We start from the raw sequence: 57671 nt of genomic DNA, 5'->3' as shown, positions 1-57671 counted from the left end.
TGAGTTTAAGCCGGCGCTGCATTTTTTCTGTAGCTCTATTACCACAATCGGAACAAAGGCCAGGAACAGGACGATAGCCCATTGTCTCAGCGTAAGAGGCACCACTTGGAATATATTCGCAAGGGTGGGAACCGTTATGACAATGACCTGTAAAAAACCGCAGATCAGAAAGGAATACACCAGCTGACGGTTGGATAGTAATCCGATATCCGCCAGAGAATGCCCGCTGCGCATATTAAAGGAATGGAACAGCTGGGACAGACTCAGGACGGCAAAGGCCATCGTACGTCCCACCCATGGAACGTAGGTCACGGCATCCGCCGAAGCGCTGCCCGGTGAAAAGGGGCGGAATAACCCGGGGGTGTCATAATAGTGGAAGCCGATAAGAAAGGCCAGGAGTGCCAGGGAGCCGATCATGAGCCCTTCCAGTATGATCTTCAGGGCAAGACCGTCTGCAAACATCCCCTTACTGGGAGAGACCGGCTTTTTATACATAATATCTGCCTCTGCCGGTTCCACACCGAGGGAGATAGCGGGGAGGGAATCGGTAATCAGATTGACCCATAGCAGCTGGACGGCTACCAGCGGAGTGGGAAGTCCCAGCAATATGGCGACGAAGATCGTGAGAATCTCACCGATGTTGCTGGAAAGGAGGAAATGCACCGCCTTCTTGATATTTTCATAAATTCCCCGGCCTTCCTTCACCGCGGCTACAATGGTTGCAAAATTATCATCCAACAGGATCATGTCGGCCGCATTTTTGGCCACGTCCGTGCCGGTGATTCCCATGGCACAGCCGATATCCGCCGCATTTAATGCCGGAGCATCGTTTACGCCGTCTCCGGTCATGGCAACTACCTCACCCCTGGACTGGAAGGCTTTGACGATACGGACCTTATGCTCGGGAGAGACCCGGGCAAACACACTGAAGCGGTAAATATTCTCCGCCAGCTCCTCGTTGCTCATGACAGATAAGCGATCCCCGGTGATAGCCTCCTCACTCTCGGTGAGAATTCCCAGGTCTCTGGCAATTGCCTGAGCTGTCAGCACATGGTCACCGGTAATCATTACCGGTCTGATTCCCGCACGCCGGCACATAGCGACTGCTCCCCGGACTTCTTCCCTGGGAGGATCGATCATCCCGATCAGGCCGATGAAGGTCAGGTCCTTCTCCAGATCCTCCGTATTCATTTTCTTGAAATTATCCGGCAGGTTCTTATAGGCTACCGCAATCACCCGGAGGGCCTTTGCGGTCATAGTCTCATTGATGGAATTCAGCCTTTTTCTTTCCTTATTTGTAAGGGGATGCTGCTTGCCGTCCCGGTAATAGCTGGTACACCGGTCCAGCATAAAATCGAAGGCACCCTTGGTGATGCTGCGATAGCCGTGCTCCGGCGAGCGGTGGACGGTGGTCATAAGCTTTCTGGCCGAATCGAAGGGGATCTCAAATACCCTGGGATGGGTGCGATCCAGCTCATTCTTATCGGAACCCGCATGGTAGGCGGCCAGAACAAGGGCTTTTTCCGTGGGCTCTCCATTCAGGGAAATGAAATCCTTCTGAACATCGAGAATCGCATCATTGCATAATGCGGCGTGGGAGAGAAGGAAGGAAGAAAAGCTGCTTTTCTCCTTCACGGTTCCTTCCGGGGAGCAGAGGAGGGTAACCGTCATGATATTCTGGGTCAGGGTACCGGTTTTATCGGAGCAGATGACCGTGGCGCTGCCCAGGGTTTCAACAGCGGGAAGCTTGCGGATGACCGCATTTTTCTTAGCCATTCGCTGCACCCCAAGGGAGAGCATGATGGTAACGATGGCAGGCAGACCTTCCGGTATGGCGGCCACTGCCAGGCTGACGGAGGTCATGAACATATCAAAGATGGGAAGGTGCTTGAGCAGTCCCATGACAAAGATCATCCCGCAGATGACCAAGGCTGCGATTCCCAGAACCTTTCCGGTGTTTGCCAGACGCTTCTGCAAGGGAGTCATGGGGGTCTCTTCCTCCATAATTAACCGGGCGATATGCCCCACCTGGGTATTCATCCCGGTCTCCGTCACGACGGCAATTCCTCTTCCATAAGTGACGGTACTGGTGGCAAGCACCATATTAATCCGGTCTCCCAGATTGGTGTCCGGCCTCAGGACCGCTTCCGCAAGCTTATCTACCGGATGGGATTCCCCGGTGAGAGAGGCCTCCTCCACCTTTAAATTAACTGCAGTCAGCAGTCTGGCGTCGGCGGGAACAAAGGATCCTGTCTCTAACAGTATGATATCCCCCGGCACCAGCTCGGCGGAATCAATCACACTGACCTTACCGTCCCTGAGAACATGAGCGGAGGGGGCGGACATTTTTTTTAGAGCCTCCAGCGCTTTTTCTGCCCTTGCCTCCTGCAGCAGTCCCAGAGTGGCATTGACCACGATAATACATAATATAATAACCGGATCTACATAGTCCGGATCTCCCTCCATGTAAGAGACAAGGAAGGAGAGGATGGCTGCCAGAATCAAAATAATAATCATAAAATCAGCAAACTGTCCCAGAAATTTCAGGAGAATATTTTTTTTCTTCTTTACCTCCAGAATATTTCGGCCGAAAGACTGCTGCCGCTGCCTGGCTTCCTTGGCCGATAATCCCTGGTTATGGATCACGCCCAGATGTTCCAGGACTTTGCTGATGGGTAGACTGTGCCATTGCATATGCTGCTCACTCCCGGTGTTCAAAATCTTCTTTTAATTATATGTAACAGGCTTGGGAATATGATCGATAACATGTTTGCCGAAGACTTGTTCCAATCTCTGCACCGTGATTTCTACAATTGTCGTCTGCGCTGCCTTCGATGGATTTTAGAGGCGATCAGGGCAAGAAGGCAGAGGATAGCCATAGGAAGAAGATTGTGCTTATACCGGACATAATAGCCTGCCGCTCTCTGATAATTCTCCTGGAGAGTATAGCCCAGCCCGATGAGCAGTGTGTTCCAGACGGTGATTCCCAGAAGGGAAGAGGTGAAGTAGGTGACGGGAGGGAGCTTGGCTGCTCCCGCAATCAGAGCGATATAGGTCCGGATCAGGGGAATTACCCTGCCGATACAGACAGCGGCACCGCCATGCTTTTGAAAGCTTTCATTGGCATGGTCCAAACCCTTTTGTGCCTTCGGAAACCGGCGTACGATCGCCTGAAGGATTAGATGCCCGCCGAACCAGCCAACTCCGTAGCAGATGCCGGTGCCGATGAGCCCTGCCAGAATGCTTAACAGGAGTATTGTCAGAAAACCGGTATGATTCATGGAGGCCACCGCTCCGGAAAAGGGAAGTACGATTTCACTGGATACCGGAAAGCAGGCATACTCCAGAAGGATAATAAGGAATATGGCCCAGGTGCCGTATTCAGAAATGAGGTTCCGTATAAAATCCATGGTATTTCCTAAGAGAGAAGCAAAACTTGTTTTGCATTCCTCATCCTTTTTTATTTCATATATATGATTGGAAGCCCCGAAGTCATTCGTAAACAAAGACAATCCGGCACACTAATTAAATTTTAATCTAAAAAAGGCAAAACAATCTATGCTTTACCGGATTATTGTGTTAATATTGTATTATTAAGGAACAGGCAGTCATAAATTGTTTTTCTGTTTATACACTACAAATATGGGTAGATTAATATAATGATTAAAGCGTCAAAAGGTGCTTTTGAGGCTTTAATCATATAATGTAAGCGCAGGGAACATGCATCATACTAAATTGCAGGGGGAAAGAGGAATGAAAGCAGTAACAAAATTCTCAAAAAAGGATCTTTGGTCGATCCCGAACATTCTATGCTATATCCGTTTTTTACTGGTTCCGGTATTTATCGTTACCTATATCCGGGCAGACAGTCCGAAGCATTATATTCAGGCGGCGGCCATTGTATTGGCATCAGGACTGACAGATTTTCTAGACGGCTTTATTGCCCGCAGATTTGATATGATTACCGATTTGGGCAAGATCATCGATCCGCTGGCGGATAAGCTGACCCAGGCGGCTCTGATCTTTGTGCTGGTAGTTAAGATAAAATGGATGTTTCTTCTTTTAATCCTTTTTGTTGTTATGCAGCTTTTTCTGCTGATAGCAGGCCTGGTCATGCTGAAAAAGGAGAGAAAGCTAAATGGCGCCAAATGGTTTGGCAAGGTATCCACAACCGTATTTTATGCCACCATGCTGGTGCTGGTTGCGGTTCCTTCTCTGAAAAACGGAACCGCTAATATCCTGATGCTGGTGTGCGGAGCATTTCTGCTGCTGTCCTTCCTGTTATACGTGAATGAATATATTATGATGTACCGCAATTTAAAAAGCGAGGGGAAGAAGGAGTAAAGAAATCTCCCTACCGCTTCTTGCAGAAGGATGTGCTCTCTCTCTGGATGAACTTTGCCCTTAATAACAGCTTACTTATGGTTACATTATGAATTAACCCGTCCAGGAGCAGGAAAGCGCTCTTTCCCAGATCCGTACGGTCCTGCCGGATTGTTGTCAGAGCCGGAGTGAGAGCGGAGGCGATGGGAAGATCGTCGAAGCCAATCACGCTGATATCTTCCGGCACGTTTAATCCGTGCTTCTGAACCTCCATAATAACGCCGGAGGCGATGAGATCACTGGCGCACATAATTGCAGTGGCGCCATTGTGTATGAAGCCCGGAACATGATCCTTGGCACAGTCCGGAACATAATAACCGTATTCGATGAGTCTGTCATCCACAGCCAATCCGTGTTTCAGTATGCTGTTTACAAAGGAATGGCGTCTTTGTTCCGATACCATGGAATTCTTGGAGCCGTTAAGGAATGCGATTCTGGTGTGTCCCAGCTGATGCAGGTGATCCACCGCCAGATCAATTCCCTCATAATTATCCGTTCCCACATAGCCCACATGATTGTTGCGCTCAATATAGTTATCCAATAATACAGTCGGTACGGTGGTTCTGCCCAGCTGTCTTACCCAGTCATCATGAAGGGTGAAGCCCAGGAGAAAGGCGCCGCTGTATCCGTTCTTCAGCATGTAGGTATCAAACTTTTCCTCCGCCTGCAGGTTCAGATTGGTGGGTACCACCGTGACCTCCCAATGCCTTCTGGCAGCAGACAATTGAAAGCCGGCAATAATTTCATAGCCAAACTGCTCAATATTCTCATAATCCATATTTTCAATGAAGATACAGACCTTTCTGGTCTGGGTTGTCCTCATTTTCTTGGTGGCATAGCCCATCTCAACAGCAGTATCTAACACCAGCTGCCTTGTCTCCGCGCTGATGTCACTTGCACCGTTTAAGCCCTTTGAAACGGTACTCACTGCAATACCCAGCTTATCTGCTATTTCCTTAATTGTTGCCATGACTTCACCTCCTGATCCATTCTCTGTTCCGGTCCCATAAAGCTTAGTATAAAGGGAAACGATAGAATTTTCAATACTCCCATAGCTATTGACAAAATAAAATACGGATGTTAAGCTATTAATATAATTTCGAAAATTTCCGAAAATAATTTTACAGCAATGCACCCGGAAGGGAACAGGAGGAAGAATGGATCATAATTTTAAGAATAATATAGTGACAATACTGGATTTAGATTACGGAAAGACCATAAAGGATGCCAATACCACGGAGCTTTATAATGCGGTATCCAAAGCGGCAGTGAAGAGTCTTGGGGAGGACTGGGGTCTGGAAGCCCCGGATAAGAAGGTATGCTACCTGTCCGCGGAATTTCTGATCGGCCGTCTGGTGTACAGCAATTTGTATAACATGGGATTGTTTCACCAATTCAGTGAATTGATGAGCGAGAATCACATTGATCTTCGCATTTTTGAGGATATCGAGGATGCGGCCCTGGGGAACGGGGGACTGGGACGTCTGGCCGCCTGCTTCCTGGATTCCGGTGCAACCATCGGAATCACCCTCAACGGATACGGAATTCGGTATCGGTACGGCTTATTCAAGCAGTATTTTGAGGATGGTTTCCAGAAGGAGATGCCGGATGACTGGCAGCGCTTCGGTGATCCCTGGTCCCTGCGGAAGGAAGGGGAGCGGCTCCGAATCGATTATAAGGGGCAGTCGGTCTACGCGGTGCCCTACGATACCCCGGTAATCGGCTATGGCGGCAGGAAGGTGAACACCCTGCGCTTATGGCAGGCAGAGCCGCTGGAGGGCTCTGATCCGGAGGCGGAAGCCATCAGCGGAGTGCTCTATCCCGACGACAGCACGGAGGAGGGGAAGAGATTAAGGCTGAAGCAGGAGTATTTCTTTTCCTCGGCAACGCTCCAGGATGTGATTGCCAGATATAAGAAGAAGCATGGAGAGGATTTTGGCCATTTCTCCGGCGAGTATGCCTTCCAGCTCAATGATACCCATCCGGTGGTGGCGATTCCCGAATTCATCCGTTTGATGGTGGAGAAGGAGGGGATGACCTTTGCCAGGGCGCTGAGGATTGCCAAGGAGATCTTTGCCTATACCAATCATACGGTCATGAGTGAGGCCCTGGAAAAATGGAATACCGGGCTGTTTGCGGATGTAATCCCGGAGGTGTATCAATATGCAGAAATGCTCCAGAAGGCTCTGGAGAAGGAGCTGACGGCTTTCGGCAAGGTGACTCCCGAAGAACAGAAGCCTTATGGGATCATTGACGGCCACACCATCCATATGGCAAGACTGGCCATCTATGCCAGTCATTCCACCAACGGCGTGGCAAAGCTCCATACGGAAATTCTGAAAAAGGATGCTTTAAAGGAATGGCATGAGCTGTATCCGGAGCGTTTTAACAATAAAACCAACGGCATTACCCAGCGGCGCTGGCTGGCGCTGGCTAATATGGAGCTCTCCGGATTTATTTCCGATCGGATCGGCACCTCCTGGATTACGGATCTGGACCGCTTGAAGGATCTGGAACGCTTTGCCGGTGACAGGGCGGTACTGAAAGAGTTTGATGATATTAAGAGGATTAAGAAGAGGCAGCTGGCGGAGTATATCCATAAGAAGGAGAGCATCCGGGTGAACCCGGATTTCCTCTTTGATATTCAGGTGAAACGGCTTCATGAATACAAGCGCCAGTTGTTGAATGCTTTCTCTATTCTGGATATTTACTATGGCTTGAAGGAGGGAAGAATTCAGGAGTTTCATCCGACGGTATTCCTCTTTGGAGCGAAGGCTGCACCCGGCTATTTCCGGGCAAAGGCCATTATAAAATATGTTAATGAAATTGCAGCGATGATTGACAGAGATGAGGAAATGAAAGATAAGCTCCAGGTAGTATTCCTATCCAACTACAATGTATCCTATGCGGAAAAACTGACCCCTGCAGCGGATATTTCGGAGCAGATTTCCACGGCGGGAACGGAAGCGTCGGGAACCGGCAATATGAAGTTCATGCTGGGGGGAGCAGTGACCCTGGGAACCTTTGACGGGGCCAATGTAGAGATCGTAGAGCAGGCAGGCGAGGAAAATAATTATATCTTTGGTGCGAGAGTAGAGGAGATTGGGAGAATTCGTGACACCTATAACCCCAGGGAGCTGTATGAGCAGAATCCGAGAATTAAGAAGGTATTGGATACCCTGGTGGATGGGACCTTTCATGACGGAGGAACCGGAATGTTTGCAGAGCTCTATGATGCCATCCTGAAAGGAGCCCATTGGCATCAGCCGGATCACTATTTCCTGCTCCTTGATTTTCTCCCTTACTGTGAAACGAAGCTGAGAGCCAACCGGGATTATGCCGACACCTATGAATTCCGCAGGAAGGGCTTCCTCAATATGGCCAATGCAGGCAAGTTCTCCAGTGACAGAACCATTCGGGATTATTTCAGCGAGATATGGAAGTAGGGGAGCCGGGCGAAGAAGGGATAGAAGCTCGAAAAAGAAGGAGAGGGCACAGAAAATCTGTGCAGATGGGGTGGATTATGAGCAGAAAGTGGATATGCGTGTTCTGTTTGATGGGGATATTGGCATTCGCTCTTTGGGGATGCGGCGAAGCCGGAGAAGGAACGGTTACGGACACGGGCAATAATAATAGGAATTATTATGAAATCTTTGTTTATTCCTTTTGTGACAGCGACGGAGACGGGATCGGGGATTTTGACGGAATTATTTCCAAACTGGATTACATCAGTGAGCTTGGCTTTAACGGTATCTGGCTGATGCCTATTATGCCGTCCTCATCATACCATAAATATGATGTTCAGGATTATAATGATGTGGATCCCCAGTATGGGACCTTGAAGGATTTTAAGAAGCTGCTGAAGGAATGCCATAAGAGGGATATTAAGCTGATTATCGACCTGGTATTTAATCACACCTCCGCCTCCCATCCCTGGTTTCAAAAGGCGGTGAAATACCTGGAGAAGCTGAAGGAGGGACAGATGCCGGATCCGGCAAAATGTCCCTATGTGGAATATTATCATTTTACCAAATGGGATAATGGAAGGAAGGAATATCACAGGGCAGGGAAATCAGAATGGTTTTATGAATGTATCTTCTGGGATCAGATGCCGGATCTTGACCTGGACAGTAAGGCGGTCCGCAAGGAGATCGAAAAGATAGCAAAATACTGGCTGGATATGGGCGTGGATGGCTTCCGCCTGGATGCGGCTAAGGAATTCTTTACCGGAGCGGTGTCCAAGAATATTAAGGTACTGGAGTGGTTCGGGGATTATGTGATGAGCGTGAAAGCAGATGCCTATATTGTTGCCGAGGTATGGGATGAATTTAACGTGATTAAGGAGTATTATACCAGCGGCATTCCCAGCTTCTTTAATTTCCCTTTGTCCCAGAGCAATGGAAGCATAATAAAAACGGTACGGCAAGCTGATTCGGAATCCGCTTCTTCCTTTGCTGAGCTTCTTATAAAAATGCAGGATAAATACAGTGAGAGTAATCCGGATTACATTGATGCACCCTTTATCAGTAATCATGATACGGCCCGGATTGCTTCCATGTGCGCCAACAACGAAGAGCAGATGAAGATGTCGGCAGGAATTCTTCTTACCTTGAGCGGAAGTCCCTTTGTGTATTACGGTGAAGAGGTGGGAATGTACAGCTCAGGAAGCAAGGATGAGAATAAAAGACTTCCGATGCAGTGGTCGAAGACGGATACCGCGGGTATGACCAAGGGGCCTGCCGGTGCGGACCGGGTGGGACATAATTTTGCCCCCGCGGATGAACAGCAGGAGGATCCGCTGTCCATACTTAATTATTATAAGAATGCTCTTCGAATCCGCAACGAGAATCCGGAGCTTGCCCGCGGTACGGTTACCGTAATTGATGCGCTGACGGATGATACCATCTGCGCGCTGGAGAAAAATTATCAGGGCAGCAGGCTTATAGTGATTTACAATATTAACACGGAGGCAGCCAGCGTAGATCTTAAGGCGGCAGGATATGAGAATCTGTCGGTTAAAGGAGCTCTTACGGTAGATGGCAGTGAAGCAGCCTTGAAGGATGGTGTGCTGGAGATGCCCCTTTATTCCATTGTAATTCTGAAATAGTAGACAGAAGAAAAATGCCCGCCCTGTAATATAAGTTCTATGTCAACTGATTATTACAGGGCGGGCATATTATATTGTACGGGCTTGGATTTTATTATCATCACAATTTAATAACGATTTTCTTCGATATGAGCAACTGAGCTATCTCTGCTGTAGAGCTCTCAGGGTATTCCTTCAGCAGCTTCTCTACAGTGTCTACAGCCGTTTCTTCCAGCTCCAGCAAATCAGCAATTTCTTCTTTGACCATTCTTTTGGCTTCATACTCCCTTAGCTTTGCAATAAAATAACTATATTGACTGGCGGAAATGCCAGAGAAGGAAGAAAATAGATATGGATGATTAATCTATTATAACAGCTATATTAGATAAGCTTCAAGGAACTTTGCTTTAGAAAAAACACGAAAATACAGAGTAAATTTCAGCATTATTACATTTTTGCCTCAATCCGCGGCATTTTGTGGATGCTTTTCGTTAACCTCTCTCTAATGAAAAACAATTTGTTAAGATGCAATTCATGTGATACACTGTAATTAGAACTGGATTGGAAGTATTCCTAATAGGACTGTTGCCAGTCCTTTTTCTGACATGATTATTTGACTAACCGGGTATTTTATTGATAGAAACAGGTACAAAGTGATGAGTATAAAGGAGAATAGAAGAATGAAACCATTCATAGCAATTCCCATGGGAGATCCGGCTGGTATTGGTCCGGAGATTGCAGTGAAAGCACTCGCAAGACAGGAGGTAATGGAGGCCGCCGACTGCATTATTATAGGAGACCGCAAAATTATCGGGGATGCCATTCGTTTTACAGGGGCCGGTCTGAAAGTGAAGCTAATTGAGCATCCAAAGGATGGAGATTACAGAGAAGGTATCCTGAATCTAATTGATCTGGACAATGTGGACATGGAGGAATTCCAAATCGGCCGGGTGAGCGGTATGTGCGGGAAGGCAGCCTATGAGTATATTGCGAAAAGCATCGAGCTTGCCAATAACAGAGAGGTGGCAGCGGTGGCCACCACGCCCATTAATAAGGAATCCCTGAAAGCGGGAAAGGTGGATTTCATCGGCCATACGGAGATCTTCGGAGCGCTGACAGGAACCAGGGATCCCCTGACCATGTTTGAAGTGCATGGGATGCGGGTATTCTTCCTGACCCGTCACGTATCTCTTCGCCAGGCTTGTGATCTGGTCACCAAGGACCGGATTACGGATTATGTGAAGCGGTGCAAGGAGGTTCTGGAGAAGCTTGGTGTGACGGACGGAACCATGGCAATTGCCGGTTTAAATCCTCATAGCGGCGAGCATGGACTGTTCGGTGAGGAAGAAGTCAGGCACGTAGCTCCGGCTGTAGAAGAATTGCAGGCAGAGGGGTATGATGTGGTTGGTCCCATTGGGGCGGACTCCGTATTCCATTTGGCATTGCAGGGGCGGTTTAACAGCGTGCTGTCCTTGTATCATGATCAGGGGCATATTGCCGCCAAGACGCTGGATTTTGAGAGGACAATTGCCATTACCGGAGGAATGCCGATTCTTCGAACCTCCGTGGATCATGGAACCGCCATGGATATCGCAGGCAAAGGCATTGCCAGTGAAGTCAGTATGGTGGAAGCAATTCTGCTGGGGGCAAAGTATTCAAAGAATTTTAGGTAATGGTGTCTGACACCCGATCGTTACGGAGGACAAGCTTTGAAAATTGTAATATCGCCGGCCAAGAAGATGAATGTTGACCTGGAGTATGAGGCAGCATCCCTGCCATGCTTTTTAGACAGGGCGGAAGAATTAATGAAATATCTGCAAGGGTTCGGCTTTCATGAGCTGAAGGAGCTTTGGAAATGCAATGATAGGATCGCGTTAACAAATTACGAACGGCTTAAGAATATGGATCTAACAAAAGGGCTGACCCCGGCTTTGATAGCCTATGAAGGGATTCAGTATCAATATATGGCCCCGAAGGTGTTTGAGACAGGACACTGGGAATATGTGAACCGGCATCTGTACATTCTGTCCGGCTTTTATGGTCTGCTCCGGCCTCTGGACGGAGTCGTTCCCTACCGTCTGGAGATGCAGGCGGAGGTGAAGCTTTCCGGACTCAAGGGTTTGTATGAATATTGGGGAGACCGTATCTGCCGGAAGGTATATGAGGATACGGACACGGTATTAAATCTGGCATCCAGGGAATACGGCAGATGCCTGGAAGAGCATTTGGAGAAGGGCCGGAGGCTGGTGACCTGTGTTTTTGGTGAGTACCGGAAGGGCAGAATCGTGACGAAGGGAACCTATGCGAAGATGGCACGGGGAGAAATGGTCCGCTTTATGGCCGAGAATGGGATAGAGGAGCTTGACGGGTTAAAGGAATTTGACCGGCTGGGCTACCGTTACCGGCCGGAGGAATCAGAGGAAGGACAGTTGGTATTTATAAAGGAATAGGCATTGGCATGCCGGAATGGAGGTAACTATGACAACCTTGAAGGACAGAGCTTTAAAGAAGCTTCAAATCAACCAAAAAACCTATTACTATTATTCCCTGCAATCTCTGAAGGAGGAAGGCTATGAAATCGAAAGCCTGCCCTATTCCGTCAAAGTGCTGTTAGAATCGGTACTGAGGCAGCAGGATGGTTATGTTATAAAGGAGGAGCATGTGCAAAGACTTGCAGCATGGGGAAGGAAAGAGGCCGGAGAGGCGGATTCCGGACCCCAGGAGGTTCCCTTTAAGCCGGCCAGAGTTATTCTGCAGGATTTTACCGGGGTGCCGGCAGTGCTGGATCTGGCTTCCATGCGAACGGCTATGGATGAGCTTGCCAAAGGGCAGGGGAAGACGGAGCAGGAGCGAGCAGCGTATGTCAATCAGATCAATCCTGAGGTTGCGGTGGATCTTGTGATAGATCATTCGGTTCAGGTGGACCGCTATGGTACGCATGATGCCCTGTACGAGAACAGCAGACTGGAATTTGAGCGCAACGGAGAGCGGTACCAGTTTCTGAGCTGGGCGAAGAAAGCCTTTGACCATTTTTCCGTGGTGCCTCCGGCCAATGGGATTGTACATCAGGTGAATCTGGAGTATCTGGCCAAGGTGGTGCTGGAGAAGAACCTTGGGGGGAAAGCTTATCTCTACCCGGATACTCTGGTAGGAACGGATTCCCATACCACGATGATTAACGGATTGGGCGTTCTGGGCTGGGGTGTCGGAGGGATCGAGGCAGAAGCCGGAATGCTGGGGCAGCCTTCCTATCTTCCGGTACCGGAGGTCATCGGAGTCCGTCTGACAGGCGAGCTGCCCGCCGGAGTAACGGCAACGGACTTGACGCTGAGGCTGACCAAACTGCTGCGTGAACGGGGAGTCGTTGATAAATTTGTGGAATATTTCGGAGAAGGAGTGAAGCGTCTCTCCCTGGCAGACCGGGCTACGATTGCCAATATGGCTCCGGAATACGGCGCTACCTGCGGTTTCTTTCCCGTGGATGAGGCGGCTATTGCCTATCTGAGGCTGACAGGCAGGGACGAGGAGCAGGTCAGGCTGGCAGAAGCTTATCTGAAAGCCAACGGCATGTTCAATGAATATAAAGAAGAGCCCCGCTATTCCGAGGTGCTGACGCTGGATCTGACCACTGTGACAGCCGCCCTGGCCGGGCCTAAGCGTCCCCAGGATCTGATCCCTCTGGAGGAGATGAAGGCCAGATTCCAAGAATCCGTCACCGCGCCCAAGGGGAACCAGGGACATGGCTTACCGCCCAAGGTATTTGAGAAGAAGGCGGAGCTTCGGCTGGAGGACGGAAGAAGCTCTGTGATGGAGACCGGCTCCGTGGTGATTGCTTCTATCACCTCCTGTACCAATACCTCCAATCCCAGTGTCATGCTGGGAGCCGGTATCCTGGCACGGAAAGCGGTAGAGCGCGGACTTCGGGTGCCCGCTCATGTTAAGACCTCCCTGGCACCGGGCTCCAAGGTTGTGACCGGATATCTGAAGGCCGCCGGCCTGCAGGATTATCTGAATCAGCTGGGCTTTCAGATCGTGGGCTATGGCTGTGCCACCTGCATCGGCAATTCCGGGCCGCTGCTGCCGGAGATATCGGAGCTGGTGAAGGAGCAGGATCTGTTGGTGACCTCAGTATTATCCGGAAACCGTAATTTTGAGGGCCGGATTCACGCCCAGGTTAAGGCAAATTATCTGGCATCCCCGCCCCTGGTAATTGCATATGCCCTGGCGGGCACCGTGAATATTGATTTGTTAAAGGAGCCCCTGGGAATGGGAAAGGATGGCAGGGAGATATATCTGAAGGAGATCTGGCCGTCGCCGGAGGAGATATCCCAGGCGGTTCGAGATCACGTAACCCCCGGATTGTTCTCCCAGGTATATCAGTCCATCTTTGAAAATGATATGTGGAATGAGATCTCCGGCGCGGAAGGGAAGCTCTATGACTTTTCAGAGGTTTCCACCTATATTCAAAAGCCGCCTTTCTTTGCGGGCTTTGCCATGGAGCCCGGAGAGATGGCAGGCCTTACAGGCTTAAGAGTCCTTGCAAAATTCGGTGATTCCATCACAACAGACCATATCTCTCCCGCGGGAGCCATCGGCAGGAATACGCCGGCAGGCAGGTATCTCCGGGAGCATGGGGTGGAGCCGGAGCAGTTTAATACCTATGGCTCACGAAGAGGAAATCATGAGGTGATGATGAGGGGTACCTTTGCCAATGTACGGATCAGCAACCAGCTTGCACCGGGAACCGAAGGCGGATATACCACCTATCTGCCCACGGGAGAGCAAATGTCCATCTATGATGCCAGCCTGCGCTATAAGGAAAGCAAGACCGGCTTGCTGGTGCTGGCGGGCAAGGATTATGGAATGGGCTCCTCCAGGGATTGGGCCGCCAAAGGCCCCAGCCTCCTTGGAGTAAGGGCGGTGCTGGCGGAGAGCTTTGAACGGATTCACCGGTCCAATCTGGTTATGATGGGAATTCTGCCCCTTCAATACATTGACGGACAGACAGCAAAGAGCCTGGGGATTACGGGAGAAGAGATCTTTGAGATCCAATTGGAGCCGGATGTAAAGCCAAGGGATAAAGTCAGGATGGTTGCGACCGCGGGCAGCCAAAAGGTGACCGAATTCCTGGCGGCGGTTCGCTTTGATTCCCAGGTTGACATTGATTATTACCGGCACGGAGGGATTCTTCCCATGGTGCTGCGTCAGAAATTTGCCATCAGCCAGGAGCAGTGATACTCCAGAGATATTTTAATTCGGAAGAGAGGAAAAAATAATGCTTGAATTCAGATACGATACACAGTTATTAATTGAAGGAAACAATCTTGATGAGGATGTAATTAATGATTATTTTACTAATAATCTGAAAGGAGATTGCCTGCTGGCGGTAGGAGATGAGGAACTGATCAAAATCCATTTCCATACCAATGAGCCATGGGAGGTGCTGAAGTATTGTGCATCCTTAGGAGAGATCTATGATATTGTAGTGGAAGATATGGAGAGGCAGTCGAAGGGCTTGCAGGGATAGAAATAAATGGTGGCTGACACCGAAAGAATTGACACCGGACAAGGAGTTACTGGAATATGAACTTATATTTTGCACCCATGGAGGGACTGACGGGGTATGTTTACCGCAATGCATTCCACAAGTATTTTCCGGGGATAGATAAATATTTCTCGCCCTTTATTGCGGCGAATCAGCAGGAGGGATTTAAATCCCGGGACAGCAAGGATATCCTTCCGGAGAATAACCGGGGGCTTTTTCTGGTACCCCAGCTTCTGGCGAACCAGGCAAAGGATTTTATCCATACCTCGGAAAAGATCAAGCGGCTAGGCTATGAGGAAATCAATTTGAATCTGGGGTGTCCCTCCGGCACGGTGGTAGCAAAGAATAAGGGGGCCGGCTTTCTTGCCAGAAGGGAGCAGCTGGATGCTTTTCTGGAGGAGATATTTGAGGCATCGGTAACCAGGATTTCCGTGAAGACCCGGATCGGCAAGGAAGATCCGGAAGAATTCTATGAATTAATTGAAATATTTAATAAATATCCCATTACCGAATTGATCATCCACCCGAGGCTTCAGAAGGATTACTATAAGAATACTCCGAATATGGCGGTTTTTTCGGATGCGGTAAGACTCAGCCGAAATCCTCTCGGCTATAATGGGGATATTATCACGGCGGAAGGTTTCCGGCAGATAACCCGGACCTATCCGGATTTAAAGGCAGTGATGCTTGGGCGGGGGCTGCTGGCGGACCCGCGTCTCCTCAGTGAGATAACCGGAAATCCGTATCCGGAGCAAAGCCGGCTGGAAGCGTTCCATGATGAGGTCTATCAGGGGTATCTGAGGGAGATTGGGGATGAACGGAACACTTTATTTAAAATGAAAGAGTTCTGGAGCTATTTCATCCGGCTGTTTCCGGACAGTGACAAATCATCGAAGAAAATAAGAAAAGCAGGAAAATCTTCAGAGTATGAGACGGCGGTAGCCGAATTGTTTGCCCAAGGGGTAAATTAAGGAAAGGCGCAAGGAGATATAGGGGAAGCGGCCCGGCAGACGGTACTTCCGGCAAGTTATTGGTATTCTCACCGGCTCCGGTAAATATACTGTAGTAACGTATATTTACCGGAGTTAATTTTATGGAAATATTAAAGCGGAAAAAAATAATTCTGCTGGCACTGATGTTCTTATTTTTATATTTACTGGGCGGCGGAATTGCAATGCTGAAGAACGCATATGCCAAGGAACTGGTGAAGGAGAGTGCGGGAGATAACTGGGGGTTGGGTTTTGGAGCGAAGGGCCAGCCGCCTACGGGGAATGCGACACCTGCCGAGATGAAGAAATATAATGCCTATTATATTGGAGATACGGGGAAGAAAGTGATTTATCTCACCTTTGATGCCGGCTATGAGAACGGATATACGCCTGCCATATTGGAAGCCTTGAAAAAGCATGGGGTAAAGGCGACCTTTTTCCTGGTTGGCAATTACATCACAACACAGCCGGAGCTGGTCAAACAGATGCTGGACGAAGGGCACCAGGTAGCCAACCATACCTATAACCATCCCAATATGTCAAGCATTTCCTCGCCGGATTCCTTCCGCAAGGAGCTGGAGGACCTGGAAAATGCATTTGAAAAGGCAACCGGACAGAAGATGGTAAAATATTATCGCCCTCCTCAGGGAAAATACAGCATCAACAACCTGAAGATGGCAAAGGAACTGGGCTATTCCACCTTCTTTTGGAGCCTGGCCTATGTGGATTGGTATAATGACAAGCAGCCGACCAGAGAAGCAGCATTTGAGAAGCTCCTTGGAAGGATTCATCCCGGAGCAGTAGTGCTCCTGCACAGCACTTCCAAAACCAATTCGGAGATTCTGGATGAGCTGCTGACCAAATGGGAGGAGATGGGGTATACCTTCGGCTCTCTGGATGAACTGGTACAATAATCCTGGCCGTATATAATGTCCTGTAAAACAGAAATTTACAAAATTTAGAAGATAAATCGGGAAAAATATATACTTAAGATGAAATATTATACTGGAATATAGCAAATATTGATGTTACAATAGAATCTAGAACTAGTACCATTTTACCATATGCAATGCTGGTTATGTTTGACTGGGGAAGATACAAGGAGAGGAACTCTATGGAGACAAATCATTTCGATAAATATCAGGAATTTATGGAGAACACTATCTATAACCTATCTCAGAAGGTAACAACCCTTGAGAAAAAGCTGGATATGTTTACGAATCTTCTTGAGATAAGCAGATATATTAATCAGTATATTAAAGATCCTAATTTATTTAATTTAATCAGTGATATGCTGGTGGGAGTGTTTGGAGCGGAGCATTCTACTATTTACATCCGCACGGATAACGATTCCTACGAAGCGGTATCACAAAGACTGCCGAAGGAAAGGGTAGAGCTGGAGCGAAACCTGATTATACAGCACCGGGATGAGGAATTTATCATTAACATGGATACTCCGATCTATGATACTCCCGGGACAGGAGAGCGAATCCATTCCTGCCTGGGGGTACCTGTGAAGGTGGAAAACCGCCTCATCGGTTTTCTTCTGATCCAGCACAAGGAAAAGAATTATTTTACCAAGGAGCATGCGGTTTTCCTGTCCTTAATCGGTAATCATATCGGCGTTGCCATTGAGAACAATTTCTTGTACAAGCAGATCCGGGACAGCGCGTTCCGCGACGGTCTGACGGATATTTTTAATAAGAGGTATTTCTTTGAAACCCTGAATATGGTCACCAACCTGGTGGGAGAGAATTATTGTGTGGCGATTGTAGATCTGGATGATTTCAAAAGCATCAATGATACCTATGGGCATCCTATGGGAGATGCGGTTCTGAAGAAGGTTGCAAAGCTGATCCAGGGAGCAACCAGATCCAATGATATCGTAGCCCGCTACGGCGGTGATGAGATTATTCTCTTTTTGCAAAACATGACAGACAGGGAAAAGGTCAGACAGCGGATGGAGAAAATCCGGGAAGATATTGAGCATACAGTCGTCTCTTATGACGGTGTTTCCATCTCTGTTACCGTGAGCATCGGTGTATATATCAAGTACAACGAGACCCTCACTCTGGAAGAAGTGATTAAAAAAGCCGATGAGATCATGTATCTGAGCAAGAATGGCGGCAAGAATAAAGTATCTGTCGGATGAAATTGACAGTATTTTTACTTTGTACTTGACAAGACGAACAAAAATGATAGAATAAACTTAATTTTATAATTTATTATGGTTATGAAGAGGAGTAGTAGAAGGCTTCTGTCTTACAGAGAGTCACGGCTGGTGGAACGTGGCAGATAAGGACTTCGAACTCGCCTTGGAGCTCTTTGGCTGAAATGAAGTAGGCAAAGCGGGAGATCCCGTTACAGATCGAAGGAGTACATTGATCCTTTCGGGGGTGAGTGGACTAGAGTGGTACCGCGGATAGCAGTTCAAGCAGATTGAACCTCTTCGTCTCTAGATTATGAGATGAAGAGGTTCATTATTGTATAGGAAGTTCGTCCTATACGATAACATGCTTCGCAGGATGCACATGCCGCGCAAAAGGTGATGCTGCCTGAAGGCAGCTGGGCGGCAGCGCCAGAGTCCGCAAGCGGACTCTGAATTATAGTTAAGGAGGCAGTTAAGCAATGAGTGAGCATTATTCACCGGGTGAAGTGGAGAAAAAATGGCAGGAAATATGGGAGAAGGAGCAGGCATTCCGGGTAGGAACCGATAAGACAAAGCCGAAGTTCTATGCGCTGGTGGAGTTCCCCTACCCTTCGGGTCAGGGGCTGCATGTGGGCCATCCAAGGCCTTATACCGCCTTGGACGTAATTGCAAGAAAGAGGAGACTGGAAGGATATAATGTATTATATCCCATGGGTTGGGATGCCTTTGGACTTCCCACGGAAAACTATGCGATTAAAAATCACATCCATCCGAAGCTGGTCACAAAGAAGAATGTGGAGCGTTTTACAGAGCAGCTGAAGTCGCTTGGTTATTCCTTTGACTGGGACCGGGAGATTAATACCACGGATCCGGATTATTATAAATGGACCCAGTGGATCTTCCTGCAGTTATTCAAGAAGGGCCTGGCCTATAAGTCGGAGATGCCCATTAACTGGTGTACCTCCTGCAAGGTCGGTCTTGCCAATGAAGAGGTGGTGGGCGGTGTCTGTGAACGCTGCGGCGGAGAGGTGGTCCGCAAGGTGAAGAGCCAGTGGATGCTGAAGATTACAGAGTATGCCGATAAGCTCATCGATGATCTTGAATTGGTGAATTATATTGATAAAATAAAGGTGTCCCAGGTAAACTGGATCGGCCGTTCCGTAGGTGCGGAGGTGGATTTTAAGATTAGCGGCAAGGATGAGAATCTGAGGATTTTCACTACCAGGCCCGATACTCTCTTCGGGGCTACCTATATGGTTGTTTCCCCGGAGCATCCTCTGATTGATAAATATAAGGAGGAACTGGCCAATTATGAGGAGCTGATCAGCTACCGAGAGCAGGCAGCCAAAAAATCCGATTTTGAGAGAACAGAGCTGGCAAAGGATAAGACCGGCGTTGAGATCAAAGGACTTAGGGCGGTCAATCCGGTCAACAGCAAGGAAATTCCCATCTGGATCTCCGACTACGTGCTTATGACCTATGGAACCGGCGCAATTATGGCGGTGCCCGGACATGACGAACGGGACTGGGAATTTGCCAGGAAGTTCGGGCTTCCCATTATCGAGGTGGTGGCGGGAGGAAATGTGGAGGAAGCCGCCTATACCAATACCGGCACCGGTAAATTAGTGAATTCGGATTTCTTAAACGGTCTTGAGGTTGCCCAGGCCAAGGAAAAGATCCTGGAATGGCTGCAGGAACAGGGGATTGGAGAGAAGAAAGTCAACTTTAAGCTCAGGGACTGGGTGTTCTCCCGTCAGCGCTATTGGGGAGAGCCAATCCCGTTAGTACACTGTGACCACTGCGGTTATGTGCCGCTTCCGGAAAGTGAGCTTCCCCTGATGCTTCCTGAGGTGGAGAGCTATGAGCCTACGGATAACGGGGAATCCCCTCTGGCGACCATGACGGACTGGGTAGAGACCACCTGCCCCGCCTGCAAAGGAAAAGCACACAGAGAGACGGACACCATGCCCCAATGGGCCGGTTCCTCCTGGTATTTCTTAAGATATATTGATCCCCATAACAAGGATGCCTTTGCAAGCAAGGAAGAGCTGGATTACTGGATGCCGGTGGACTGGTATAACGGCGGTATGGAGCATACCACCCTCCATCTTTTATATTCCCGTTTCTGGCATAAGTTCCTCTATGATCAGGGCCTGGTAAGCACGCCGGAGCCTTATGCGAAGAGAACCTCCCACGGCATGATTCTCGGTGAGAATGGGGAGAAGATGTCCAAGTCCAGAGGAAATGTTGTAAATCCCGATGAAATTGTGGGCGAGTACGGTGCCGATACCCTGCGTACCTACGAGATGTTTATCGGAGCCTTTGATCTGAGCGCCGCCTGGTCCAACGAAGGCGTAAAGGGCTGCCGCCGCTTTATGGATCGTGTCTGGAAGCTGAAGGACATGGTTACCGGGGAAGAAGCTTACCGTGCCGGGCTGGAGACCAAGATGCACCAGACCATCAAAAAGGTAAGCCTGGACTATGAGAGCATGAAATACAATACGGCAATTGCCGCTATGATGTCCCTGGTGAATGAATTCTATAAGCAGGGATCCGTAACAAAGGGAGAATTCAAGACCTTACTGATTCTCTTGAATCCGGTGGCGCCCCATATCACGGAAGAGCTGTGGCAGGCCATAGGTGAAAAGGAGAGAATTTACCAGCAGGCCTGGCCCGTGTATGATGAGCAGAAGACCATCGAGGACACGGTTGAGATTGCGGTCCAGATCAACGGCAAGGTGAAAGCCAATCTGAGCATTGCCCTGGATGAGAAGCAGGAGGAGGTTCAGCCCAAGGCAATGGAACTGCCGGCAATTAAGGCGGCGCTGGAGGGCAAGACCGTGGTGAAGGTCATCTATGTCCCCGGAAGAATCCTTAATATTGTTGTAAAATAGGAAAGGTATAACGAATATGCTTCGGCCGTTGCAGAATGAATTTCTTCCATTTTGCAACGGCCCTTTTCTTCGGCAATTGATGGATTAAGTTGTAGATTTACTCTTTATTTGTTAAAATAGGGAAAGATAAAGTAAGAAGGAGGCGGCAGGCATCTTATGTATCATATACTTCTGGTAGAAGATGATAAGCAGATAGTGGATCATCTGACGGAATTTTTAAAAGGGGAAGGATTTCTTATTACTTCGGTGACAGGGCAGGGGGCTGCCATTGAAAGCATCCGTAACAATCCCTATGATTTATTGCTTCTGGATATCTCGCTGCCGGACGGCAATGGCTTTATTGTATGTAAAGCGGCAAAGGAGGAGAGGGATATTCCGGTTATATTCCTGACTGCATCGGGAGATGAATACAGTGTGGTGACCGGCCTTGATATGGGGGCTGATGACTATATTGCAAAGCCTTTCCGGCCGAGAGAGCTGGTATCCAGAATCCGCAGCGTGCTGAGAAGGAGGGGGAACGGTTCCCAGCTTCTTGAGGCAGGAGATGTAAAGATCGATACCGTAAAAGGAGTCGTGCTAAAAAGGGAGAGGGAAGTGTTTTTAACGGCTCTGGAATATCGTTTGCTGCTGGTGTTCATGAACAATAAGGGGATTATTCTGTCAAGGAATAAATTGCTGGAGGAGATCTGGGATATTGCCGGTGATTTTGTCAATGACAATACCCTGACGGTATATATAAAAAGACTCCGGGAGAAAATCGAAGATGATCCTCAAAATCCCGGCATTATTAAAACCGTCCGCGGCCTTGGCTACCGGGTTGAGGAAGGGTTAATGCGGTAATAGACAGGGAGACAGGAATGAAAAACAGGAATGCATCAATCGTAAGAAATCCCGAGATTAAAAGAGATATCATATTATTTTCTATCGTATTATTGGCGGGTACGTCCATAGGCTTCTTCATCAGTATTCCTACAGGGATTGCTGTGTTTTTGTCCGTCTTTCCGGTATCCGTCCTGCATTTTATTATTACTGATAAGAGGTATAGGAATATTGCCGGTCTGAGCCGGGAAATCGATAAGGTGCTCCATTCCCGGGAAGCGGTGGAATTCAGTGTATATAAGGAAGGGGAGTTATCCATCCTGCAGAATGAAATACAAAAGATGGTCATCCGTCTGAGAGAGCAAAGAGATGCTTTAAGCAAGGATAAAATATATCTGGCAGACTCCCTGGCGGATATCTCCCATCAATTAAAAACGCCATTGACCTCCATTAATCTTCTCCTTACTTTTTTAGAAAAAGAGGATATCACGGCAGAGCAGAAGGCAGGTTATATCCGAGATCTGAAAGGGCTCATGAAGCGGATTGACTGGCTGATTTCCGCCCTGCTGAGGCTGTCAAAGCTGGATGCGGGAACGGTCTCTTTTAAAGAAGAAAGGATTGATTTAAGGGAGGCCGTCAGACTTTCCCTTGAAACTGTTTTAATTCCTATGGAGTTAAAGGGGCAGCTTTTGAAGATGAATATTGAAGAAAACGCTTATATCATAGGAGATATGTCCTGGACGGTGGAAGCAATTTTAAATGTAATAAAAAACTGCATGGAACATACTCCAAATCAGGGAACAATAAAAATAAGCGGAATTTGCAATTCCATTTTTACAGAACTGGTTGTTGAGGACAATGGAACCGGAATTTCGGAGGAGGATTTGCCCCGTATCTTTGAACGGTTTTATAAAGGGAAGAATTCCTCCTCCCAGAGCATTGGCATAGGACTGGCCTTAGCCAGACAGATTATTGTAAGGCAGAACGGCACCATAAAAGCGGAAAATAAAAAAGAGGGCGGCGTCAGGTTTGTAATTCGTTTCTACTTCAAGTAAAGAGAAATGTGACATTTTTGTAATTTTCCAGTCACCGGTATGTCACCTGCCGGTGCTACAATCTGAAAAGGAAAGAAAAGTCAAGAACAGCTCAAAAAACATCGTATGGAGGCACATATGGAATTACTACGGGTAGAAAATCTGACAAAGCAATATGGCAAGGGAGAAAATGTAGTAAAAGCGCTGGATGGGGTATCCTTTTCCATAAAGAAAGGAGAATTTGTGGCAATTATCGGGCCCTCCGGTTCCGGTAAATCCACCCTTCTTCATATTCTGGGAGGTGTGGATAAGCCTACCTCCGGCAAAGTATACGTGAATGGAAAGGATGTATATCAACAGGGAGATGAACAGCTGGCCATTTTCAGAAGAAGGGAAGTGGGGCTGATTTATCAGTTCTATAATCTTTTGCCGGTTATGAATGTAACGGAAAACATCACCCTTCCGGTATTAATGGATCAGAGGGAGGTAAATGAGAAAAGGCTCGACGAACTGCTTCAAATACTGAATCTAAAGGGAAGGGAGAACCATCTTCCCAATCAGCTGTCGGGAGGGCAGCAGCAGAGGGTGTCCATCGGAAGGGCTTTAATGAACGCGCCCTCCATCGTTCTGGCCGACGAACCGACGGGCAATTTAGACCGTAAAAACAGTCAGGAAATCATCGAGTTATTGAAAACCTCCAATCAGATGTATCACCAGACTTTAATTATCATCACTCATGATGACAGCATTGCCCTGCAGGCGGACCGCATTCTGGCCATCGAGGACGGTAAAATTATTCGTGATGAGGTGATCCGCCCATGAATATTATGAATAAGTATACCCTTCGCACCTTGAAGATGAATAAGGTCAGAACCCTGATTACGATTATAGGAATTGTTCTATCCGTATCCATGCTGACGGCGGTTACTTCCCTGATCTCCAGCATGCAACGGTTTTCTGTCAATCATGCAATCTCCGAGGACGGAAGCTGGCATGGAGCAGTATTTCAATTGACAAAGGGGGAACTGGATACCCTTCTTTCTGATGAAAAGATAGTAAAGGCAGGTGTGGGACAGCATATTGGTTATGCTTATGGAGACACCATAAATGAAGATAAGCCTTATATTTATGTATATGGGCTGGGAGAAGGCTTTACCGGACTGCTTCCTGTGAAAATGACGGAGGGCAGTATGCCTGCCTCAAAAAATGAGATTATTCTGCCCAATCATCTGAAATATAACGGAGGGGTAATGCATCACGTGGGAGATGAGATTACTTTAGAGATAGGGGACAGATACATTGGAGAAGAGATATTGTACCAGCAAAATCCCTTTGTGCCAGGGGAGGACGGCACGCTGCCGGAGACCGACGCGGCAGAGAAATTGAGAATAAGGGAGACAAGAACCTATAAGGTAACCGGCTTTTATGAACGTCCATCCTTTGAGGATTACTCCGCATCCGGATATACGGCCCTTACCGTAGGGGACAGTGACAGCGGTACGGTTTATGATGCCTATATACGGGTGAAAAAGCCAAAGGATATCTATGCCTATATAAAAGATCACTATAAGGAAAAAGGGGCTGCTTTTAATAGCAGTTATTTAAGATATTTAAATGCTTCCAACAATAGCAATTTTAATAGAACCCTATATAGCCTGGGCGCAATTTTAATTATTATCATTATGTCTGGTTCCATATCCTTGATATACAATGCGTTCTCCATCTCTGTCAGCGAACGGATCAAGCAATTTGGCCTGCTTTCCTCCATCGGCGGAACAAGAAGGCAGATCATAAAAAGTGTATTATTTGAAGCTGCTGTTTTAAGCGGCATAGGAATACCGCTGGGAATTGCCGCCGGTATTGGAGGCATAGGAATCACCTTAATGTTCACCGAAAGTTTATTTTTAAATATATTGAATACGGATGTGGCACTGACCTTATATGTGTCGTGGCCTTCTGTTGTAATTGCAGGGGCTGTGGGCTTTGTTACAGTACTGATCTCCGCCCATATTCCGGCAAGACGGGCAGGAAAGGTGTCTGCTATTGATGCGATCCGTCAGTCAAAGGATATTTTGATTAAAGGCAGGAAAGTGAAAACCTCTCCTCTGGTTTATAAAATCTTTGGCTTAGAGGGAATGATAGCATCCAAAAACTTTAAACGAAACAGGAAGAAATACAAAGCCACTGTAATTTCTCTTTTCATGAGTGTGGTGTTGTTTATCTCTGCCAGCAGTTTTTGTACTTATTTAACCAAAGGAACAAGGACAGCGGTAAATGATCTGGAATATGATATTTATTATAGTTTTAATCCCGATGATGCCGGAGAAATCGGATATGAGGACGGTGCCAGGATATTGGGAAGCGTGGAAGGCGTTACGAAGCTGGGCTATAATTGGAATGTTTATACCATGATTAAGGTTAAGGCGGAGGAAATAAATAAAAGGTATCTTGATTACATCGGTGCGGGCCAGGATTCTAATCTTGACGCGGACGAATTGATTACGCTGGCAGGAAATCTTTTCTTTGTCGATGACAGCACCTTTTGGGAGTACTGGAAGGAGAGAGGATATTCTGAGGAAGACAAGGACGAATTTCCTTCCGCAATTATTGTGGATACGGTTAACTTTTATGTACAGGAGGAAGGAAGATATCATACTTACCGGGCGTTTGATAAGAAGGAGGTGGAATTTCATCTGCAGCCGGAGAATCAGGATACACAGGAAACCGGCGGAGAGACTGTTTTGACCGCGAGAACGGAGGAGAAGGGGCCTTTTGGAGTGAACAACTATAATTACGGGTCCTTGGTTGTGGTCTTCCCTCTGAGTCAGGTCGAAGATGTCTTAGAACTTCTGGGTATAGAAAATGCCCGTTATGCCTATTCCATGTATATGAAGACAACAGATCATAAGGAAGTGTATCAAAGGCTTTATAAAGCGGCGGAAGAAGGAGGGCTTTCCCCTTATCGCCTGTATGATATGATGGAAAGCACAGAAGGAAAACGGGCGATGATTACTGTAATACGTATTTTCTCCTACGGATTTATCGTCCTGATATCATTAATTGCGGCTGCAAATGTATTCAATACCATCACGACCAATATTGCCCTGAGGCGGGTGGAATTCGCCATGTTAAAATCTACAGGCATGACCAGGAAGGGCTTTCGGAAAATGATGAATTATGAATGCCTTCTATATGGCCTCCGAAGTCTGCTCTTTGGAATACCGGTTTCTATCGGGATCACCTATTTGATTTACCGCAGCATGGGCTACGGGGTGGAGATGGAATTTTTCCTGCCCTGGGACAGCATTATAGTGGCGGTGGGAAGTGTGTTCTTAGTTGTATTTTCTACCATGCTTTATTCCATGCATAAAATAAGCAAGGAAAATACCATAGATACATTAAAAAACGAAAATATATGATATGCTAAAAGACGAAGCGGAAATGATTTCGCCCCTAGGCCCATGCAGCTATAGTTTGCTGGAGGCGGACTTGATTGATAAATTTGGAGTTCGCTGGTGTATCTTTGTCTGACGTTCCAGAGGCGGACTCAAACCTTTCGAGAATGCAAACGAAATCATAAAAGCTTGCCATAAGATTAGGGGCAGAAAACCGTTTTGGCTTTCTGCCCTCTGTTTTACAGCATCCTTTGATTTGTATTACAGACTGCTATAAAATATATGAATTCCTTTTTCGATCTCATAGCTGCGGCCATCGATAAGAACGGAGGTCTTCACCGGTGTTTCGATTTCATAACGCCATACACCGTCTCCCTTTTTCCATTCTGAACGGATTAAGCCGTGCCTGGTGTCCAGGGAAGCCTTTAGCCAATCCAGACGCTGGTCCGGAACGGGAGAGATGGTCACCCTCTCGTACCCGGGATGTTCTTCCACGGGCTTAATTCCGGCAGCAACACCGTATACCCAGTCTGCTACGGCACCGTAAGCATAATGGTTATAGGAATTCATATCGGAGCTCCAGAAGTCTCCGTTTTCCATAATGCCGTCCCAGTGCTCCCAGATGGTGGTAGCTCCCTTTGTAACAGGATATAACCAGGAAGGATATTGCCGGCGGAGCAGTAAGGAATAGGCTAATTCGGCATAACCGTAGCTGCTCAGTACGTGGAGCAGATAAGGTGTCCCGACGAAACCGGTCTGAAGCTTGATACCGCATTCCTTCACCATAGCGGCCAATTGATCCGCAGCCGCCTGACAATCCGGGGCTAATTTAAAGTGCGCGGCAAGGACGCACTCGGTCTGCGTATGATACTCCGGATATGCGGTCCGGAAGGCAGTCACAATATTGTGGTATAATTCCCCGTATTCCCGTACATCCGCTCCCAACACCCGGCCTGCCTTTACGATCAGAGAGGTGGAGTAAGCATAGAAGGCGGAGGCGATAAAGTCTTCCCGCGAAGAGCCCTTGTAGCTTCCGGAGGGAGCATCCAGGCCCAGCCAGTCGCCGAAATGAGTTCCACCAGTCCAGAGATATTGATCTCTGGTATGAGAGGTAATATATCCGACCCATTTTTTCATGCATTCGAATTGGGAAGCAAGAATCTGAGGGTTACCATAGGCGAGATAAATTTCCCATGGACAGATGGCGGAAGCGTCGCCCCAGGCGGCACTGCCTCCCTGTCCCAATATATCGGGTATGACATGGCCGACCCGGCCGTCTTCCTCCTGGTCGGCGGCCATATCGGCCAGCCATTTGGTAAAGAACTTCTCCACATCGAAGTTCAGCGCGGCTGTCTTCACAAATACCTGGGCATCGCCGGTCCAGCCTAAACGCTCGTCCCTCTGGGGACAGTCCGTAGGAACATCTAAGAAATTACCCTTCTGGCCCCAGATAATATTGTCAAAGAGCTGGTTCAGCAGAGGATCGGAGCAGCTGAGACGACCTGTCCGCTTGATATCGGAGTGTATTGCAATGGCATGGAAATTCTCCGGCTTGGCAGCCTCGATACCGCCGGGAAATTGATCTACACGGATGTAGCGGAAGCCAAAGAAGGTAAGCCGGGGCTTGTAGCTCTGTATGCCAGCCTTGCAGATATAGTGATACTTTGCCTTCGCGCTGCGGTAATTTTCCGTATAGAAATTACCTTCCTTGTCCATTACCTCCGCATGAGAGAGGAGGACCTCCTCACCTTCTTTGGCACATACATTGATTTCTACATAGCCGGTTACCACCTGGCCGAAATCAATTACCACCTCACCCTTGGGAGTGCGGAAGAGGCGTGCGGCCTGAAGGCGTTCCTGTTCATGAATTTCTTCGCCCTGCTGTTTAATGAGGGTATCAGAGGGTCCCTGGAAAAGTTCGACGTCCTGCACCGTATCTGTGGTGAAGACAGCATCGTAGGTTTCGCCGTCATATATTTCCGAAAAACGTATCTTGCTTTCCTTACAGCTCCAGGTCTCATCCGTGACGATAGTCGCAGCAGTACCGCCTTCGTAATGCAGCTCCAATTGTGCCAGAAGTCCGGCGGGCATTTTGCGCAAATGATCCTGCACATCGGCGCCGGGCCAGGCCAGTCTGCTTCGATACCAGCCCTTTCCTACGGTTACCAGAAGCTGATTATCCCCTTTCAGTAAATCCGTAACATCATATTCCTGATATTGGAGCCTCTTGGTATAAGTGGTCCAGCCCGGTGCCAGCACATAATTGCCGATTCGCACTCCGTTAAGCTCTGCCTCATATACGCCAAGAGCTGTAATGAATAATTTGGCCTCCCGGATCTTGCCCTGGGCCGGGAAACTCTTCATAAACAGTGGGCTTACATCACCCATGTCAGCTGCCGGTTTCAGCCATTTTGCTTTCCATTCCATAATGATAATCCTTCCTTTCTCACAGCCTTGTTTTTCCAGGATGCAGGAACAAATCTGTGTTTAAAAAATCTTTGATGATTCAACGGAAACATCTCCGTATTGATAAATAATTATTTCCTTGTTGACTTTAAGGATAGCAGAGAATATGATAAAATAAAACACCTGTTTATTGCTAATATAGGGGGTGATTTTAACCTGAATGAAAAAAGAACATACTCTGGGATTAAGAGAATTATATGAGAACAGGAACAGTGCAGAGAAGCTTATCATCATGCCCTATCAGCAGGAGGATATTGAGGCCCACGATCATGAGTTCTTTGAGCTGGCCTACATAACCGGAGGCTCCAGTCTTCACACCCTGAATGATGACAGCATTGCCGTATCTGCGGGAGATTATTTTATTGTGGACTACGGAAGTGTTCATAGCTATACCTCCAGCCGGGATTTTGCCTTGATTAACTGTCTCTTTCTGCCGGAGATTATTGATGACACATTAAAAGGATGCATCTCCTTTGAGGAGCTGATGCATGGCTGTCTGCTGCGTTATTATAGGACTTATCTGGGGAGGACGCCTGTAAACCGCATCTTCCGGGATGAGGACGGAAGGGTGCTGCAGCTTTTGGAAGGCATGATGAGAGAGTACCGGAATAAGCAGGTGGGATATACGGAGATATTCCGGTGCAGATTGCTGGAGATTCTGATCATAATGATGCGGCATATCGTCGGTGACAGCTCCGGGATCACTGATAATACAGTGATTTTGGATGTGATAGAATACATCAAGATTCATTACGCCGGACAGAAGCTATTGGACGGCTTTTGTAAGAAACATCATTTTACCCCCCAGTATATCAGCCGTAAGTTTAAACAGGAAACAGGATTTACTGTAAGCGAATACTTGCAGCGGGTACGGATGGAGAGGTGCTGTGAAATGCTGACAGGAAGCTCCAGGCCCGTTTCAGAAATTGCCCAGGCAGTGGGATATAATGATATCAAGTTTTTCAACAAGGTATTTAGAAGAATGTTAAATATGTCGCCCAGAGAATACCGTAAAATGTCTTTTCATGGGTAGAGGAGCATATGAGGGGGGCTATCGCCCCCTCATATGGGTCATTGCTCTGCCTATTCTATTTTGAAGAGTCTCGGTTTGAGGAGTCCCGGAGCAGGTGGTGCAGGATCGCAATGACTAAGGCGGTGATGAGAGAATTCACGAAACCGTTCATATTAATCCCTTTCACCATGGCATCGGACAGCATAATGGTCCAGGCATTCACAATAAAGCTGAAGAGACCAAAGGTAATGAGGTTAAAGGGCAGAGTCAATAAAAGCAGGATGGGTTTTACCAGCAGGTTGGCGAGGAACAGAACGAAGCCCATAACCAACAGGGAGGGAATGCTCTTAATGGTAATCGAAGGAATTACTTTGGACAGAAGAAAGATCGCTGCCACAGCGGATATATATTTTAATAGAAGCTTTGACATGATACCTCCCAAATTCATTGTATTTTGATAGCTACACTAACATTTTTGGCATTTACATCAACCAGGTCGCAGGCTTTCTGGTCCATGAAAGATTGAAGCAGGATATCCACGGATTCAACCAGTTCTTTTCCAGCCCTCACCCACTGTCTGAAGGATGAATGGGAAGGGAGATCATTGGGAATAAAGAAACATGCCAGTTCCATGAGCTCTGCCAGGCATTGGGAGAATTCCTTCAATGCATACAGGCTGATGGGCAAATTAAGGCGGAAAGGCCTTGTTCCGTCAATATAAATCTTAACCCACATAATATGAGAACCCCTATTCCACATAGATCTTCACCTTTATCATAGAATTCTCTTCTTCGGACCAGGCCTCCACGTCTATAATATCCGGATCCTCCAGGGTGCCGTTAATAATATCATCAATAATTTGAGAAAAATCAATGCTGGTAATATCAATGCCCTTGCTTTCCATCTTTGCTCTGGCATCGTTGGGGATAGCTCCTGTCATCCGGGTGGCTATTTCACCAATGGTTGTTAATAATTGCAAGGGAACATTCACGTTCACATTAACGGTTGAGTTGTCAGAGGAGACTCTGATCTTTAGAAACTTATACTTACCCGTATTTTTAATAACCCTGGGCAGCTTCGGAGAATCCTGGCGGTTCTCCTCTGCGCCGATCTGCTTTAATGCTTCCAGCAGCTCCATTCCCTCGGCTGCGGTAATCTGTCCCTTTTCGATCATTTCCAGAATCTTTAATTGTTCACTCATACTGTTACCTCCCTATTCTTATTGATCCTATGGCAAGTGTCGTATTGACTGCCTTTGCTTCCTATAGATTTCTAATTCGGTCCGCCGCTTCCTTCGCTGTGATCCCGCCCTGGGAAAGCTGTTCGAGAATCTGGTTTTTAGCCGTTTCCTTGGCCTCCCGGTCTTTGATCTCCTCCTTGGAAGGGGTCTCATATCCCAGGCTTCGGATGACGGAGTCCAGCTTGCTGCGGACAGTGGGGTAGGAGATCCCCAGTTCTTTCTCCACGTCCTTTATGCTGCCGCGGCATTTGATGAATATTTTGACAAAGTCCAGATCCTCCTCCGGCAGACGGCAGAATTCACAGGGATGGAAATCTCCTTCAATGATTGTGGAACATTTCGGACAGTTCAGCTTTATGATCGAGAGCTTCTCTCCGCAGACAGGACATGTACCCGGCGCTTTATATTTCATCAGTCTCTCCCTCCTATTCTATGTTTATGCCATTAATATACATCTATTCATGATTGTTGTCAATGATAGTATTAATAAATTTAATGATATAATTAATATTATTGATTTTAGTATTAAATATATTGATAAAAGCATCATTAGGAATAAAGAAATGAATTATTCGGTCAGGGAGTTTGTAAAAATTTATTGTCTCCGGGAATAATTGATGGTAAGATGGATGTAAATCTTGGATAAGATTCAAGGGAAGAGTTTGAATGTAACTTATAAGCTTAGGTTATTTAGATAGAAAGGACGTTTTACATGAATTATGACATGCTGGAGAAAGTAATCTGTGATACCATCAAGGAAGAGCAGATCAAGCTTGGATATGAAAAGGAAACGATCCGTCTGTATTACCCGATGAGGTCGTTGGCCAATATTCTGGAAGAAGATCTGAAGGAATATACCGGAATGGACAAAGCGCTGGAGCAGTTTGCCCTTAGGACTGCGGATAAGCTGGGCCGTTTGAAGATAAGCCATAATGGAGATCGTTATTGTATCCTGATACCGCCTGCGGGAGCGGCATATGTCCATGAGAATTATGGCGACAATCCATTCCTGTCCGCGTTCATCGATATAATCAGAAGGAATGACTGTACCCTGGAGCAGATCATGGAAGTCTTCTATTCCTTTTCCGGTGAAGTGGAATGTGAGAAGAGCGCTACGGATGAATTTGATTATGTGATTTATTTCCGGGATAATGCGGCGGATGATTACCGTTATTGTATTAAATTTGATTATGGACATACTGTTTATCACCGTTTTACTCCGGGGGATTTTGAGAATCTCATGGAAGAGGTCTCGAAGGAAGCTTCCGGGGAAGCCGCAGAGGATGTACCGGAAGCCGGAGAGGAAGAGGCGGAGGAGCCTTCGGAGGAAGAGGAGGAGGTCGACGCTGTGAAGGAGGAGAGATACCAGAAGCTGGTGAGGTTAAAGGATGCGATCCGCTGTATGACCACCTGTGATGAGAAGCTGGAAATGTATAAAAAGGCAGTAAAGCAGTTCAAAGCCATGGGTGATTATAAGGAATCCGGAGCATTTGCCGAAGAATGCAAGCTTCTGATCAAAGAGACCAGAAAGAAGCTCAAGAAGAAAATATACAAGGCCGCCCTGGACAAAAAGGAATCAGCTAAAAAGGCTGAGGATTACAAGGCAGCGGCGGCGGAATTCCGTAAGCTCAGCGGTTATAAGGATGCGGATGATCTGGCAATGGAGTGCGAAACCTTAAGCAGCCGTATGGAAAACAGGATGGTAAAAGGGCGTCTGCTTCGCATGGGGCTGACGGTGGTTGCGGCAGCAGTGGTATTGTATCTGATCGTCAGCCGGATCATTTAAAGAGGTAAGTAAGCTTGCAGTCTATTCCTCCCATAAGGTAATTGACTATTGGTTATCTGTTACGTATACGGTGCATCGGACCTTGGTACCGTCTTCGCTGGCGTAGACATAGGCCCGGCCCTTTTTCCAGGCAGTAATTTGGCCATTCTGGTCTACGGTGACAACATTCTCATTGCTGCTGCTCCAGGTAACGGGATTTCCCGAGGAGACCCGGGCGCTTAAGGATGCCGCGGCATTGACCTTTAGATTCAATTCGCTTTTACTCAGCTCAATTGCGGGAGATGCGACGGTTACCTCACAGCTGTGGGATATCCCGTCCACGGTGGCAGTAATTGTGGCGGTGCCATGCTTTATTGCCGTAATGGTTCCTGATTCATCTACGACAGCAACGCTTTTTCGATTGGTCTTCCATTTGGGAGCGACCCCGGAAGACACGGAGGCTGTCAGCCTGGAGGTCTGACCCCGGAACAGCTTTACCTTTGTCTGGCTCAGCTTCACCGTTGGAAGCTTTACCTTGACCAGACAGGTCTGGGAGCTTTTGTCGGCCGAGGCGGTGATCAGCGTTTCTCCCGGCTTTATGCCGGTGATTTTACCGTTTTCATCAATAATGGCGACACTCTTTTTGCTGCTTTTCCAGGTGATGGGGGTTTTTGTTGAGGACTTGGCCGTGAGCTGATGAACAGCGTTCCGTTCCAGAGAGACGGAGGCCTCGCTGATTGTGATGGTTGTTTTCTGCACTGTGACATGGCAGGATGCTTCACCGCCTTTGATTTTGGCCGTGATGGTTGCCGTGCCCGCTTTCTTGGCGGTGATTTTACCATAGGTATTAACCGAGGCGATGGCAGAGGAGCTGCTCTTCCAGGCAGGCATTGTGCCGTTGGTAGTGATGGCGATTAGCTGGAGCTCATCACCGATGCTCATGGTTGCTTTATACTTGGAGAGTATTACAAATTGAATAGAATTTGCCTTGGCATGGACCGGCGGATGAAGAGCAGATACCGGGAGCAGGGCGGTGCAAATCAGGATTGACAATAAGAATTTTTTTAAATGTAACATAGGATCCTCCCTTTCTTGGATGGGAGGAATAGATTAAATAGAAACAAGCTTACCCTTATTCTACCATATGGATTGGGAAAGGAATATTGGCAGAACAGATAAAAATCGGGCAGAAATTGGAGGAATTGAACAATGAAGAAAATTGAGGCAAATAAATCCTTTGGAATATTCCAATATAACGCACCGGTGACACTGACCTTTGTTCTCCTGTCTTTTCTCGTGCTGATGCTGGGATATCTCACCCGGAATGCCTCCACGACCCTGTTGTTCTGCACCTATCCGGCACCGCTGACCAATCCCCTGACCTATGTCCGGCTTCTGGGCCATGTGCTGGGGCATGCGGATTGGAAGCATTATTCCGGCAATATGGTGCTGTTCCTGGTGCTGGGACCTCTGCTGGAAGAGAAGTACGGCTCCGGAACTCTTCTTAAAATGTTTGCCTTTACCGCATTGATCTCCGGGTTGATTTACATGATTTTCTTTCCCCAGAACGCTCTCCTTGGCGCCAGCGGCATCGTATTTATGATGATCGTGCTGTCCTCGGTGGCGGGAATGCAAAACGGCAAGATCCCCATCACCCTTATTCTTGTGATTATCATCTATCTGGGCAGGGAGATAACAGACAGCCTGGGGTCAACCGACACCATAGCCCATGTGGCACATGTTACAGGAGGTTTGTGCGGCGCTGTATTTGGAATGCTCCTGGTTAAGAAGCATTAACTCCGTATTTATTAAAATTCTATGATTTTATTGCGGATTCACTTCACTATTTTGAAAACAATGTTATAATGTCCAAGATGAGCAGATTAGTCCGTGACAGACCTTCCAGAAGAGGAGCAGATATGTTTGGTTACGTCAATGTATATAAACCGGAATTGAAGATGAAGGATTTTTATAAATATAAAGCATACTATTGCGGTTTATGTAAGACACTGAAGGACAATTACGGGCGTTTCGGCCAGATGACCCTCTCCTATGACATGACCTTTCTCATCCTGCTGCTTACTTCACTGTATGAATGTGAGACGGTACATTTGCAGGGCAGATGTATGGCACATCCCATGAAAAAGCATGATTCCTTGGTGAATGAAATAACCGAATACGTGGCGGACATGAACATCGCCCTTACGTACCATCATCTGCGGGATGACTGGAAGGATGAGAAGAATCCGGCGGGCCTGGCCGGAGCCGGAATGTTAAAACGGCACTATCGGCGGATTAACCGCAAGTATCCAAGGCAATGCAAGGCGATTGAAATGAGCCTGGCGGAGCTGGCGCAGTGCGAACAGCGCCGGGAGACTAATATCGACCTGGCAGCGCGCTGCTTTGGGGAATTAATGGCAGAGCTCTTTGCCTACCGCCGGGACCAATGGGAAGAGGGACTTCGGACCATCGGTTTTTATCTTGGAAAGTATATCTATATCCTTGACGCATATGATGATATGGAAAAGGATAAGAAGCATAACAGCTATAACCCGCTGCTTTTGCAACAGGACCAGGAAGAGCTGGGGGAGGAATGCCGCCGTATTCTGACGATGATGATGGCGGAATGCACCAGGGAATTTGAAAAGCTTCCCTGTCTGCTGGATGTGGATATTCTCCGCAATATCTTATATGACGGAGTATGGACGAAATTTGATAAAATTCAAAAGAGAGAGAAACAACCGCAATAGTTTACAATAAAGGAAGGAACAGAAGCATGATATCGAATCCCTATAAAGTACTTGAAGTATCCCCTAATGCGTCAAATGATGAAATAAAGAAAGCATACCGTGAGCTCAGCCGCAAATACCATCCGGATTCCTACGTGGATAATCCCCTGGCGGGCCTTGCCGAGGAGAAGTTCAAGGAGGTCCAGGAGGCCTATGAGCAGATCATGAAGGAGAGAGAGGGCGGTTATCATTCCGGCTCCGGTCAGGCTGGTTACGGCTCAAGCTATAGCGGAGGCAGCGATTACGGCGAGCTTGACGCGGTGGTCGGCTATCTGAACGCCCGCCGGTACCGGGAAGCGCTGCAAATACTGTCCGCGGCGGAACACCGCAATGCGAGATGGTATTATTTCAGCGCCATAGCCAATGTAGGGATCGGAAATAATGTGACCGCACATGACCACATCACCCAGGCCATGCGGATGGAGCCCAACAATCAGGAATATGTCAATTTATATAACCAGCTGCAATGGCAGAGCCAGAGATATAACGGAGGCCGCTACAACAGTCCGGCGAACGGCGGCTATGGTACCAGCAACCTCTGTCTCGATCTGTGGTGTGCTGATACCTTGTGCGAATGTATGGGAGGAGATCTGATTTCATGCTGCTAAATGCAAAGAAGATGGCGTTTTTAGGGTTGCTGCTTGCGGTAACTGTATTGCTCATTGTATTAAGCGGAGTATTTGAATTTAACACCCTGTTCCTGCTGGGAGCCGCCTCCTTTGGGGTGGGGATCGCGATTCGGGAGAGCAGCATCCGTTATGGCTTCGGCTTTTATCTGGGAGCCATTCTCCTGGGGTTGATTCTGGCACCCAATAAGCTCTATTGCATTACCTTTGCCGTCATGGGAATGTATCTTGTGATAATTGAATATTCCTTTGACCGGCTGGCAGGTATGAAGCAGACCGTGGACCGCCGGAAGCTGTATTGGCTGATCAAATATATCACTTTTAATATTATGTATCTGCCGCTGTTGATTTTTCTGCCTAAGCTGATCTATCAAGGGAAGATCAGCTGGGGGATACTCGGACTTCTGCTGATTGCAGGGCAGGCGGCACTGCTGGTATACGATATGGCATACCGGTATTTCCAGAGTACTGTCTGGGGCAGAGTAAGAAACAAATTTCTTCAGAAATAAATATCTAAATGTAGAATCAGCTGCCGGTGCTGGTGTAATGGCGGACCCCAATCCGCCAGACGGTCAGGGAGAGCAGGAGAAATGCCGCTCCGGAGGGCAGGGACAAAAAGCCCAAGGGAAGAGGCTCGCCCCAGCCGCAGATGACAGAGGCCGGATAATAGCTGATCAGGAGCATTGGCATGAAAGCCGCGTACGAAGGTCTCGGCCAATCCGAAGCTGGTCAGAGCCATGGCGTAGATTAAATTTAAGAAAATTCAAAAAAGAGGTCATATCTTTCGGAAAAGTTGCCGATAACAGTTATGGCCTCCTTTTTATACAGGCTGTTTTGTGTTGACCAAGGTAATATCAAAAGAGGTGGATTGTTACCAGTCCATATCATACAGTAATGAAGAAAGGTGAAAGGAAGAATTATGCACACAAACAAAACAACGAGCGGTACGCCCTTCGTCTTAAGTTCGTTTCAAAAGACGAAAGGCTGCAGAAACCTGGGATTAGCTTTAATTCTTTTCTTGATGGCAGCGGCTGCCTTCCTGCTCCCCCGGTCGGCTCAGGCCTCCGGAAGTATTTCGATCAAAGAGATTAATTATCAGAACAGCACCATCACACTGCAGTTAAACAGCGGTGATACGACAGCTTACTTCTCGGATTCCGCCAGGAAAACATGGGAAGAGGTGCCGGGAAACGTCGGCAGCGGCAAGACTATCACCATGGATATTTCGTGGGTGAGCGCGGCCAAGAATTATGTAATGACTTTTAAAGGAGACAAATCCGACACGGTTGTATCCGTAACGATACCCAAACAGGCAACTAATTTTAAAACCACCTTTAATAAGGTGAAAGGAACCGTGACCTTCAGCAATATGGGCGGACGTACCATTGAGTGGCGTAAAAAGGGAAGCACGGCCTGGAAGACGGTGGATACCAATACGATATCCAAAGAGGTGAGTTATCTCTATGCCAACGGCGCAACGCTTTATTTCCGTCTTGCTCCGGTGAACGGAACCAGCATAACCAATGTAGGCTTCCGCCCCAGTAAGGAAGTTACGATAACAATACCGAAGAAACCTTCGGCTCCTTCTATCTCCATCAACGGCTCCAGGTTCACGATTGCGGTAAAAAAGGGAATGGCATACCGTATCATGGATGCCGATGTTGCCGTTACGGACTGGATTAACATCAGCAGGAGTTCCGATCTGCCGCTGAAGAATGTGGCGCCGGAAGTTCTCTATGACACTCCGGCACAAAAGGAAGTGACTCTTCAGTTTAGAACCAATGCCACCAGTTCGGCGGTTGTGTCCAAGACGGCCACCGTTACGGTGCCGGTACAGGAGGGTCCCCCCGATGCGGACATTTACGGAATTTCTTTAAATTATACAAGCTCAACCTCTCTGTCCCTTCAGGTCAAAGCGGCCAGCGCAAAAGTGCCCTTTGAATATACGGTAATCCCGGATGGACATGAGCTGAACTATCAGACGGCAGTCTGGACGGAGATCAATTCCAGCGCTGCGGTTACGCTGGACAGTACGAAAGCAAAAGCAGGCAGCCATATCTATGTGAGGAAAAAGTCTGTCGGTACCGCGGGGAGCGAGGAATATGCCCTGGCATCCTCCGAACTGGATGTGACAGGAAGCGGCGGGGTGGAATATCCGGCTTCTCCCACGGCTTCTGCATTGACCACACTGATTACCACGTCGGGAGTATGTAAGAGCAGCAAGGCCTCCAGCTACCTGACCTTTACCCTGTACAGCGCCACTTCCACAACCGTATCCTCCCTCAGCTTTGAGGATGCATATGGGATCAATCGGGGAACGGTGGATATTAAGAGTACGGTTGCCAAGAACTCCGCAAGCAGGGACAGCGGGGATCAGTATATTATTACGACAAAGATTACCTCGACAGAGAAGATTGACAGGGTTACGGAAGAATTATTATATGGGAAGATTACCCTGGCTAACACCGATGTCATCACCAGCAGTGCAACAGCAGGAGTGCTCCTGTATCTGTATCCCAACAGCAGGGTGAATAACCCGGCGGACAGCACCGGTAAGGACTACACAACTGATTTTAAGAGAATATATATGTCCGGAGACGGAAGCGACGCATCCAGCTTCAAATTCCGTTTGGATCTGGGAACTAAATTTGTAATTGATCCCTCCGGAGTTAACAAGTATACCTCCGAACCCACCGCCATCAGCTACATCAAATTTGACGGCTATACTCTGGTGAAAGGTACGGACTATACCGTAGAAGATGCCTCCTATGTCAACGATGAGGATGAAACGGTGCCGGCTGTGACGGTAACGGTCAATGTGGCCAACTTTGAAACATCTTCTCCCATTGATATCACGGATACGGCGGCTCCGCTGGAGATTTATCTGAACAATAATGAAGTCCTGGATGAAGATGTCCGTATCACCCTGGTTAATACCGCGACGCTGCAGGACGCGCCGATTGCCTGGTCCATTACAGAGGGAAGCCTGAAGGAAACCACCACCTCAACGGTAACCAAACCCGATAATACCACCTCAACGGTAACGGAAGAGGTAATTACTTATACACTTGAGCTGAGCCTGTTCAGCAATTCCTACAGCGTAAGCGTCTCAGATGTGACCTGGGGAGGAACCTCCGTCTTCGGATCGGCTAAGATATCCGGCGGAAAGGCAATCATACACCTGTCCAATGCAAAGATTAACAGGCTGACTACCGAGACCACCACGACGAATAATATAGTAATCACTCTGAGTAATGGTTTTGTCATCCGTACCGGATGTAAGCTGACAATTCTGAATGCATCCTAGGAGGGAGAACTTATGAAAAAGATTAGATATCAAATACTAACAATATGTGCGGCGGTTGTTCTTCTGTTCTGTCTGGCACCCCAGAGCAGAGCTTATGCAGGGACGGCTTCGGCTGTTTCCTTCGGAAGGATCGACTACGAGGATTTGACCATGCAGGTCTACAGCAACAACAATACAGTGGTATATTATTCCACCGACGGCAGTACCTGGTCGGAGCTGGAAAGTGAATACAATGCACAAGCGGGAGCCTATAGCATGGATATTGCCTGGGTATCCGCCTCCAGTGATGTGACCCTTTACTTTAAGGGAGATACGGTGAAGACAGTGAAGACAGTTGTGCTGCCTTCTGCCAATTCCTCTATCAGTGTGGAGTATGACAGGGTGGAAGGGGAATTTACCTTCAGCTCCGTAGACGCGGCAGATGATTTTGAATGGAGAAAGACCTCGGACTATTACTGGAACAAGGTCAGCCTGACGGAAAGCTCCGCCAGCTACCAGGATTTTATGGCGACAATGGAGAGCCTGCGGACCAAGGGAGGAAAGATTGTCATCCGTACCCCCCAGACAATCGGAACAAATGCCGATAATCCGGGAACACGTCCCAGTGCGGAGGTAACCATCACCATTCCGGCCAGGGCGGCAGCTCCGGCAATTAAGGTGAACCTTACGAAGCTGACACTGAATACTGCTTCCTCCATGGAGTATTATGATGAGGCAACCGGTTTTTGGATGGAGTGTGACAGTAATATGAGTCTTGAAGATATTGCGCCGAAGGCATTGGCTGTCAATGGAGGACGGACGGTGACCCTGCAATTCCGCAAGGCAGCCACCAATACGGCACCCTATTCCAAGACTCGGATCCTGACCATACCCGGTCAGGGGGCGGCTCCCACCATTGGGGGAAATACCAGCGATCTGTCCTATTATTATACAGGTAAGGATTCAAAGCTGGTACTGCAGTTCAACAGCGCCTCCGCTGCAAACGCATACCAGTATGTTATAGTGAAAGAAGGCGGAACCTTTAACCCGGCCGGCTCCTGGAAGACGGTGACTTCTTCCAAGGCAATTGTTCTTTCTAAAGCAACAGCACCCAAGGGCTGTACGGTTTATATAAGGAAAAAAGGAGTTGACGAAAATGCCGCGAAGAATATTCCTCTGGCATTGCCCTCCGCTATAAACAGCTTTACCACATTGAATTAGTAACAACAGAAACATCAATAAGGTCTATGATCTGCTTTGCGGGTCATAGACCCTTTTATTGTGATTTTATAAAGTTTTTATTATATTCATTCAGAAATCTCACATTTTAAACACAGAATATTCATAGTTATCCATTACTATTATATGGAAGGTTATAAAACACAAAATCACTGCAATAAACAAAAGGAGACGGAACATGCGAAAAGTAACAGCTTTTATTATGGCTGCGGTTCTGCTGCTGCCAATTCCCATCTCAGCGCAGGGAACCAGGCACGTCCAGGCTGCAAGCAATGCGCAGAAAGTAATTGACGCATTGGAGATTATGAAGACGGATAAGGGGGAGATCAGCCCGGATACAACCAAGATTACCAGGGCTCAGTTTGCACAGCTCCTTGTCAATATGTCGTCTTTCAAGGATGCCGCGGCGGTATCCAGCAATGTATCCTTATACAGTGACGTATCCAGGAAGCACTGGGCGGCGGGCTATATCAGGACAGCCATATCCGGCGGATGGATGTACGGCTATCTGGACGGTTCCTTTCAGCCGAACAAGGGCGTTACCCTGATGGAAGCAATCCATGGAGTGCTGAAGCTGCTGGGTTATACCGACAGTGACTTTGGAACCAATGCCACAGCCAGCAAGCTGGCCTTGTACACCTCCAAGAAATTAAATAAGGATATCACCGTGACGAGAAAGGATTCCTACCTCAACTACAGCGATTGTGTAAATCTGTTCTATAATGTGCTGAATACCACAACAAAGGACGGCAGGGTATATGCCGAGACCCTGGGATATTCCCTGGACGGCAAGGGGGAACTGGATTACCTGTCGGTAGTTAACACCGGGACAGAGGGGCCGATCATTGCCGGAAATAACTGGTCCGCCTCCATTCCCTTTTCCATTGAGAAGGCCTCTTTTTATAAGAACGATATCAAATGCAGCTATAGGGATATCGATAAATACGATGTCCTGTATTATTCCAAGAGTGCCGGAATTGTATGGGCTTATGATAAAAAAGTGACCGGAATTCTCAGCGCAGTCAATCCGGACCGGATGAATCCCACCTCTGTGACGGTGGCGGGAGCAGCCTACAGCTTTGAAAACAGCGCGGCCTCCCTTGCATTCTCCTCCGTGGGGAGCATTTCCAAGGGGGATATCATTACCCTGCTGCTGGGTAAGAACAATACGGTGGCCGGTGTCCTGACACAGGAGGAGTACAGTACCACCATCACCGGACTGGTGATGAGCCAGGGAGTACATAGAGTAGAAAATAAGCAGGGGATTTACGAGAACACCGGTTATGTCAGCTTTGTGGATGCCGCAGGCAATACCTATACCCAGGATTATGATGAGAATGTGGTCTCTTTTTATGAGGAGGATATTATCCAGGTGAAATATGAAGGCGGTAAGGCCGCCGTCAGTAAGATGAATTCCTACTATTATACCTTGAACGGCACCTCTTTCAGCAGTGACGGCACCTCCCTGGGAGGAAAGAAGCTGGCCTGGGATGTTAAAATTCTGGATTACAGCAATGGCAAGTTCATCAGCGTATATCCGGTCCGCCTTGCCGGAAGCATTGTGATGGGCTGCTATTATTATGATACCAATGCCAGCGGTGAGATACAGAATCTCATTCTTAAAAATGCAACCGGCGATATGGACGCCTATGGAATCTATACCGGCTTTTCCTTTACTGGAAATACGGGCACCTATCGTTATATTATCAATGGCACGGAAGGCGGGCTGAGCCAGTCTGTATACAGCGATTTCTCAATGACAGAAGGGCCGACGGGCTTTCGTTACAAGAATGACGAGATTTCCTCCTCCTATGCCTTGCAGGGGATTGAGGTGGATTCCGTCGCCGCCGCGTCCATTGTCTCACAGTCGAATTCCTATGAGATGGCGGAGAACCTTGGGGTATATTATCTGTCTAATGGGGAGTATATTGCAACTACCCTGGATAAGGTTAAGAATCTGGCCGAGTATAAGCTGAAGGCATACTATGACAAAGCAGCCTCCCTGGGCGGAAGAATCCGCATCATTGTAGCTGAGAGCAGGATAAAATAACGATGGAGGATTGGGATGAAACGGATAGCCATGAAAATCAAATGGAAGAAGCTAATTATATGGGTGGTGGTTCTGGCAGTCATTGCGGCGGCGGTCAATATGGGCCTTCAGAGGATGAGGGCGGATTTCGTCCAGAGCATGGCGGCTCAGGAAGTAATTAATACGGCGAAGGTGGAGATCCGCGATATCCAGAAGGTTCTTTCCTCTTCGGGAATCATTCAGCCGCTGAATACCTATGAGGTTACAACCCTGGTACAGGGAGAAATCATCGCTGCTGATTTTGAAGAAGGCGACCTTGTAGAGGAAGGCCAGGTGCTCTACCAGGTGGCTACGGATAATCTGGATTCGGAGATTGAGACGGCCCAGACTTCATTGGACAGGGCAAAGAAAAATCTGACCAAAGCGGAGAAAAGCTATAGTGAAGCCCAGAAGGAGCATCAGGACGCCCTGGACGAATATAACAAGGCATTGAAGAAATATGGGAATCCCGAACTGCTTTCCAGGGAGACGGGAATCGTGAAGGCATTGTATGTGAAAGAAGGAGATACGGTACAGGCCGGTACCCAGATTGCGCAGATCTATGATAACAGCTCCATGCTTCTGGTTCTTCCCTTTTCTGCCGCCGAGGCGGCTTCCTCCCTTATAGGAAAAAAAGCGGAGGTTACCATAGTGGCAACGGATGAGACCCTGAGCGGAGTGGTAACCAAGGTAAGCACGATTGATGAGGTGCTGAGCGGCAGCCGGCTGGTGCGCCAGGTTACGATCCAGGTTGAGAATCCCGGCGGTCTGACCGGAGATACCGCAGCGACTGCCGTAATCGGCAGCAATATCTACAGTATTGCGGAGGGAACCTTCGGGGTATTAACCGATGCGGTGATTAAGGCGGATTCTTCCGGAGAGATCGGAGAGCTGATGATCGAAGAAGGCAGTAAGATCAAAGCCGGTGACCCGGTATACCGCCTGACGGATGAAACCATCGACGATCTGCTGGAGAGCTACCGGAATAAGATAGAAAGTGCCCAAAAAACCGTTGATAATGCCAGGGACAGTGTGGAGACGGCAGAGGAAAGCATTGAGGATGCCCAGACGAAGCTTCAGGAGATCATTGATACAAGATCGGACTACAGCATTACGGCACCGATTTCCGGAAGGATTGTCAGCAAGGGGGCGCTGGTGGGAGATACCATCAAATCCAATAGCGTAAACAGCAGCCTTTGCACCATCTATGACCTGTCGGCGGTCACCTTTGAGATGAGTGTCGATGAACTGGATGTGAAGAATGTCAAGGCGGGCCAGGAGGTAAATGTGTCGGCGGATGCTTATGAGGGCGAGATCTACCATGGTATCGTGACCAATGTAAGCCTCTTGAGCACCACCAGCCAGGGGGTTACCGAATACCCTGTTACTGTAAAGCTGACGGAAGCGGGAGAGCTTCTTCCCGGAATGAATGTAACCGGTGAGATCGTTATTGAGAAGGCGGAGCAGGCCATCGCGATTCCCAGCGATGCCCTGATGCGGGGGAATGTAGTATATGTGGAGGATCCTGCGGCTGCGGCGGAAGAGGAAGGGATTCCGGCCGGTTTCCGTCAGGTGCGGGTTGAGACGGGAATCACCGACGGGGATTATGTTGAGGTAATCAGCGGACTCACGGGAGAGGAGACAGTATATGTCCAGCGGATATCCCAGGCCTTGGATACCTTTATATTCCCGGAAGGCGGAGTGAGCTTCCAGATGCAGGACGGTTCCGGTCAGGGCAGCTTCCCGGGCGGAACGCGGGGCGGCAGAAACGGGGGCGGCATGAATGGCGGAGGAATGCCCGGCGGGCGATAACAGGAGGTGCTTTTATGAACAGCGAGGATTATAATCAAGCAATGACGGACAGCAGAGCGTCCACCCTGTCTTCCGCAAAAGTACCCCTGATACAGCTAATTGATATCCATAAAATATATCAGATGGGAGCCACGGAGGTTCGGGCCAATGATGGAATCAGCCTGGAGATCATGGAGGGGGAATTTGTCGCCATCGTCGGAAAATCCGGAAGCGGCAAATCCACCATCATGAACATCATAGGAGCCTTGGATGTGCCCACCTCCGGACAATATATCCTGAAAGGCAGGGATGTCAGCAAGATGAAGGGGGATGCCCTTGCGGAGGTCAGGAATAAGACCATCGGCTTCATCTTCCAGCAATATAATCTTCTGGCAAGGCAATCCCTGCTGGAGAATGTGGAGCTTCCCCTGCTCTATGCGGGAATGGGCAGGAAGAAGAGGAAGCAGCAGGCAATGGAGGCTTTGAAGAGGGTAGGACTGGAGGATAAGTGGAGAAATCTTCCCAATCAGCTCTCCGGAGGACAGCAGCAGAGAGGCGCCGTAGCACGGGCCCTGGCGGGCAATCCTTCCCTTATTCTTGCCGATGAGCCTACCGGGGCCTTAGATTCCAGAACCAGCCGGGACTTGCTGGATTTTCTGAAGCAGCTCAATGAAGAGGGGAATACCATCGTACTGATTACCCATGACCGGTCTGTGGCGGAAGAGGCGAGGCGGATTGTAACATTGAAGGATGGAAGGGTTACCTTTGACGGTTCCGCAGAAGAGTACAGGAAGCAGGTGGAGAGATGAAGTTCAGTCAGGCGTGCAAATTGGCATTCAAGAGTATCCTGGGCAGTAAAATGCGCTCCTTCCTTACCATGCTGGGCATGATTATCGGTGTTGCCTCGGTCATTACGCTTCTGGGGCTGGTAACAGGCGTCACAAATTATATTGTGGATACCTTTTCCGATATGGGAACCAATATCATATCCGTCAATGTAACGAATACAGATACCCGTAAGGTGGATGTGGATGATATCTATGAATTTGCAGAGGAAAACAAGGATATTTTTACAGGTGTTACTCCGAGCCTTTCTTCCCGGTATACGGTAAAGAACGGGAATACTTCCCTGTCCACCACTGTGCTGGGGGTGGGTGAGGATTATATGGCAATCAATTCACTGGAGCTGGCGGAGGGACGGTTCATCCATTATGCGGATATTCTGAACCGGTATGAGGCTTGTGTGATCGGGACCTATGTGGCGGAGGAGCTGTTCGGCGGCAGGGCCGCAATCGGCGATACCCTCAAGATCAACGGCAAGATGTTTAAGATTGTGGGAATACAGGAGGAAAAGGCGGACGGGGAGGCGAATTCCGCCGATGACCGCATTTACATTCCTTATTCCACGGCGGCAAGACTATCAAAATCCAGTTCCATCTCCAGCTTTACCTTTGCCACAAAGAATACGGATTACACGGACAGAGCGGAGGAGCTGCTGGATAATTATCTGTACGGCATCATGAAGAACGAGGACCTTTATACGGTCACCAGTATGACGGAGCTTCTGGATGCCATCAATGAGATGACAGCCATGCTGTCCGCAGTCCTTGGCGGCATCGCCGGAATCTCCCTTTTGGTGGCGGGAATTGGGATTATGAATATCATGCTTGTGTCCGTGGTCGAGAGAACCAAGGAGATCGGTATCCGCAAGTCCCTTGGCGCCAAGAAGCGGGATATTATGTCCCAGTTTGTAGTAGAGGCCTTCACCATCAGTATGCTGGGCGGGCTGATCGGTGTTATCATCGGCAGCGTGGCAACCAGCGTTCTGGGGAATGCCTTCGGCATTAAGGCGGCGCCTACTACGGGAGCCATATTGCTGGCCTTTGGAGTATCAGCAGCCATTGGTATCGGCTTTGGCTACATGCCTGCCAACAAGGCGGCAAGGCTAAATCCCATTGATGCCCTGCGCAGCGAATAACGTGGTTTGCAGTGAATTTGCATTGAAATAGAATAGCAAAGAAGAGGGGAACAGTATCCGGCCTAGGAAATTGGGAGGGTTTGTTCCCTTTTTTCTTTACTTGGATTCAGACATCATATATACTAAACTTAACCAATACCAAAGATTCAATGCATTTATTCCTATTATCATACGACAGGAGAAAACTATGTTTAAATCGTTGACAAGAAAGATACTGGCGGTCATGATTCTGCTGATTGCCATATGCTGTGCCTCCCTGATCGGAGTGTCTTATTATGAGATCCGGCAGGCAGTAACCGCACAGATGAAGAGTGACGGCACTACCTTGATCCATAATCTGAAGAGGGAGATTGAGGAGGATCAGGTGAAGAGTCTGGCGGCTCTGCAGCACATTTTCCAGAATATTGTGCAGGAAAGCGAAGGGAATATTGTTTATGTCTCCCTCTCTGATAATGAGGCAAAGGTTATCGTATCCAATGATTTTTTGGCGGAAGGCCCGGCGGAAACCGAAGCGGATGCGGTATCCTCCGCAACCTCGGAAGGGGACGTGAATCAGGTGCTGGAGCAGCAGGCAACCATGGGACAGATTCTTGCCATGGCGGACGGGGAGAAGGTATACAATGTCTCCACCAGCTTTGAGCGGACAGAGGAGATCTCCGGTGCGCTGAATCTGGGCATCTCTTTGAACGAAATGGACCGGCAGATCGGCGCGGCTCTTTTGGAAACGGTACTCCTGTCCCTGATTATCATGGTGATTGCCGTGGTGGTGGGGATTATTGTAGCCAGGATGATTATCCGGCCCATCACCATGATGTCCGGCAGCATACAGAATTTTGCACAGGGCGACTTTACCGTTGGCTTTCATAATACGAGCAGGGATGAAATCGGCGAGATGGGGAATGCCCTGAAGCATATGCAGCAGACACTGAGAGAGATGGTCGGCAACATCACGGTAAATGCGACCAGGGTCAATGAAAGCTCCCACAAATTGAATGAGGTCTGCGGTGATACGGCCAGAATGGCGGAAGGAATCTCCCTGGCATCCGGCGAGCTGGCGACCTCCTCCAATGCGCTGGCCATGAATTCGGTGGAGGGCTGTGAACGCATGAATACCCTGGCAGAGGATATCAGGACCATATCCCTGGGGGCGGGGGGAATACAGGCAAGCATAACGGATACCAGGGAAGCGAATGAAACGGGCCTGGTCCATGTCCATAAGCTGATGGATACCGTATCGGATAACGAGGAGATAACCCGGAAGATCAGGGATATGGCGGAGGTGTTGGGGGAGAAATCCGAAGCAATCACAGAGGTAACCAATGTAATTAAAAATATATCGGATCAGACCAGTTTGCTGGCCCTGAACGCGATGATCGAAAGCGCAAGGGCGGGTGAAAGCGGAAAGGGCTTTACAGTGGTAGCCAAGGAGATCGGTAAATTATCGGAGCAGACCTCCCAATCCATTGCCGGCATTGAGGGCATTGTGGATGAGGTGAGAGCAGCCATATCCGAAGTGCAGAATTATGTAGCCCAGGGCTCTGAGGCAATTGTCAGGACGGTCTCCGTCTCGCGGGATACCCGGGAGGCTTTCCGGAGGATTGATGAATCCATAGGAAGGATGATCCGTGAGATTGAGACAATGATCAGAAACATTGAGAAGGCGGATCGGGGTAAGAATGAAGTGGTGTCTACGATTGAGAGCACATCGGCAATTGCCGAGGAGACTACCTCCGCCACCCAGGAGATTGCCGCTTCCCTGCAGCAGCAGCTGGTATCGATTGAATATGCCTCTTCCTCTGCCGCACAGCTGCAGGAGATTGCCGCGGAGCTGGAGAAGCTGGTAGGGCAGTTCAAATTATAACTAGAATATAACTTAGGATGGAAATTGATAGGTTAAAAACGATAAGGCATTGCATCATAATACAGGAAGGCCTGGGCTCTATCTGAGCCCCAGGCCTTCCTGTATTATGTCATAGTGTTTTTTAATGGAATCCGATTATTTTATTACCTTAAGACCGCCCATATACGGCTGCAGAGCCTCGGGAACGTTGATGGAGCCGTCCGCGTTCAGATTGTTCTCCAGGAAAGCGATGAGCATGCGGGGAGGAGCTACCACGGTATTGTTCAAGGTATGGGCAAAGTACTTACCGTCTTCTCCGGCCACACGGATTTTAAGGCGGCGGGCCTGAGCGTCGCCCAGATTGGAGCAGCTGCCCACTTCAAAATATTTCTTCTGTCTGGGGGACCAGGCTTCCACATCGATGGATTTCACCTTTAAATCTGCCAGATCGCCGGAGCAGCACTCCAGGGTCCGCACCGGGATATCCAGTGTACGGAACAGATCCACGGTATTCTGCCAGAGCCTGTCAAACCAGGCCATGCTGTCCTCCGGCTTGCATACCACGATCATTTCCTGCTTTTCAAACTGATGAATCCGGTATACTCCCCGTTCCTCCAGGCCATGGGCGCCCTTCTCCTTACGGAAGCAGGGAGAATAGCTGGTAAGAGCGTGGGGAAGGGTCTCCTCCGGAAGGATGGTATCAATGTATTTGCCGATCATGGAATGCTCGCTGGTACCGATGAGGTAGAGATCCTCGCCCTCAATCTTATACATCATGGCATCCATCTCCGCAAAGCTCATAACACCGGTGACCACTTCGCTGCGGATCATGAAGGGGGGGATGCAGTAGGTGAAGCCGCGGTCAATCATGAAATCCCTTGCATAGGAGATTACCGCCGAATGCAGCCGGGCGATATTACCCATGAGATAATAAAAACCGTTGCCGGCCACCTTTCTGGCGCTGTCCAGATCGATGCCGCTTAATTTTTCCATGATTTCCGTATGGTAGGGAATATCAAAATCCGGTACCAGGGGCTCGCCGTAACGCTGCACCTCTACGTTTTCACTGTCATCCTTGCCGATGGGTACGCTGGGATCGATGATATTGGGAAGGGTCATCATAATCCTTTTGATTTTTTCTCCCAGCTCCGCTTCCCTGGCCTCCAGCTCTGCCAGACGCTGGGAATCGGCGGTAACCTGCTTTTTCAGCTCCTCTGCCTCGGCTCTCTTTCCCTGGCCCATCAGAGCGCCGATTTCCTTGGAGATCTTATTTCTCTCGAATCTCAGGTTATCTGCTTCCTGTTTGGTATTTCTGCTTTCTGCATCCAGTTCGATTACTTCATCCACCAGGGGAAGCTTGTTATCCTGAAATTTTTTGCGGATATTTTCTCTTACCGCCTCAGGATTCTCTCTTACAAATTTTAAATCCAGCATCAATGCCTCCATTCTGCCGATTGCTACGGCTGTTTTTTGATTGATTGGTATGGGAATATTGACAGGAAATTTTGTTCCGTAAATAAAAAAAGTCCTTCATCCCATACATATCATGGGACGGAAGGAATCCGCGTTGCCACCCAAATTGCTGAATAATAATATTCAACCACTCTAAGGTACGATAAAGGGTACCGGCCTCCGGCTCATCACCGGCAGCTCCGAAAGTGGAAAGATCTAACCTTTCACCGGTTCACACCAACCACCGGCTCTCTGAAGAAATTGATAGACCGCAGTTTTCATCATCGCTGGGTTCATTCATTTTCATTCTGTTCTTTATAAAAAGTCCGCATTGCGTCCTTTCTATAGTACTCCTTATTATATATCCATTGGTACGGATTTTCAAGTACAATTTAGAGAAGAATGCAGAAAGACAGCGTCTTTGTTTATTAAATAACAATGGTTGCTATCCGGATGCCCCGGTGCTATAATACAGAAGATTTGTCAATGTTGCGGAAAGGCGTTATAGGTGACGTGATATGTATGCTGTATCAACATTAATTTTAGTGCCGCTGGCAGCGGCCATCCTTGTCAGGATTGTGAAGCAGGAAGCGGTGAGGGATATGCTGGTTCGTATCTTTGCTGTTATGACCGCTGCGGTAACCCTGATTGTAGTATTTCTTTATTTTGAGAAAGGAATTGCATTTACCTTTCCTAATGAAAAGCTCTTTGACCATGGGATGGCGGTCATTGAGGCGGGGATCGCCCTGTTTCTTATTGTAACCGGAATCAAGAACAGGAAATATCTTGTATCTGTTTTTTCGGCCATTCAAACTCCGTTGATATTATGGTTTGAATTCTCGCAAAAGCACGATATAACCATTGCCCGGGGGATTGTTTTTGATAAGCTTACAGCAATTATGATACTGATTATCGGAATTATCGGGAGCTTGATCTGTATTTACGCCGTCGGATATATGAAGTGGTATCATTTCCATCATGAGGATTATCCGGTGAGAAAGAATTTCTTTCTGTCCACCCTGTTCCTTTTTCTGGCCGCAATGTTCGGCCTGGTGTTAAGCAATAATCTGACCTGGCTGTATTTTTGCTGGGAAATAACCACTCTTTGCTCCTTCCTTCTGATCGGTTATACAAGAACCAAGGAAGCGAAGAGCAATGCGTTCCATGCCCTGGTGATTAATCTGGGGGGAGGAATTGCATTTGCAGCTGCAATTGTATTCATCGGCATGAATTTTAAGACTCTGGAACTGAGTGTCCTGATTAGTAAAAAACCGGAGGCATTGGTGCTGGTTCCGGTGTTCCTGCTGGCGGCAGCGGCATTGACGAAATCAGCTCAATTGCCCTTTTCCTCCTGGCTGCTGGGCGCCATGGTTGCTCCCACGCCTTCCTCGGCTCTGCTGCATTCCGCAACCATGGTGAAGGCGGGGGTCTATCTGATCATACGTCTTGCGCCGCTGCTGGGGAATTCCTCCGTTGGGCGGATTGTAACCCTGGTGGGAGGAGTCACCTTTTTGGCATGTTCCCTGATGGCAATCTCCCAGAGTGATGCAAAGCGGATACTGGCTTACTCCACCCTGGCCAATCTGGGTCTGATTGTAATCTGTGCGAGCATTGGCACCCAGGAATCCCTTTGGGCGGCGATTCTGCTGGTAATATTCCACTCCATCTCCAAATCGCTGCTGTTTATCTGTGTCGGCTCCGTGGAGCATCAGATCGGCAGCAGGAATGTGGAGGATATGGATATTCTGCTGGGAGTCTCAAGGAAGCTGTCCCTGTTCATGATGATCGGAATCGCAGGAATGTTCCTGGCCCCTTTTGGCATGCTGATTTCAAAATGGGTGGCAATGAAGGCCTTTGTGGATTCGGACAATATCCTGATTGTAATCATACTGGCCTACGGCAGTGCCGCCACTCTGTTTTACTGGTCCAAATGGATGGGAAAGCTGGTGGCCCATGCCAATATAAAAAAGCGGGAAAAGCAATCCTTCCGTAAGGATGAAGAAGTTCCCATCACGATCCATGCGGTGTTGGTGGTGATCTCCTGTTTCACCTTTCCGCTGATTTCAAAATATGCCCTGGTGCCATATCTCACCGGATTATTTCATTCCGAAGCCTTGGTGCCCATTGGAACAAGTGACGTGAAGATTATGCTCTATATGCTCAGTGCGCTGTTAATTCTGCCTATCAGCTTTATTCCCATCTATAAGGGAGATAAGCGCCGCAGGGTGCCTGTCTATATGGCGGGTGAGAACGTGGGGGATAATCAGCGTTTTCATGCGTCCGCAGGTGTGACACGCAAGGTGGAGCTCCGCAACTGGTATATGGAAAAATATTTTGGCGTAAAGAGGCTTACATTATGGAGCAATCTCCTGTGTATCGGTCTTTTGTGTGCGGGTATCATTCTTCTGATTGGGGGACTGGCAGCATGATAAGTATATTGATTAAAGCCGGATTGGTAATTGCGGCACCGGTGGCGGGAGGTCTGCTTACCGGAGCCGACAGAGTGATTACGGCAAGAATGCAGGGCAGGAAGGGACCTCCGCTGCTTCAGCCTTTTTATGATGTATTGAAGCTGGTTCAGAAGGAATCCATTGAGGTGAATTCCATGCACCGTTTCTATGTATATATTTCCCTGGTGTTTGTTATTTTTACTACCGCAATTTTGTTATCGGGAGGGGATATCCTTCTGGCGGTATTTGCATTGACTCTGGGCTCCATATTCTTTGTGCTGGGAGGCTATGCTTCCAACTCCCCCTACAGTGTGGTGGGGGCGGAGCGGGAGCTGCTGCAGATCATGGCCTATGAGCCCATGGTATTGCTGGCCTGCGTCGGGTTATATTATGCGGACAAAAGCTTTTTTATAGAGAAAATTGTTAATAGCAGAGTTCCTTCGATTGTATATCTTCCCGGTGTATTCCTTGGGCTGGTATTCATCCTTACCTTTAAGCTTCGCAAGTCCCCCTTTGATCTGAGCATGTCCCATCACGGACATCAGGAGATTGTAAAGGGAATTACTACGGAGTATTCCGGAAGGGATCTGGCTGTAATTGAGGTGACCCATTGGTTTGAGGTGATTATTACTCTGACTCTGGTTTATGTATTTTTTGCATCGAAGGCACCCGTCAGCCATGTATTTGCCCTTCTGGCCTGCGGTCTGGTGTATCTGCTGGAGATTGTCATTGACAATGCCTTTGCCAGAGTGAAATGGCAGCATGCCTTCTTCTCAGCCTGGATTGTTACCGGGATTATGGGAATTATTAATCTGATTATCTTATCCTTTTTCCGCTAGGATGAGAATAGACAGGTCAAGGGGCTGAAGGCATCCCGTAACATCTTAGTCAAGATAGGAGCAAATTATGAAGTTTATTAAAAAATCACCGTGGATTCTGCATTATGACGGAACCAGCTGCAATGGCTGTGATATTGAGGTACTGGCGTGCCTGACACCCCTCTATGATGTGGAGCGTTTCGGGATGATCAATACCGGCAATCCCAAGCATGCGGATATTCTGCTGATTACCGGCAGTGTGAATGATCAGAGCATTCCCGTTGTGAAACAGCTGTATGAGCAGATGGCTGAGCCCAAGGTTGTAGTGGCAGTAGGAATATGCGCCAATTCCGGCGGTATTTTTGCCGAATGCTATAATGTGATAGGGGGAGTGGATAAGGTATTGCCGGTGGATGTTTATGTTCCGGGCTGTGCCGCCCGGCCGGAGGCGATTATTGACGGAGTGGTGAAGGCCCTGGCTGTGCTGGAGGAAAAACAGAAGCTGGTCCGCAGGAAGACTGCCGGCCGGAAACGAGAGCTTATTCCTTAAAAAATGTGAGCTTGTTCTTCCGGAGGCGCGGCATGTTCTTTCGGAAACGCAGGTTGTAGGTTATATAAGAAAGGATACGTTGTTAACAACGCAAGGTTATTCGTATGAATCAGCAGACAATAAAAATGATCTCATCAAATGAATTGCTGGCAGAGACCCTTCATCTGAAGAAGGAAGGCTACCGTCTTGCTGCAATCACCTGTACCTGCGGTGAGGGAATGGAGCTCAGCTATTCCTTTGATAAGAATTATGAGTTTTTGAATCTAAGGATTATCCTGGGGATGGAGGAAGAGATATCAAGCATCAGCTTCATCTACCCCTTTGCATTTATATATGAGAATGAGATTAAGGAACTCTTTGGGGTGATGATCCGGGATATTACGATGGACTTTAATAATTCCCTGTATCGGATTCCCATAGAAGCGCCTTTTCGGAAGGAGGAAGGGAAGTAATGGGAAAGAGAACGGTAATCCCCTTCGGTCCCCAGCACCCCGTACTTCCGGAGCCGATTCATCTGGATCTGGTGCTTGAGGATGAGACGGTGGTAGAAGCAATTCCCCAGATCGGATATGTTCACCGGGGCCTGGAGAAGCTGGTGGAGAAGAAGGATTTTCAACAGTACACCTATGTGGCGGAGCGCATCTGCGGCATCTGTTCCTTCATGCATGGCATGGGGTATTGTATGGCGATCGAAGGCATTATGAATATTGAGATACCGGAGCGTGCTAAATTTTTAAGAACCATCTGGGCGGAGCTGTCACGGATGCACAGTCATACCATGTGGCTGGGGCTGCTGGCGGATGCCTTTGGATTTGAGAGCTTGTTTATGCAGTCCTGGAAGATCCGGGAACAGATACTGGATATCTTTGAAGAAACCACGGGAGGCAGAGTGATCTTTTCTGTCTGCGACATCGGAGGAGTACGAAAGGATATCAGCGGGGAGACGCTGAATAAGATCGTCGGCATTCTGGAGCAGGTGAGGGAGGAGCTGAAGGAGTTAACCGGGGTTTTCCTCCGGGATAATTCGGTGAAGAGCCGTACCAAGGGAGTCGGCGTATTATCCCGGCAGGCGGCAATAGAGCTTGGCGCAGTGGGGCCCATGGCCAGGGCCAGCGGAATTGAGCTGGATATGAGAACCATGGGTTATGCGGCTTATGGACAGCTAAAATTTGCCCCCATCACAGATAAGAAGGGGGACTGCTATGCGAGAACCAAGGTTAGAATCAACGAAGTCTTTCAGTCCATTGATTTGATCAAGCAATGCGTGGAGCTAATTCCCGAGGGGGAGATCAAGGTAAAGGTAACCGGGAATCCTGCGGGAGAATATTTTGTCCGGCTGGAACAGCCCCGGGGAGAGGTAATCTATTATGCCAAGGGCAACGGAAGCAAATTTCTTGACCGGATGCGGGTGCGCACCCCTACCTTTGCCAACGTGCCCGCACTGCTGGAGACTTTGAAGGGCTGTTCCCTGGCGGATGTTCCGATTTTAATTCTGACCATCGATCCCTGTATCAGCTGTACGGAACGATAATGTTTAACGGCAGGCATGGCTTTTCTGCCTGTTCACCTGTGCCGACCAAAGGGAGTGCACATCTTGGCACAAAGTGCCATACCACGGACGCTTGCGGACATGGTATCACGCTGCCGGTGCAGCGGAATTGAGGTTGAGAGAATTATGTCTATTTTTCGAATGACGAAGACACTGATTAAGAATATATTCCACGGACCGTATACGGTTGCATACCCCCTCCAGAAAAAGGAGCATTTCGAGCGTACCAGGGGCAGGATAGATATTACCATTGAGGACTGCATCTTCTGCAGCATGTGCCAGAGGCGCTGCCCCACGGGAGCCATTCAGGTGGATAAGCCGAAGGCCTCCTGGAGCATTGAGCGGCTGTCCTGCATCCAGTGCGGATATTGCTGCGAGGTATGCCCGAAGAAATGCCTTCGGATGGACCAGCAGTATACCGAACCGTCCAGTGGCAAGGTAAGGGATGAATTTATCAAATGCATGAATACCCAATCACCCAGCGAATCATAGAAATAGCAGAGGAATATGCCGTTCAGAACCAGGCAGAGGAAGTCAAGATCATCCATCTGGTGGTGGGGGACTATAGCGGATATGTTGCCAGTTCCATTGAGCTTTACTTTGAGATTATTGCCCAGGGGAGCCGCTGTGAGAAGGCGAAGCTGGATATTCAGCGGATTAAGCCGAAGCTGCGCTGCAATGCCTGCGGCGAGTTGTTTGAACGGAAGCCGTATTCCTTTACCTGTCCTTATTGTCAGGGAGAGGGGAGTCCGACACAGATTGGACAAGAGTTTTTTATTCGGTCTATAGAGGTATGAAAGAGATAAAATGAGGGCGATTTAGGGTGTGAGGTGAATCTGAGTGGATCAATATCCATATGGGCTTGCCTTTAACATCCCATGATTGCCAAGTGCAGGCAATCATGAGAAGCCCGGTCTGCGCCCATATGGATATTGATCCACTCAGATTCACCGCATTAGTATTAAAAAGCCTTTTTGGACGAAGTATAATATATAATATAAGGAAACAAAGGATGTAAAAGGATAGAGAAACTGGTAGAAGAGTTGAAATGTAGAAACAGAGTAAAGGAAATTAGGTTAGAAAAATGGAAATAATAGAAGCAGGAACAAAGGAAGCAGGAGTAAAAGAAGCAGGGATAAAGATGGCGGAAACGAAAGAAATAGAGATTATGCAATCTGTGTATGATAAGAATGATGAGGTTGCGGCACGGATTAACCGGGAGCTGACGGGGAGAGGGATCTATGCTATTAATGTTATGGGAGCACCCGGAGCCGGGAAGACAACTTCCCTGATACAGGTGATTAAGCGGCTTGGAGATCTGACTCCTTATGTGATCGAGGGGGATATTGAGGCGGATTTTGATACGAGAACCCTGCAGGGGCTGGGAGTGAAGGCGATTCAGATTAATACCGGCGGGGCCTGTCATCTGGATTCCCCCCTTATCGGGGATGCGGTGGAAGAGCTTCAGCTGGGCAGCGGTGTTTTATTTATTGAGAATATCGGCAATCTGGTATGCCCTGCGGAGTTTATGATCGGCGAGCATTCCAAGATGCTTATATCCACGGTGACAGAGGGCAGTGATAAGCCTTATAAATATCCTCTGGCCTTTGAAAAAGCAGATATTATTCTGTTGAACAAATGTGACCTGCTGCCCTATGTGGATTTTGACGAAGATTTTTTTATGAAGGGAGTCCGTGTGCTGAATAAGACGGCTCCGGTGGTTAAGGTATCCGGTAAGACGGAAGAAGGATTTGATGAAGTGGCGTCATGGATCAGAAAAAAGGTATCGAAATAACCAATAGAATAATGGTTTACGGAATGGTGCAAGGGGTTGGTTTTCGACCCCTTGTTTATCGTATTGCTAAAAGGTACGGAATTAAGGGGACGGTTCGCAATACCGGCGGTGCGGTGGAGATTCTGGCACAGGGGACGGAGGAAGCGATGGAGCATTTTCTCCGGGAGCTACGAGACACGGAGGAAGGAGGTCATGAAATCCTTCGCGTCGAAGTGAAGAGACTTACACTATCACTTACACTTTTAGAGAAAAGGAAGGAATTTGCCATTGTTGAAAGCGGTGACGGTAATGGCTTGAGAATTCTGCCGCCGGATCTTCCGGTCTGCCCCAGCTGTGCCAGGGAGCTGTATGACCGGCAGAACCGGAGGTTTGGGAATCCGTTTATCAGCTGTGTGGCCTGCGGTCCCCGCTATACCATCATGGAGTCCATGCCTTATGACAGAGGGACTACCTCTATGGCAGATTTTGATTTATGCGGGGCCTGCCATGAAGAATACAGTTCACCGGGAAACAGGAGACACCATGCCCAGACCATTTCCTGCAACGACTGCGGTCCCTATTTGATATGGCAGGAGATGGAGCATACAGAAGGGGAAGCGGCAGGAGGAAAGAGGGTTGAGACTTCTGATCCGGGAACCGGCGCTTGGCAGATTACCGATCAGG

The 57671-nt window shown here is 48.3% G+C and carries 49 protein-coding genes and 2 other annotated features (2 of these 51 running past the window's edge); of the genes, 37 read left to right on the top strand and 12 right to left on the bottom strand.

Annotated elements, in window-relative coordinates; translation table 11 throughout:
* Positions 1-2694, bottom strand: partial view of a calcium-translocating P-type ATPase, PMCA-type gene (locus HNQ56_RS04585; RefSeq protein WP_429143274.1) — the 5' portion only. Its footprint begins 12 nt before the window's first position; 2694 of the gene's 2706 nt are visible here — the first part of the coding sequence; its start codon is at positions 2692-2694; its stop codon lies beyond the left edge, outside the window.
* A gap of 113 nt (positions 2695-2807) precedes the next feature.
* The gene (locus tag HNQ56_RS04580) at positions 2808-3410 is read right to left on the bottom strand and encodes a DedA family protein (RefSeq protein WP_429143272.1); all 603 of its coding nucleotides are present in this window, start codon (positions 3408-3410) and stop codon (positions 2808-2810) included.
* Between the two features lie 343 nt (positions 3411-3753).
* Between HNQ56_RS04580 and HNQ56_RS04575 the strand changes: the two genes are divergently transcribed.
* Positions 3754-4344, top strand: a complete 591-nt coding sequence (locus HNQ56_RS04575) for a CDP-alcohol phosphatidyltransferase family protein (RefSeq protein ID WP_429143271.1) — start codon at positions 3754-3756, stop codon at positions 4342-4344.
* A gap of 10 nt (positions 4345-4354) precedes the next feature.
* Here HNQ56_RS04575 and HNQ56_RS04570 read toward each other — a convergent pair whose 3' ends face one another.
* Positions 4355-5353 carry a LacI family DNA-binding transcriptional regulator gene (locus tag HNQ56_RS04570; RefSeq protein WP_429143269.1) on the bottom strand — a complete coding sequence of 333 codons (999 nt, stop codon included), beginning with the start codon at positions 5351-5353 and terminating at the stop codon, positions 4355-4357.
* Between the two features lie 187 nt (positions 5354-5540).
* Here HNQ56_RS04570 and glgP point away from each other — a divergent pair, with 187 nt between their 5' ends.
* Positions 5541-7829, top strand: coding sequence for a glycogen/starch/alpha-glucan family phosphorylase (gene glgP, locus HNQ56_RS04565; protein WP_429143268.1), 2289 nt, complete (start codon positions 5541-5543; stop codon positions 7827-7829).
* A 77-nt stretch (positions 7830-7906) separates the two neighbouring features.
* Complete coding sequence (locus tag HNQ56_RS04560; RefSeq protein ID WP_429143266.1) at positions 7907-9490, top strand: alpha-amylase family glycosyl hydrolase; 1584 nt, start codon at positions 7907-7909, stop codon at positions 9488-9490.
* Positions 9491-9590: 100 nt separating this feature from the next.
* On the opposite strand, the gene HNQ56_RS04555 is transcribed toward HNQ56_RS04560, so the two are convergent.
* Positions 9591-9737 (bottom strand): hypothetical protein, encoded by a 147-nt coding sequence (locus tag HNQ56_RS04555; RefSeq protein ID WP_429143264.1) that lies wholly within the window; start codon positions 9735-9737, stop codon positions 9591-9593.
* A 412-nt stretch (positions 9738-10149) separates the two neighbouring features.
* On the opposite strand from HNQ56_RS04555, the gene pdxA reads away from it, so the two are divergent.
* The 12 genes from pdxA (at position 10150) to HNQ56_RS04495 (ending at position 26318) form a co-directional block, all read left to right on the top strand.
* On the top strand, positions 10150-11142 hold the full coding sequence (gene pdxA / locus HNQ56_RS04550; protein ID WP_429143262.1) for a 4-hydroxythreonine-4-phosphate dehydrogenase PdxA: 993 nt from the start codon (positions 10150-10152) through the stop codon (positions 11140-11142).
* A 36-nt stretch (positions 11143-11178) separates the two neighbouring features.
* Positions 11179-11919 carry a peroxide stress protein YaaA gene (yaaA, locus tag HNQ56_RS04545; RefSeq protein WP_429143260.1) on the top strand — a complete coding sequence of 247 codons (741 nt, stop codon included), beginning with the start codon at positions 11179-11181 and terminating at the stop codon, positions 11917-11919.
* Between the two features lie 28 nt (positions 11920-11947).
* Positions 11948-14704: an aconitate hydratase AcnA gene (acnA, locus tag HNQ56_RS04540; protein ID WP_429143259.1), complete on the top strand. Its 2757-nt coding sequence runs from the start codon at positions 11948-11950 to the stop codon at positions 14702-14704.
* 40 nt (positions 14705-14744) lie between these two features.
* Positions 14745-14996, top strand: coding sequence for a kinase to dihydroxyacetone kinase (locus HNQ56_RS04535; RefSeq protein ID WP_429143257.1), 252 nt, complete (start codon positions 14745-14747; stop codon positions 14994-14996).
* Positions 14997-15052: 56 nt separating this feature from the next.
* Positions 15053-15985 carry a tRNA dihydrouridine synthase gene (locus HNQ56_RS04530; protein ID WP_429143255.1) on the top strand — a complete coding sequence of 311 codons (933 nt, stop codon included), beginning with the start codon at positions 15053-15055 and terminating at the stop codon, positions 15983-15985.
* A gap of 122 nt (positions 15986-16107) precedes the next feature.
* A complete protein-coding gene (locus HNQ56_RS04525; RefSeq protein ID WP_429143253.1) occupies positions 16108-16917 on the top strand; it encodes a polysaccharide deacetylase family protein in 810 nt (269 codons plus the stop codon).
* Positions 16918-17117: 200 nt separating this feature from the next.
* Positions 17118-18155: a sensor domain-containing diguanylate cyclase gene (locus HNQ56_RS04520; RefSeq protein WP_429143251.1), complete on the top strand. Its 1038-nt coding sequence runs from the start codon at positions 17118-17120 to the stop codon at positions 18153-18155.
* Between the two features lie 72 nt (positions 18156-18227).
* Positions 18228-18463: a binding site (T-box leader), on the top strand.
* Between the two features lie 168 nt (positions 18464-18631).
* Complete coding sequence (gene leuS / locus HNQ56_RS04515; protein ID WP_429143249.1) at positions 18632-21046, top strand: leucine--tRNA ligase; 2415 nt, start codon at positions 18632-18634, stop codon at positions 21044-21046.
* 156 nt (positions 21047-21202) lie between these two features.
* A complete protein-coding gene (locus tag HNQ56_RS04510; protein WP_429143247.1) occupies positions 21203-21886 on the top strand; it encodes a response regulator transcription factor in 684 nt (227 codons plus the stop codon).
* Between the two features lie 17 nt (positions 21887-21903).
* Complete coding sequence (locus HNQ56_RS04505) at positions 21904-22920, top strand: sensor histidine kinase (protein ID WP_429143245.1); 1017 nt, start codon at positions 21904-21906, stop codon at positions 22918-22920.
* Positions 22921-23037: 117 nt separating this feature from the next.
* Positions 23038-23721, top strand: a complete 684-nt coding sequence (locus tag HNQ56_RS04500; RefSeq protein ID WP_429143243.1) for an ABC transporter ATP-binding protein — start codon at positions 23038-23040, stop codon at positions 23719-23721.
* On the top strand, positions 23718-26318 hold the full coding sequence (locus HNQ56_RS04495; RefSeq protein ID WP_429143242.1) for an ABC transporter permease: 2601 nt from the start codon (positions 23718-23720) through the stop codon (positions 26316-26318). Before HNQ56_RS04500 ends, HNQ56_RS04495 begins: the two co-directional genes overlap by 4 nt.
* 237 nt (positions 26319-26555) lie before the next feature.
* Here HNQ56_RS04495 and HNQ56_RS04490 read toward each other — a convergent pair whose 3' ends face one another.
* On the bottom strand, positions 26556-28721 hold the full coding sequence (locus HNQ56_RS04490) for an alpha-L-rhamnosidase (RefSeq protein ID WP_429143240.1): 2166 nt from the start codon (positions 28719-28721) through the stop codon (positions 26556-26558).
* A 199-nt stretch (positions 28722-28920) separates the two neighbouring features.
* Here HNQ56_RS04490 and HNQ56_RS04485 point away from each other — a divergent pair, with 199 nt between their 5' ends.
* Complete coding sequence (locus tag HNQ56_RS04485; protein ID WP_429143238.1) at positions 28921-29793, top strand: helix-turn-helix domain-containing protein; 873 nt, start codon at positions 28921-28923, stop codon at positions 29791-29793.
* A gap of 55 nt (positions 29794-29848) precedes the next feature.
* On the opposite strand, the gene HNQ56_RS04480 is transcribed toward HNQ56_RS04485, so the two are convergent.
* The 4 genes from HNQ56_RS04480 to HNQ56_RS04465 all read right to left on the bottom strand — a co-directional run bounded on the left by HNQ56_RS04480 (position 29849) and on the right by HNQ56_RS04465 (position 31424).
* Positions 29849-30202, bottom strand: a complete 354-nt coding sequence (locus HNQ56_RS04480; protein WP_429143236.1) for a phage holin family protein — start codon at positions 30200-30202, stop codon at positions 29849-29851.
* Positions 30203-30216: 14 nt separating this feature from the next.
* Complete coding sequence (locus HNQ56_RS04475; protein ID WP_429143234.1) at positions 30217-30507, bottom strand: hypothetical protein; 291 nt, start codon at positions 30505-30507, stop codon at positions 30217-30219.
* 13 nt (positions 30508-30520) lie between these two features.
* A complete protein-coding gene (locus HNQ56_RS04470; RefSeq protein WP_429143233.1) occupies positions 30521-30973 on the bottom strand; it encodes an SHOCT-like domain-containing protein in 453 nt (150 codons plus the stop codon).
* Positions 30974-31034: 61 nt separating this feature from the next.
* The gene (locus HNQ56_RS04465; protein ID WP_429143232.1) at positions 31035-31424 is read right to left on the bottom strand and encodes a DUF2089 domain-containing protein; all 390 of its coding nucleotides are present in this window, start codon (positions 31422-31424) and stop codon (positions 31035-31037) included.
* A gap of 300 nt (positions 31425-31724) precedes the next feature.
* Here HNQ56_RS04465 and HNQ56_RS04460 point away from each other — a divergent pair, with 300 nt between their 5' ends.
* Positions 31725-32798, top strand: a complete 1074-nt coding sequence (locus tag HNQ56_RS04460) for a DUF3877 family protein (RefSeq protein WP_429143230.1) — start codon at positions 31725-31727, stop codon at positions 32796-32798.
* A 45-nt stretch (positions 32799-32843) separates the two neighbouring features.
* Here the strand turns inward: HNQ56_RS04460 and HNQ56_RS04455 are convergent, their stop codons facing one another.
* Positions 32844-33854, bottom strand: coding sequence for an Ig-like domain-containing protein (locus HNQ56_RS04455; RefSeq protein WP_429143228.1), 1011 nt, complete (start codon positions 33852-33854; stop codon positions 32844-32846).
* A 132-nt stretch (positions 33855-33986) separates the two neighbouring features.
* Between HNQ56_RS04455 and HNQ56_RS04450 the strand changes: the two genes are divergently transcribed.
* The 4 genes from HNQ56_RS04450 (at position 33987) to HNQ56_RS04435 (ending at position 36701) form a co-directional block, all read left to right on the top strand.
* Entirely contained in the window at positions 33987-34574 is a 588-nt protein-coding gene (locus tag HNQ56_RS04450; protein WP_429143226.1) for a rhomboid family intramembrane serine protease, read from the top strand.
* Positions 34575-34696: 122 nt separating this feature from the next.
* On the top strand, positions 34697-35527 hold the full coding sequence (locus HNQ56_RS04445) for a DUF5685 family protein (RefSeq protein ID WP_429143823.1): 831 nt from the start codon (positions 34697-34699) through the stop codon (positions 35525-35527).
* Positions 35528-35553: 26 nt separating this feature from the next.
* Complete coding sequence (locus tag HNQ56_RS04440) at positions 35554-36174, top strand: J domain-containing protein (RefSeq protein WP_429143224.1); 621 nt, start codon at positions 35554-35556, stop codon at positions 36172-36174.
* Positions 36165-36701 (top strand): hypothetical protein, encoded by a 537-nt coding sequence (locus HNQ56_RS04435; protein ID WP_429143222.1) that lies wholly within the window; start codon positions 36165-36167, stop codon positions 36699-36701. The genes HNQ56_RS04440 and HNQ56_RS04435 overlap by 10 nt, the downstream gene beginning before the upstream one ends.
* A 16-nt stretch (positions 36702-36717) precedes the next feature.
* Here the strand turns inward: HNQ56_RS04435 and HNQ56_RS04430 are convergent, their stop codons facing one another.
* Positions 36718-36882 carry an ABC-2 family transporter protein gene (locus tag HNQ56_RS04430; RefSeq protein ID WP_429143220.1) on the bottom strand — a complete coding sequence of 55 codons (165 nt, stop codon included), beginning with the start codon at positions 36880-36882 and terminating at the stop codon, positions 36718-36720.
* A 229-nt stretch (positions 36883-37111) separates the two neighbouring features.
* Here HNQ56_RS04430 and HNQ56_RS04425 point away from each other — a divergent pair, with 229 nt between their 5' ends.
* From HNQ56_RS04425 to HNQ56_RS04395, 7 genes are all read left to right on the top strand, one after another.
* Positions 37112-39499, top strand: coding sequence for a hypothetical protein (locus tag HNQ56_RS04425; RefSeq protein WP_429143218.1), 2388 nt, complete (start codon positions 37112-37114; stop codon positions 39497-39499).
* Between the two features lie 12 nt (positions 39500-39511).
* The gene (locus HNQ56_RS04420; protein ID WP_429143217.1) at positions 39512-40699 is read left to right on the top strand and encodes a hypothetical protein; all 1188 of its coding nucleotides are present in this window, start codon (positions 39512-39514) and stop codon (positions 40697-40699) included.
* Between the two features lie 196 nt (positions 40700-40895).
* Complete coding sequence (locus HNQ56_RS04415; RefSeq protein ID WP_429143215.1) at positions 40896-42767, top strand: S-layer homology domain-containing protein; 1872 nt, start codon at positions 40896-40898, stop codon at positions 42765-42767.
* A 15-nt stretch (positions 42768-42782) separates the two neighbouring features.
* The gene (locus HNQ56_RS04410) at positions 42783-44597 is read left to right on the top strand and encodes an efflux RND transporter periplasmic adaptor subunit (RefSeq protein WP_429143213.1); all 1815 of its coding nucleotides are present in this window, start codon (positions 42783-42785) and stop codon (positions 44595-44597) included.
* Between the two features lie 41 nt (positions 44598-44638).
* Positions 44639-45385, top strand: a complete 747-nt coding sequence (locus HNQ56_RS04405) for an ABC transporter ATP-binding protein (RefSeq protein WP_429143822.1) — start codon at positions 44639-44641, stop codon at positions 45383-45385.
* Positions 45382-46554: an ABC transporter permease gene (locus HNQ56_RS04400; protein WP_429143211.1), complete on the top strand. Its 1173-nt coding sequence runs from the start codon at positions 45382-45384 to the stop codon at positions 46552-46554. The genes HNQ56_RS04405 and HNQ56_RS04400 overlap by 4 nt, the downstream gene beginning before the upstream one ends.
* Positions 46555-46741: 187 nt before the next feature.
* Positions 46742-48415, top strand: a complete 1674-nt coding sequence (locus tag HNQ56_RS04395; protein WP_429143209.1) for a methyl-accepting chemotaxis protein — start codon at positions 46742-46744, stop codon at positions 48413-48415.
* Between the two features lie 135 nt (positions 48416-48550).
* Here the strand turns inward: HNQ56_RS04395 and serS are convergent, their stop codons facing one another.
* Positions 48551-49828, bottom strand: coding sequence for a serine--tRNA ligase (gene serS, locus HNQ56_RS04390; protein WP_429143207.1), 1278 nt, complete (start codon positions 49826-49828; stop codon positions 48551-48553).
* Positions 49829-49938: 110 nt separating this feature from the next.
* Positions 49939-50140 (bottom strand) — a binding site (T-box leader).
* Positions 50141-50364: 224 nt separating this feature from the next.
* Between serS and HNQ56_RS04385 the strand changes: the two genes are divergently transcribed.
* From HNQ56_RS04385 to HNQ56_RS04345, 9 genes are all read left to right on the top strand, one after another.
* Entirely contained in the window at positions 50365-52275 is a 1911-nt protein-coding gene (locus tag HNQ56_RS04385) for an NADH-quinone oxidoreductase subunit 5 family protein (protein WP_429143205.1), read from the top strand.
* On the top strand, positions 52272-53135 hold the full coding sequence (locus HNQ56_RS04380; protein WP_429143203.1) for a respiratory chain complex I subunit 1 family protein: 864 nt from the start codon (positions 52272-52274) through the stop codon (positions 53133-53135). Before HNQ56_RS04385 ends, HNQ56_RS04380 begins: the two co-directional genes overlap by 4 nt.
* Before the next feature lie 67 nt (positions 53136-53202).
* Positions 53203-53664, top strand: coding sequence for an NADH-quinone oxidoreductase subunit B family protein (locus tag HNQ56_RS04375; protein ID WP_429143201.1), 462 nt, complete (start codon positions 53203-53205; stop codon positions 53662-53664).
* A gap of 125 nt (positions 53665-53789) precedes the next feature.
* A complete protein-coding gene (locus tag HNQ56_RS04370) occupies positions 53790-54116 on the top strand; it encodes an NADH-quinone oxidoreductase subunit C (RefSeq protein WP_429143200.1) in 327 nt (108 codons plus the stop codon).
* Positions 54116-55195 carry a hydrogenase large subunit gene (locus HNQ56_RS04365; protein ID WP_429143199.1) on the top strand — a complete coding sequence of 360 codons (1080 nt, stop codon included), beginning with the start codon at positions 54116-54118 and terminating at the stop codon, positions 55193-55195. Before HNQ56_RS04370 ends, HNQ56_RS04365 begins: the two co-directional genes overlap by 1 nt.
* A gap of 63 nt (positions 55196-55258) precedes the next feature.
* Positions 55259-55705: a 4Fe-4S dicluster domain-containing protein gene (locus HNQ56_RS04360; RefSeq protein WP_429143197.1), complete on the top strand. Its 447-nt coding sequence runs from the start codon at positions 55259-55261 to the stop codon at positions 55703-55705.
* Positions 55672-56010 (top strand): hydrogenase maturation nickel metallochaperone HypA/HybF, encoded by a 339-nt coding sequence (locus tag HNQ56_RS04355; protein WP_429143195.1) that lies wholly within the window; start codon positions 55672-55674, stop codon positions 56008-56010. Before HNQ56_RS04360 ends, HNQ56_RS04355 begins: the two co-directional genes overlap by 34 nt.
* Positions 56011-56297: 287 nt before the next feature.
* Positions 56298-57008, top strand: coding sequence for a hydrogenase nickel incorporation protein HypB (hypB, locus tag HNQ56_RS04350; protein WP_429143193.1), 711 nt, complete (start codon positions 56298-56300; stop codon positions 57006-57008).
* A protein-coding gene (locus HNQ56_RS04345) for a carbamoyltransferase HypF (RefSeq protein WP_429143191.1) crosses the window boundary here: on the top strand, positions 56981-57671 show its start. It continues 1727 nt past the right edge of the window; the window shows 691 of its 2418 coding nt (coding positions 1-691); it begins with the start codon at positions 56981-56983; its stop codon lies off the right edge, out of view. The genes hypB and HNQ56_RS04345 overlap by 28 nt, the downstream gene beginning before the upstream one ends.

This window comes from Anaerotaenia torta (assembly GCF_050433395.1).
Classification (GTDB): domain Bacteria; phylum Bacillota; class Clostridia; order Lachnospirales; family Lachnospiraceae; genus Mobilitalea; species Mobilitalea torta.
Note: the sequence above shows the minus strand (reverse complement) of the source record. Positions and strands in the feature narration are given on the sequence as shown.

Coding starts and splice junctions, on each gene's coding strand:
- HNQ56_RS04580 (WP_429143272.1), bottom strand. CDS start 3,410: ATGGATTTTATACGGAACCTCATTTCTGAATACGGCACCTGGGCCATA.
- HNQ56_RS04575 (WP_429143271.1), top strand. CDS start 3,754: ATGAAAGCAGTAACAAAATTCTCAAAAAAGGATCTTTGGTCGATCCCG.
- HNQ56_RS04570 (WP_429143269.1), bottom strand. CDS start 5,353: ATGGCAACAATTAAGGAAATAGCAGATAAGCTGGGTATTGCAGTGAGT.
- glgP (WP_429143268.1), top strand. CDS start 5,541: ATGGATCATAATTTTAAGAATAATATAGTGACAATACTGGATTTAGAT.
- HNQ56_RS04560 (WP_429143266.1), top strand. CDS start 7,907: ATGAGCAGAAAGTGGATATGCGTGTTCTGTTTGATGGGGATATTGGCA.
- HNQ56_RS04555 (WP_429143264.1), bottom strand. CDS start 9,737: ATGGTCAAAGAAGAAATTGCTGATTTGCTGGAGCTGGAAGAAACGGCT.
- pdxA (WP_429143262.1), top strand. CDS start 10,150: ATGAAACCATTCATAGCAATTCCCATGGGAGATCCGGCTGGTATTGGT.
- acnA (WP_429143259.1), top strand. CDS start 11,948: ATGACAACCTTGAAGGACAGAGCTTTAAAGAAGCTTCAAATCAACCAA.
- HNQ56_RS04535 (WP_429143257.1), top strand. CDS start 14,745: ATGCTTGAATTCAGATACGATACACAGTTATTAATTGAAGGAAACAAT.
- HNQ56_RS04530 (WP_429143255.1), top strand. CDS start 15,053: ATGAACTTATATTTTGCACCCATGGAGGGACTGACGGGGTATGTTTAC.
- HNQ56_RS04525 (WP_429143253.1), top strand. CDS start 16,108: ATGGAAATATTAAAGCGGAAAAAAATAATTCTGCTGGCACTGATGTTC.
- HNQ56_RS04520 (WP_429143251.1), top strand. CDS start 17,118: ATGGAGACAAATCATTTCGATAAATATCAGGAATTTATGGAGAACACT.
- leuS (WP_429143249.1), top strand. CDS start 18,632: ATGAGTGAGCATTATTCACCGGGTGAAGTGGAGAAAAAATGGCAGGAA.
- HNQ56_RS04510 (WP_429143247.1), top strand. CDS start 21,203: ATGTATCATATACTTCTGGTAGAAGATGATAAGCAGATAGTGGATCAT.
- HNQ56_RS04505 (WP_429143245.1), top strand. CDS start 21,904: ATGAAAAACAGGAATGCATCAATCGTAAGAAATCCCGAGATTAAAAGA.
- HNQ56_RS04500 (WP_429143243.1), top strand. CDS start 23,038: ATGGAATTACTACGGGTAGAAAATCTGACAAAGCAATATGGCAAGGGA.
- HNQ56_RS04495 (WP_429143242.1), top strand. CDS start 23,718: ATGAATATTATGAATAAGTATACCCTTCGCACCTTGAAGATGAATAAG.
- HNQ56_RS04490 (WP_429143240.1), bottom strand. CDS start 28,721: ATGGAATGGAAAGCAAAATGGCTGAAACCGGCAGCTGACATGGGTGAT.
- HNQ56_RS04485 (WP_429143238.1), top strand. CDS start 28,921: ATGAAAAAAGAACATACTCTGGGATTAAGAGAATTATATGAGAACAGG.
- HNQ56_RS04480 (WP_429143236.1), bottom strand. CDS start 30,202: ATGTCAAAGCTTCTATTAAAATATATATCCGCTGTGGCAGCGATCTTT.
- HNQ56_RS04475 (WP_429143234.1), bottom strand. CDS start 30,507: ATGTGGGTTAAGATTTATATTGACGGAACAAGGCCTTTCCGCCTTAAT.
- HNQ56_RS04470 (WP_429143233.1), bottom strand. CDS start 30,973: ATGAGTGAACAATTAAAGATTCTGGAAATGATCGAAAAGGGACAGATT.
- HNQ56_RS04465 (WP_429143232.1), bottom strand. CDS start 31,424: ATGAAATATAAAGCGCCGGGTACATGTCCTGTCTGCGGAGAGAAGCTC.
- HNQ56_RS04460 (WP_429143230.1), top strand. CDS start 31,725: ATGAATTATGACATGCTGGAGAAAGTAATCTGTGATACCATCAAGGAA.
- HNQ56_RS04455 (WP_429143228.1), bottom strand. CDS start 33,854: ATGTTACATTTAAAAAAATTCTTATTGTCAATCCTGATTTGCACCGCC.
- HNQ56_RS04450 (WP_429143226.1), top strand. CDS start 33,987: ATGAAGAAAATTGAGGCAAATAAATCCTTTGGAATATTCCAATATAAC.
- HNQ56_RS04445 (WP_429143823.1), top strand. CDS start 34,697: ATGTTTGGTTACGTCAATGTATATAAACCGGAATTGAAGATGAAGGAT.
- HNQ56_RS04440 (WP_429143224.1), top strand. CDS start 35,554: ATGATATCGAATCCCTATAAAGTACTTGAAGTATCCCCTAATGCGTCA.
- HNQ56_RS04435 (WP_429143222.1), top strand. CDS start 36,165: ATGCTGCTAAATGCAAAGAAGATGGCGTTTTTAGGGTTGCTGCTTGCG.
- HNQ56_RS04430 (WP_429143220.1), bottom strand. CDS start 36,882: ATGCCAATGCTCCTGATCAGCTATTATCCGGCCTCTGTCATCTGCGGC.
- HNQ56_RS04425 (WP_429143218.1), top strand. CDS start 37,112: ATGCACACAAACAAAACAACGAGCGGTACGCCCTTCGTCTTAAGTTCG.
- HNQ56_RS04420 (WP_429143217.1), top strand. CDS start 39,512: ATGAAAAAGATTAGATATCAAATACTAACAATATGTGCGGCGGTTGTT.
- HNQ56_RS04415 (WP_429143215.1), top strand. CDS start 40,896: ATGCGAAAAGTAACAGCTTTTATTATGGCTGCGGTTCTGCTGCTGCCA.
- HNQ56_RS04410 (WP_429143213.1), top strand. CDS start 42,783: ATGAAACGGATAGCCATGAAAATCAAATGGAAGAAGCTAATTATATGG.
- HNQ56_RS04405 (WP_429143822.1), top strand. CDS start 44,639: ATGACGGACAGCAGAGCGTCCACCCTGTCTTCCGCAAAAGTACCCCTG.
- HNQ56_RS04400 (WP_429143211.1), top strand. CDS start 45,382: ATGAAGTTCAGTCAGGCGTGCAAATTGGCATTCAAGAGTATCCTGGGC.
- HNQ56_RS04395 (WP_429143209.1), top strand. CDS start 46,742: ATGTTTAAATCGTTGACAAGAAAGATACTGGCGGTCATGATTCTGCTG.
- serS (WP_429143207.1), bottom strand. CDS start 49,828: ATGCTGGATTTAAAATTTGTAAGAGAGAATCCTGAGGCGGTAAGAGAA.
- HNQ56_RS04385 (WP_429143205.1), top strand. CDS start 50,365: ATGTATGCTGTATCAACATTAATTTTAGTGCCGCTGGCAGCGGCCATC.
- HNQ56_RS04380 (WP_429143203.1), top strand. CDS start 52,272: ATGATAAGTATATTGATTAAAGCCGGATTGGTAATTGCGGCACCGGTG.
- HNQ56_RS04375 (WP_429143201.1), top strand. CDS start 53,203: ATGAAGTTTATTAAAAAATCACCGTGGATTCTGCATTATGACGGAACC.
- HNQ56_RS04370 (WP_429143200.1), top strand. CDS start 53,790: ATGATCTCATCAAATGAATTGCTGGCAGAGACCCTTCATCTGAAGAAG.
- HNQ56_RS04365 (WP_429143199.1), top strand. CDS start 54,116: ATGGGAAAGAGAACGGTAATCCCCTTCGGTCCCCAGCACCCCGTACTT.
- HNQ56_RS04355 (WP_429143195.1), top strand. CDS start 55,672: ATGCATGAATACCCAATCACCCAGCGAATCATAGAAATAGCAGAGGAA.
- hypB (WP_429143193.1), top strand. CDS start 56,298: ATGGAAATAATAGAAGCAGGAACAAAGGAAGCAGGAGTAAAAGAAGCA.